Origin of the sequence: Hoeflea sp. YIM 152468, assembly GCF_029210485.1 — a bacterium.
In the GTDB taxonomy this organism is placed as follows: domain Bacteria; phylum Pseudomonadota; class Alphaproteobacteria; order Rhizobiales; family Rhizobiaceae; genus Hoeflea.
This window is the reverse complement of sequence record NZ_JARGET010000013.1, coordinates 1-56,068: the sequence shown is the minus strand read 5'-3', so window position 1 is coordinate 56,068 and position 56,068 is coordinate 1. Positions and strand designations below refer to the sequence as shown.

At 60.6% G+C, this 56,068-nt stretch carries 55 protein-coding genes and 1 tRNA gene; 29 read left to right on the top strand and 27 right to left on the bottom strand.

Translation table 11 applies throughout. The annotated features are described in order from the left end of the window. Window positions 1-125: 125 nt before the first annotated feature. The 3 genes from PZ897_RS07735 (at window position 126) to PZ897_RS07725 (ending at window position 3,042) form a co-directional block, all read left to right on the top strand. Window positions 126-881: a class I SAM-dependent methyltransferase gene (locus PZ897_RS07735; RefSeq protein ID WP_275751414.1), complete on the top strand. Its 756-nt coding sequence runs from the start codon at window positions 126-128 to the stop codon at window positions 879-881. Between the two features lie 113 nt (window positions 882-994). Beyond that, a complete protein-coding gene (gene hisC / locus PZ897_RS07730; RefSeq protein WP_275751412.1) occupies window positions 995-2,092 on the top strand; it encodes a histidinol-phosphate transaminase in 1,098 nt (365 codons plus the stop codon). A 5-nt stretch (window positions 2,093-2,097) separates the two neighbouring features. Next, entirely contained in the window at window positions 2,098-3,042 is a 945-nt protein-coding gene (locus PZ897_RS07725; protein ID WP_275751410.1) for a prephenate/arogenate dehydrogenase family protein, read from the top strand. A 3-nt stretch (window positions 3,043-3,045) separates the two neighbouring features. On the opposite strand, the gene PZ897_RS07720 is transcribed toward PZ897_RS07725, so the two are convergent. After that, a complete protein-coding gene (locus PZ897_RS07720; protein WP_275751409.1) occupies window positions 3,046-4,044 on the bottom strand; it encodes a DUF2125 domain-containing protein in 999 nt (332 codons plus the stop codon). A 98-nt stretch (window positions 4,045-4,142) separates the two neighbouring features. Between PZ897_RS07720 and PZ897_RS07715 the strand changes: the two genes are divergently transcribed. Continuing rightward, window positions 4,143-4,694: a gamma-glutamylcyclotransferase gene (locus tag PZ897_RS07715; protein ID WP_275751408.1), complete on the top strand. Its 552-nt coding sequence runs from the start codon at window positions 4,143-4,145 to the stop codon at window positions 4,692-4,694. Here PZ897_RS07715 and PZ897_RS07710 read toward each other — a convergent pair. The 4 genes from PZ897_RS07710 to ftsE form a co-directional block, all read right to left on the bottom strand. Beyond that, window positions 4,683-5,477, bottom strand: coding sequence for a 1-acyl-sn-glycerol-3-phosphate acyltransferase (locus PZ897_RS07710; protein WP_275751407.1), 795 nt, complete (start codon window positions 5,475-5,477; stop codon window positions 4,683-4,685). The genes PZ897_RS07715 and PZ897_RS07710 overlap by 12 nt on opposite strands. Window positions 5,478-5,580: 103 nt before the next feature. Next, entirely contained in the window at window positions 5,581-6,312 is a 732-nt protein-coding gene (locus tag PZ897_RS07705; protein WP_275751405.1) for a YdcF family protein, read from the bottom strand. Window positions 6,313-6,375: 63 nt separating this feature from the next. Continuing rightward, the gene (locus tag PZ897_RS07700) at window positions 6,376-7,368 is read right to left on the bottom strand and encodes an ABC transporter permease (protein ID WP_275751403.1); all 993 of its coding nucleotides are present in this window, start codon (window positions 7,366-7,368) and stop codon (window positions 6,376-6,378) included. After that, window positions 7,361-8,020, bottom strand: a complete 660-nt coding sequence (gene ftsE / locus PZ897_RS07695) for a cell division ATP-binding protein FtsE (protein WP_275751401.1) — start codon at window positions 8,018-8,020, stop codon at window positions 7,361-7,363. The genes PZ897_RS07700 and ftsE overlap by 8 nt, the downstream gene beginning before the upstream one ends. Window positions 8,021-8,467: 447 nt before the next feature. Between ftsE and PZ897_RS07690 the strand changes: the two genes are divergently transcribed. The 3 genes from PZ897_RS07690 (at window position 8,468) to PZ897_RS07680 (ending at window position 10,078) form a co-directional block, all read left to right on the top strand. Beyond that, on the top strand, window positions 8,468-8,869 hold the full coding sequence (locus PZ897_RS07690; protein WP_275751399.1) for a hypothetical protein: 402 nt from the start codon (window positions 8,468-8,470) through the stop codon (window positions 8,867-8,869). 101 nt (window positions 8,870-8,970) lie between these two features. Beyond that, on the top strand, window positions 8,971-9,513 hold the full coding sequence (hpt, locus tag PZ897_RS07685; protein WP_275751397.1) for a hypoxanthine phosphoribosyltransferase: 543 nt from the start codon (window positions 8,971-8,973) through the stop codon (window positions 9,511-9,513). A gap of 196 nt (window positions 9,514-9,709) precedes the next feature. Further along, window positions 9,710-10,078 carry a response regulator gene (locus PZ897_RS07680; protein WP_275751395.1) on the top strand — a complete coding sequence of 123 codons (369 nt, stop codon included), beginning with the start codon at window positions 9,710-9,712 and terminating at the stop codon, window positions 10,076-10,078. Between the two features lie 29 nt (window positions 10,079-10,107). On the opposite strand, the gene PZ897_RS07675 is transcribed toward PZ897_RS07680, so the two are convergent. From PZ897_RS07675 to argH, 4 genes are all read right to left on the bottom strand, one after another. Continuing rightward, window positions 10,108-12,690 carry a TIGR02302 family protein gene (locus tag PZ897_RS07675; protein WP_275751394.1) on the bottom strand — a complete coding sequence of 861 codons (2,583 nt, stop codon included), beginning with the start codon at window positions 12,688-12,690 and terminating at the stop codon, window positions 10,108-10,110. 131 nt (window positions 12,691-12,821) lie between these two features. Beyond that, window positions 12,822-14,090, bottom strand: a complete 1,269-nt coding sequence (lysA, locus tag PZ897_RS07670; RefSeq protein WP_275751392.1) for a diaminopimelate decarboxylase — start codon at window positions 14,088-14,090, stop codon at window positions 12,822-12,824. Between the two features lie 9 nt (window positions 14,091-14,099). Continuing rightward, window positions 14,100-14,291 (bottom strand): lipoprotein, encoded by a 192-nt coding sequence (locus PZ897_RS07665; RefSeq protein WP_275751390.1) that lies wholly within the window; start codon window positions 14,289-14,291, stop codon window positions 14,100-14,102. Window positions 14,292-14,399: 108 nt separating this feature from the next. Then, complete coding sequence (gene argH / locus PZ897_RS07660) at window positions 14,400-15,800, bottom strand: argininosuccinate lyase (RefSeq protein WP_275751388.1); 1,401 nt, start codon at window positions 15,798-15,800, stop codon at window positions 14,400-14,402. Window positions 15,801-15,821: 21 nt separating this feature from the next. Between argH and PZ897_RS07655 the strand changes: the two genes are divergently transcribed. Then, complete coding sequence (locus tag PZ897_RS07655) at window positions 15,822-16,496, top strand: TlpA disulfide reductase family protein (RefSeq protein ID WP_275751387.1); 675 nt, start codon at window positions 15,822-15,824, stop codon at window positions 16,494-16,496. Window positions 16,497-16,562: 66 nt separating this feature from the next. On the opposite strand, the gene PZ897_RS07650 is transcribed toward PZ897_RS07655, so the two are convergent. The 9 genes from PZ897_RS07650 to PZ897_RS07610 all read right to left on the bottom strand — a co-directional run bounded on the left by PZ897_RS07650 (window position 16,563) and on the right by PZ897_RS07610 (window position 22,944). Further along, window positions 16,563-16,766 (bottom strand): DUF2892 domain-containing protein, encoded by a 204-nt coding sequence (locus PZ897_RS07650; RefSeq protein WP_275751385.1) that lies wholly within the window; start codon window positions 16,764-16,766, stop codon window positions 16,563-16,565. Between the two features lie 167 nt (window positions 16,767-16,933). Beyond that, window positions 16,934-17,404 (bottom strand): DUF4442 domain-containing protein, encoded by a 471-nt coding sequence (locus PZ897_RS07645; protein ID WP_275751383.1) that lies wholly within the window; start codon window positions 17,402-17,404, stop codon window positions 16,934-16,936. Between the two features lie 8 nt (window positions 17,405-17,412). Further along, complete coding sequence (locus PZ897_RS07640; protein ID WP_275751381.1) at window positions 17,413-18,294, bottom strand: 3-hydroxybutyryl-CoA dehydrogenase; 882 nt, start codon at window positions 18,292-18,294, stop codon at window positions 17,413-17,415. Between the two features lie 128 nt (window positions 18,295-18,422). Beyond that, on the bottom strand, window positions 18,423-19,352 hold the full coding sequence (locus PZ897_RS07635) for an electron transfer flavoprotein subunit alpha/FixB family protein (protein WP_275751380.1): 930 nt from the start codon (window positions 19,350-19,352) through the stop codon (window positions 18,423-18,425). 23 nt (window positions 19,353-19,375) lie between these two features. Beyond that, window positions 19,376-20,125, bottom strand: a complete 750-nt coding sequence (locus tag PZ897_RS07630; RefSeq protein WP_275751379.1) for an electron transfer flavoprotein subunit beta/FixA family protein — start codon at window positions 20,123-20,125, stop codon at window positions 19,376-19,378. Between the two features lie 234 nt (window positions 20,126-20,359). Further along, a complete protein-coding gene (locus PZ897_RS07625) occupies window positions 20,360-21,142 on the bottom strand; it encodes a rhomboid family intramembrane serine protease (protein ID WP_275751378.1) in 783 nt (260 codons plus the stop codon). A 51-nt stretch (window positions 21,143-21,193) separates the two neighbouring features. Further along, the gene (locus PZ897_RS07620) at window positions 21,194-21,772 is read right to left on the bottom strand and encodes a cob(I)yrinic acid a,c-diamide adenosyltransferase (RefSeq protein WP_275751377.1); all 579 of its coding nucleotides are present in this window, start codon (window positions 21,770-21,772) and stop codon (window positions 21,194-21,196) included. A gap of 55 nt (window positions 21,773-21,827) precedes the next feature. Further along, window positions 21,828-22,025: a twin transmembrane helix small protein gene (locus tag PZ897_RS07615; protein WP_275751375.1), complete on the bottom strand. Its 198-nt coding sequence runs from the start codon at window positions 22,023-22,025 to the stop codon at window positions 21,828-21,830. Window positions 22,026-22,101: 76 nt separating this feature from the next. After that, window positions 22,102-22,944 (bottom strand): SDR family oxidoreductase, encoded by an 843-nt coding sequence (locus tag PZ897_RS07610; protein WP_275751373.1) that lies wholly within the window; start codon window positions 22,942-22,944, stop codon window positions 22,102-22,104. Window positions 22,945-23,045: 101 nt separating this feature from the next. Between PZ897_RS07610 and PZ897_RS07605 the strand changes: the two genes are divergently transcribed. Then, a complete protein-coding gene (locus PZ897_RS07605; RefSeq protein WP_275751371.1) occupies window positions 23,046-23,924 on the top strand; it encodes a YihY/virulence factor BrkB family protein in 879 nt (292 codons plus the stop codon). 19 nt (window positions 23,925-23,943) lie between these two features. Here the strand turns inward: PZ897_RS07605 and gluQRS are convergent, their stop codons facing one another. Next, the gene (gene gluQRS / locus PZ897_RS07600; protein ID WP_275751369.1) at window positions 23,944-24,864 is read right to left on the bottom strand and encodes a tRNA glutamyl-Q(34) synthetase GluQRS; all 921 of its coding nucleotides are present in this window, start codon (window positions 24,862-24,864) and stop codon (window positions 23,944-23,946) included. Between the two features lie 78 nt (window positions 24,865-24,942). On the opposite strand from gluQRS, the gene PZ897_RS07595 reads away from it, so the two are divergent. Together PZ897_RS07595 and PZ897_RS07590 are read left to right on the top strand one after the other, a co-directional pair. Continuing rightward, complete coding sequence (locus PZ897_RS07595) at window positions 24,943-25,590, top strand: DNA-3-methyladenine glycosylase (protein ID WP_275751368.1); 648 nt, start codon at window positions 24,943-24,945, stop codon at window positions 25,588-25,590. A gap of 99 nt (window positions 25,591-25,689) precedes the next feature. Continuing rightward, a complete protein-coding gene (locus PZ897_RS07590; RefSeq protein WP_275751366.1) occupies window positions 25,690-26,247 on the top strand; it encodes an HNH endonuclease in 558 nt (185 codons plus the stop codon). A gap of 10 nt (window positions 26,248-26,257) precedes the next feature. On the opposite strand, the gene PZ897_RS07585 is transcribed toward PZ897_RS07590, so the two are convergent. Then, complete coding sequence (locus PZ897_RS07585) at window positions 26,258-26,767, bottom strand: disulfide bond formation protein B (RefSeq protein WP_275751365.1); 510 nt, start codon at window positions 26,765-26,767, stop codon at window positions 26,258-26,260. A gap of 103 nt (window positions 26,768-26,870) precedes the next feature. After that, a complete protein-coding gene (locus tag PZ897_RS07580; RefSeq protein ID WP_275751363.1) occupies window positions 26,871-27,569 on the bottom strand; it encodes an exopolysaccharide biosynthesis protein in 699 nt (232 codons plus the stop codon). Between the two features lie 163 nt (window positions 27,570-27,732). Here PZ897_RS07580 and PZ897_RS07575 point away from each other — a divergent pair. After that, window positions 27,733-27,817: transfer RNA gene (locus tag PZ897_RS07575), tRNA-Leu, on the top strand. Window positions 27,818-28,079: 262 nt separating this feature from the next. Then, the gene (locus PZ897_RS07570; RefSeq protein ID WP_275751593.1) at window positions 28,080-29,735 is read left to right on the top strand and encodes an AMP-binding protein; all 1,656 of its coding nucleotides are present in this window, start codon (window positions 28,080-28,082) and stop codon (window positions 29,733-29,735) included. A gap of 55 nt (window positions 29,736-29,790) precedes the next feature. Here PZ897_RS07570 and PZ897_RS07565 read toward each other — a convergent pair whose 3' ends face one another. The 3 genes from PZ897_RS07565 to secA form a co-directional block, all read right to left on the bottom strand. Further along, entirely contained in the window at window positions 29,791-31,068 is a 1,278-nt protein-coding gene (locus PZ897_RS07565) for a GNAT family N-acetyltransferase (protein WP_275751361.1), read from the bottom strand. Window positions 31,069-31,071: 3 nt separating this feature from the next. After that, window positions 31,072-32,493 (bottom strand): lipopolysaccharide biosynthesis protein, encoded by a 1,422-nt coding sequence (locus PZ897_RS07560; RefSeq protein WP_275751592.1) that lies wholly within the window; start codon window positions 32,491-32,493, stop codon window positions 31,072-31,074. Window positions 32,494-32,764: 271 nt separating this feature from the next. After that, window positions 32,765-35,482 (bottom strand): preprotein translocase subunit SecA, encoded by a 2,718-nt coding sequence (gene secA / locus PZ897_RS07555; RefSeq protein ID WP_275751359.1) that lies wholly within the window; start codon window positions 35,480-35,482, stop codon window positions 32,765-32,767. 255 nt (window positions 35,483-35,737) lie between these two features. On the opposite strand from secA, the gene PZ897_RS07550 reads away from it, so the two are divergent. The 6 genes from PZ897_RS07550 (at window position 35,738) to PZ897_RS07525 (ending at window position 39,746) form a co-directional block, all read left to right on the top strand. After that, window positions 35,738-36,595, top strand: coding sequence for a peptidylprolyl isomerase (locus PZ897_RS07550; protein ID WP_275751357.1), 858 nt, complete (start codon window positions 35,738-35,740; stop codon window positions 36,593-36,595). A gap of 39 nt (window positions 36,596-36,634) precedes the next feature. Continuing rightward, entirely contained in the window at window positions 36,635-37,876 is a 1,242-nt protein-coding gene (gene argJ / locus PZ897_RS07545) for a bifunctional glutamate N-acetyltransferase/amino-acid acetyltransferase ArgJ (protein ID WP_275751355.1), read from the top strand. Between the two features lie 35 nt (window positions 37,877-37,911). After that, on the top strand, window positions 37,912-38,670 hold the full coding sequence (locus PZ897_RS07540; RefSeq protein ID WP_275751353.1) for a GNAT family N-acetyltransferase: 759 nt from the start codon (window positions 37,912-37,914) through the stop codon (window positions 38,668-38,670). A gap of 4 nt (window positions 38,671-38,674) precedes the next feature. Then, window positions 38,675-39,082, top strand: coding sequence for an 8-oxo-dGTP diphosphatase MutT (mutT, locus tag PZ897_RS07535; protein ID WP_275751351.1), 408 nt, complete (start codon window positions 38,675-38,677; stop codon window positions 39,080-39,082). Between the two features lie 151 nt (window positions 39,083-39,233). Then, on the top strand, window positions 39,234-39,527 hold the full coding sequence (locus tag PZ897_RS07530; RefSeq protein WP_275751349.1) for a hypothetical protein: 294 nt from the start codon (window positions 39,234-39,236) through the stop codon (window positions 39,525-39,527). Between the two features lie 45 nt (window positions 39,528-39,572). After that, window positions 39,573-39,746: a Flp family type IVb pilin gene (locus PZ897_RS07525; RefSeq protein ID WP_275751347.1), complete on the top strand. Its 174-nt coding sequence runs from the start codon at window positions 39,573-39,575 to the stop codon at window positions 39,744-39,746. A 17-nt stretch (window positions 39,747-39,763) separates the two neighbouring features. On the opposite strand, the gene PZ897_RS07520 is transcribed toward PZ897_RS07525, so the two are convergent. Then, the gene (locus tag PZ897_RS07520) at window positions 39,764-40,648 is read right to left on the bottom strand and encodes a methyltransferase domain-containing protein (RefSeq protein WP_275751345.1); all 885 of its coding nucleotides are present in this window, start codon (window positions 40,646-40,648) and stop codon (window positions 39,764-39,766) included. Window positions 40,649-40,783: 135 nt separating this feature from the next. Here PZ897_RS07520 and PZ897_RS07515 point away from each other — a divergent pair, with 135 nt between their 5' ends. The 4 genes from PZ897_RS07515 to PZ897_RS07500 are packed head-to-tail and all read left to right on the top strand — an operon-like array spanning window position 40,784 to window position 43,118. Beyond that, a complete protein-coding gene (locus PZ897_RS07515) occupies window positions 40,784-41,536 on the top strand; it encodes a ComF family protein (RefSeq protein WP_275751591.1) in 753 nt (250 codons plus the stop codon). A 35-nt stretch (window positions 41,537-41,571) separates the two neighbouring features. Beyond that, entirely contained in the window at window positions 41,572-41,832 is a 261-nt protein-coding gene (grxC, locus tag PZ897_RS07510; RefSeq protein WP_275751343.1) for a glutaredoxin 3, read from the top strand. A gap of 3 nt (window positions 41,833-41,835) precedes the next feature. After that, window positions 41,836-42,696 (top strand): carbon-nitrogen hydrolase family protein, encoded by an 861-nt coding sequence (locus tag PZ897_RS07505; protein WP_275751341.1) that lies wholly within the window; start codon window positions 41,836-41,838, stop codon window positions 42,694-42,696. After that, a complete protein-coding gene (locus tag PZ897_RS07500; protein ID WP_275751340.1) occupies window positions 42,693-43,118 on the top strand; it encodes a DUF1178 family protein in 426 nt (141 codons plus the stop codon). Before PZ897_RS07505 ends, PZ897_RS07500 begins: the two co-directional genes overlap by 4 nt. Before the next feature lie 101 nt (window positions 43,119-43,219). On the opposite strand, the gene ubiG is transcribed toward PZ897_RS07500, so the two are convergent. Further along, window positions 43,220-43,972 carry a bifunctional 2-polyprenyl-6-hydroxyphenol methylase/3-demethylubiquinol 3-O-methyltransferase UbiG gene (gene ubiG / locus PZ897_RS07495; RefSeq protein WP_275751338.1) on the bottom strand — a complete coding sequence of 251 codons (753 nt, stop codon included), beginning with the start codon at window positions 43,970-43,972 and terminating at the stop codon, window positions 43,220-43,222. Window positions 43,973-44,164: 192 nt separating this feature from the next. Between ubiG and PZ897_RS07490 the strand changes: the two genes are divergently transcribed. The 6 genes from PZ897_RS07490 (at window position 44,165) to clpB (ending at window position 53,622) form a co-directional block, all read left to right on the top strand. Next, window positions 44,165-45,439 (top strand): aspartate kinase, encoded by a 1,275-nt coding sequence (locus tag PZ897_RS07490; RefSeq protein ID WP_275751335.1) that lies wholly within the window; start codon window positions 44,165-44,167, stop codon window positions 45,437-45,439. Between the two features lie 94 nt (window positions 45,440-45,533). Next, window positions 45,534-47,795: a phosphoenolpyruvate--protein phosphotransferase gene (gene ptsP / locus PZ897_RS07485; protein WP_275751334.1), complete on the top strand. Its 2,262-nt coding sequence runs from the start codon at window positions 45,534-45,536 to the stop codon at window positions 47,793-47,795. An 8-nt stretch (window positions 47,796-47,803) separates the two neighbouring features. Continuing rightward, window positions 47,804-48,889 (top strand): peptide chain release factor 1, encoded by a 1,086-nt coding sequence (gene prfA, locus PZ897_RS07480; RefSeq protein WP_275751333.1) that lies wholly within the window; start codon window positions 47,804-47,806, stop codon window positions 48,887-48,889. Next, entirely contained in the window at window positions 48,876-49,787 is a 912-nt protein-coding gene (gene prmC / locus PZ897_RS07475; RefSeq protein WP_275751331.1) for a peptide chain release factor N(5)-glutamine methyltransferase, read from the top strand. Before prfA ends, prmC begins: the two co-directional genes overlap by 14 nt. Before the next feature lie 287 nt (window positions 49,788-50,074). Then, entirely contained in the window at window positions 50,075-50,803 is a 729-nt protein-coding gene (locus PZ897_RS07470) for a DUF4167 domain-containing protein (protein ID WP_275751330.1), read from the top strand. Window positions 50,804-50,994: 191 nt separating this feature from the next. Next, window positions 50,995-53,622: an ATP-dependent chaperone ClpB gene (gene clpB, locus PZ897_RS07465; RefSeq protein WP_275751329.1), complete on the top strand. Its 2,628-nt coding sequence runs from the start codon at window positions 50,995-50,997 to the stop codon at window positions 53,620-53,622. A 157-nt stretch (window positions 53,623-53,779) separates the two neighbouring features. Here clpB and PZ897_RS07460 read toward each other — a convergent pair whose 3' ends face one another. Beyond that, on the bottom strand, window positions 53,780-55,726 hold the full coding sequence (locus tag PZ897_RS07460; RefSeq protein WP_275751327.1) for a M23 family metallopeptidase: 1,947 nt from the start codon (window positions 55,724-55,726) through the stop codon (window positions 53,780-53,782). Window positions 55,727-56,068 lie beyond the last annotated feature (342 nt).

Sequence of the window (56,068 nt, the reverse complement as noted above, 5' to 3'; positions counted from 1 at the left end):
GGCAAGACGCTGCGGGGATCTGCAATCGGGACATCTTTGCCATAATGTGCGTTTTAGCTGGTGTTCGGCTTGCACCGCAGGTGTAAGGTCTTTTTCACAAGCGTTGATTGCCCGGGTCCGTCGTCATGCATACCGATATCGTCGATTTGAGACAGTTTTATCACTCCCGCCTGGGGGCGGTTGCCGAGCAATCGGTGACCATGGCGCTATCGTCCATCTGGGCGAACTTGCCTGGCGAACGGTTGATGGGGCTGGGGTATGCGGCACCGTATCTGGACCGGTTTCGTCCCGATGCAGAGCGGGCCTTCGCCTTCATGCCGGCAGGTCAGGGCGCGGTGAACTGGCCCGCTGGCGGACCGTCGGCCACGGCCCTGGTGTTTGACGAGGAATTGCCGTTGCCGGACGCCTCGATCGACCGGGTGCTGATGGTGCACTCGCTCGAGTTTGCGGAAAATCCCCGCGAGACGTTGAAGGAGCTGTGGCGGGTGCTGGCGCCCGGGGGGCGGCTGGTGATCGTTGCACCCAACCGGCGCGGTGTCTGGGCCCGGTTCGAACACACGCCGTTTGGCGCTGGCCGTCCCTATTCGCGCGGCCAGCTGGTGTCGATCCTGCGCGAGAGCAACTTCACCCCCGGCGCCTTTGCAGAGGCGCTGCTTTTTCCGCCGTCCGAACGGGCCTTGATGCTGCGCATGGGTCGGTTGCTCGAAGAGCTGGGCCGGAAGATGTGGCCGGTGTTTTCCGGCGTGATCATTGTCGAGGCGCAAAAGCGGCTCTATCAGGGCCTGCCAGTGGCGGCGCGCGCGTCGCGGCGCGTGTTCGTGCCGGTGCTGTCGCCACAGACCAGCCGGACATCGCATCGCCGCACCAAGGTTCGGGACTGAAGCCTGGCGGGGTTCATTTAGCGCTATCGCCGGTCAGTGGCTCTCGACAAGACCGGTTTGAGAGGGTATTTCCGCGCATCTACCTTGGTTTTTGGATTGCAAGGAACCTTCCGATGAGCAGCAAAGAAATGCCCCGCCCGAAGCCGGGCGTCATGGACATCGCGGCCTATGTGCCGGGGCGTGAAACCGTTGAAGGTGTGGCCAAGGTCTACAAGCTGTCCTCGAATGAATCGCCCTTCGGCCCAAGCCCGAAGGTCGCCGAGGCGCTTGCCGCCAAAAAGATTGATCTGGCTCTGTATCCGGATGGGGCTTCGCACGAGTTGCGCGAGGCTATTGCCAAGACCTATGGCCTCAATCCCGGCAACATCCTGTGTGGCAATGGCTCGGACGAATTGCTGGGTCTTCTGTGCCACACCTATCTCGGTCCGGGCGACGAAGGCCTGTTCACCGAGCACGGGTTTCTTGTCTACAAAATCCAGATCATGGCCGCCGGGGCAACCCCTGTTGCTGTTCCCGACGTGGAGCTGACCGCCGATGTGGACGCGATCCTTGCGGCCGTGACCGAGAAAACAAAGCTGGTGTTCCTGGCCAACCCCAACAATCCGACCGGCACCTACCTTCCGGTGAATGAGGTCCGGCGTTTGCATGCAGGCCTGCCGGGGCACGTTATCCTGGTGCTGGACGCGGCCTATGCGGAATATGTCCGCCGCAACGACTATGAAGCGGGTATCGAGCTGGTTTCGGGCAATCCCAATGTGGTGATGACCCGGACATTCTCGAAAATACACGGTCTAGCCGGGCTCAGGATCGGCTGGATGTACGCGCATGAAGCCATCATCGACGCCTGCAACCGGGTGCGCGGTCCGTTTAATGTCAACGCTCTGGCGATTGCGGCCGGCGTTGCAGCGATTGCCGACAGGGCCCATGTTGATCGTGCCATCGAGCACAATGACGTCTGGCTGGGCCGGATCAGCGAAGCGGTCGAGGCGATGGGACTGTCGGTAACGCCGTCGGTCGGAAACTTTGTGCTGATTCACTTTCCCACAACGCCGGGCAAGACGGCTGCCGACGCCGACGCCTATCTGGGCTCGCGAGGCTTCGTGCTGCGCCGCGTGGCAGGGTACGGCCTGCCGGATGCGCTCAGACTGACAATCGGCGACGAGGAGGCCAATCTCGGCGTCCTCGACGCGCTGGAAAGCTTTATGGCCTGATCCTGATGACCAAACCGATGTTCGAAACTGTCGCCCTGATCGGCATAGGCCTCATTGGCTCGTCGCTGGCGCGGGTGATCCGCGCCAAGGGGCTGGCTGGGCAAATCTGTATTGCCACGCGAAGTGAACCGACGCTGAACACAGCGCGGGAACTTGATCTGGGCGACAGCTATTCGAGCTCCAATATTGAAGCCGTCGCAAATGCGGATCTGGTGATTGTCTCGGTGCCGGTCGGCGCATCGGAGGCTGTGGCCCGCGATATCGGACCGTATCTGAAGCCGGGCGCCATTGTTACCGATGTCGGCTCGACCAAGGCGTCGGTTGTGCGGCAGATGCAACCGCACATCCCTTCGCATGCCCACTTTATCCCCGGACATCCGATTGCCGGCACCGAGCAGAGCGGCCCGACAGCGGGATTTGCCGAATTGTTCGAAGGTCGCTGGTGCATCCTGACACCGCCCGCTGGCACGGATGCAGAGGCTGTCACCAGGCTCACCGGCTTCTGGGAAGCCTGCGGTTCGACAGTCGAGCAGATGGACCCCGACCATCATGATCTGGTTCTGGCAATCGTCTCGCACCTGCCGCACATCATCGCCTACAATATTGTCGGCACCGCCGATGATCTCGAAGCCGTGACCCAGTCCGAGGTGATCAAATATTCTGCGTCGGGTTTTCGCGACTTTACCCGCCTTGCGGCATCCGATCCGGTGATGTGGCGTGATGTCTGCCTGCACAACAAGGATGCGATCCTGGAAATGCTGGCGCGGTTTTCCGAGGACCTGTCGTCGCTGCAGCGGGCGATCCGCTGGGGTGATGGCGACAAGCTGTTCGAGCTGTTCACCCGCACCCGGGGCGTGCGCCGCTCCATTGTCGAGGCAGGACAGGACACCGAGGCCCCCAATTTCGGTCGCAACACTGCCAAGCCGGACACACCCGGCGCCGCCGAATAAGGCTCAGAAAGCCGGAATTCTTCCGAGCGGGAAAATGCCAAGGGAAATCTTGTTGCTTCTGATCGTCAAGGGCAGCGTTACCCCCTCATTGTCGGGCTGAATATCCAGCGTGGAAATCAGCGGGGCGATCTGGCCAAGCAGCCTTGCTGCATCGGGATCGAAATTTGCCATCAGATCCATGAAACGCTGTTGATTGCGGACCGTCACTTCAAGATCGCCTGAGATCTGCCCGGCGTCGTCAATCTGCACCGGGCCGGACACGGACAGGGACGCGCTGTCGTCAAGGGCGACGGCCAGGCTGTGCAACACCGCCTCAAACGCGCCCTGCGGTGCGGTGTAGGGCACCTGCAGCAAGCCGGCCTGGCCGGAAAGTGTCGCTTCCAGCGTGACGGATTTGGCGGTCAATCCGGGCACGGCATTGTTGCGCAGATTTTCGCCATAGGTGGCTATATCGAGATCGGTACCATTGCGGCGGGCATGTGCGGTGACCCGGTCGAGTTGCAGGGCCAGCCGCTGGCCGAGACCCTCTCCATCGATGTTGAAACTGACATTGCGGCTATCGATCGACCCGCGATCCAGTCCGTCGGCGAGCGAGCGAATACTGGATTGCAGCGATTGCCAGTCCGCCCGCAAGGTGAGGTTTGGCGAGACAATCGCCAGCGGGCCGTCGATTTCGGCGACGGCATGGCCCGGACGGTAGAATTGCGCGGCGGACCGAAGCGCACCGGCGCTGGCGCTCACGCCATCAGAGACGTTGGTGTAGGACAGGGTATCGCAAAACAGGCCGAACCGAAATGGATAGCCGCGCACATCGGCGGCGGTGCAGTCAGCGCTGGCGTTTGGTCCGGTGATGCGGGCGAGGCTTTCGGGCAGCCGGTCCTCGATCTGGGCTGCAAACAGAAACCATCCGAGCGTCCACAGCAAACAGCCCGCGACAATAGCCGTGCCGAGCCAAACGAATTTTCGCGACGACGAGCTGCTGGCTCGAACGGGTGATTGCATTGCGTTCTCCCTGCGCGCCCTGCCATAAGAGGCGGGACGACGGTTATGCGTAACAAAATGTGTCACAGCGGTTTGCGCCGAACACAATGGACTGGGATATGGACGAATTTTGGGTGTTTGGCTACGGATCGCTGATGTGGCGTCCGGGCTTTGACCACGAGGAGACACGGCAGGCGCGGCTGTTCGGTTATCACCGGGCGTTATGTGTGCGGTCTTTTGTCCATCGCGGTACACCTGATCGGCCGGGGCTGGTGCTGGGGCTCGACCGCGGCGGCTCCTGTCATGGGGTTGCGTTTCGGGTGCGTCAGGACCTGCGGGATGCGGTGATCGGCTATCTGCGCCAACGGGAACTGGCGACCCATGTCTATCTGGAAACCACGCGCAAGGTGCGGCTCGACAGTGGCGAGGACGTGCGGGCAGTGACCTATGTGGTTGACCGTTCGCATCAGCAGTATGCGGGCGCACTTTCGGTCGATGATGCCTTGGCACGGGTGTCCGGCGCCGTCGGACAGTCGGGACCGAACGAGGAGTATGTGATCAACACCGCCGCTCATCTCAGAACGCTGGGTCTTCGCGACGAACACCTCGAATCCATTGCCGCACGGCTCAGATTGGGCGAGCGGATTGACCGGCCTGTTTCAAGTCCCTGACGGCAGCGCGCCGAGTTCGGCAAGCCTGCGGCGGGCATCCTCGCGCAACGGGATCTGCGGATTGGCCCTGACGGTTTCAATCAGCAACGCGTCGCTTGCCGTTTCCATGACATCGACCAGTTTGTCCATGAAGGCGTCGGGGTGCATGCCGGGCTGTATCGGCGGAAGGATCTGAACCTTGAAGTGACCTGGGTAGCGCAGAAATTTGCGCCTGGGCCAGAACAGACCGGGATGCATCACCACCGGAACGACCGGGACCTGGAGATCGCGGTACAGCCGGGCGATGCCGTATTTGTAATCGGGGGGCGCGCCAGCAGGGCGGCGGGTGCCTTCGGGATAGATGATGAGTTGGCGTCCCGCTTCGATTTCGTGCTTTGTCCGTTCCAGGACTTCGGCCATTACCTTGCCGCGGGCGCCGCGATTGACCGGGATCATCCTCATCTTGAGAATATATTGCCCGAAAAGCGGGATCCAGCTTAATTCCCGCTTGAGAATGTAGAACGGATCGTCGAGCCAGGGCAGAAGAGCATAGGCATCCCAGAACGACTGGTGCTTTGGGGCGAAGATGTAGCCGCCCTCGGGGATGTTCTCGAGGCCTTCGATTTCAAACGTGGTTCCGACAATCTTGGCCTGGAGCCAGTGATTGGCTCGCACCCAGTTCTTCGGCACGCTCCAGGCTGCCTTGCGATCGGCCAGGAAATAATAGGGCGAGAACACGATCATGCGCCCCACGAGATTTATGTAGAATGCGATGTTGAAGAGGATGGACCTGAAGACGATCATGGACGAACCCGAATTAGCGTGTGGCTCGGGCAGCATGTCTGGCCGAAGCTTCGGTCCGGGTTACACCATCAGCGGTCAGTCGAAAACCTGCCAGCCGGGAAAATCACTGCAAGCTGGCTGCCACGGGCAGCTTGTCACCCGAATCGGCCCGCAATCCGCTTGAGGTCCTGGCTCCGCTCCAATTGCGCAGCCGCGCGATGGAATATTTCGCATACTCCACGAACAGCGTGCGCAAGGCCACTGGGTCCGTGATCCAGGTGTCTGTCTTCAGGTCGGCGTGGGTGACGGGATAGGCCAGGAAGGTGACGTCAGGGCTTGCCTGGGAGAGCTCCAACAGGCTGCGCGGCATGTGATAATTGTTGGTGACCACGAGAATCCGGCTGTAGCCACGCTGGCGGATCCAGCCAGCGGTCTCGTTGGCGTTGCCAATGGTATCAAGCGCCTCGTAACCAATGTCGACGCAGCAGTCGAACGTCGCCGGCTTGGTGCCGGTGGCGCGGCGCAGGGCAGCGCCCGTGGTTGACGGGTTGACGCCGGAAATCAGCAATCTTTGACCGACGCCCTGTTCGAGCAAGGCCAAGGCCTGATCGATCCTTTGATAGCCACCGGTCAGGGCAACAATTGCATCGACCTGCGCCGGAGCGCCTGCGGGTTTCAACTCGGCAATCGTGTCGGTGAAACGGAAGAAACCCATTATCACCAAGGTAATGCCGGCGATGGCCGTGATCGTGACAATGCGCAGCCCATGATGACCCACCCGCCGAAGGCGATCCATCGCATCGGTCTTGGCGGCCGCTTGTGTCGCCGGTTCAGGCAGTGCTGTTTCCACACTCATGCTTTATGACTACCCCGAGATTCCGGCAAGGACCAGTCGGATTTGCGGCTAAATCCGGGCAAGTCAACTGATTTCTGCCAAAGACGGGTCGGCGCGCTGGCGATCGATCTCACGGATGGTGCGCGTGACAGTCAGGCGCGTGGTGACCGCCGTCATCGCCGATATCAGGATGATGATGCCAACAATGCCGACATAGCCGGCGCTGCTCAAGGTGAAGCGCCCGAACAGAGCCGTCGCCTGGTCATTGAGAGCCGTCGCCATGGTGCTGGATTGCCATGCACCAAGCAGCAAGAAACCAAGAGCAGCGACACCACCTCCAAAAGCTGCGCCCTTGAGCCCAATCAACAAGAACCGTTTCTGAAACTCGGACGCGATAAAACGCGTCTCTGCGCCGACAAAATGCAGAACTTCGACAATATGGCGATTGCCGTCCATGGCTCCGCGGGTTGCAAACACCACGGTCAGCATGGTGGTCGCGAACATCAAGGCCAGAATTCCCACTCCGATGAGCACCGTGATCCGGGCCATGGAAATCAAGCGGCTGGCCCAGGCGCGATGATCGTCGAGCGAGGCTGACGGGACTGCATCGGCGAGAGTCTGACGAATGGCAGCAAAATCCGGCGGCGCAGATTCATCAATCGTGACGATGACCAGACGCGGTACGGGAAGCTCATCGATGTCAAAACCTTCTCCGAGCCATGGTTCGAGCAGTCTGGCGGTGGCGGCGCGATCAACGATCTGTGCTGAGAGGGTGCCGGGAAAGGACAGCGCGATGGTTCTGACTTCGCTCAGCGCCGCCTCCATGTCGAGACCGTCGTCAGGTTTGATCTGGATGGTGATCTCGCGGGAGATATCGCCCTGCCACGCCTCGGCCTTCTCCTGCACCATGGTTACCGCACCGAGTGTCATGGCGCACAAAAACGACATGATAGAGATCACCACCATCAGTGCGTGGCCCGAAACATTGACCGGCGGCACGATCGGCGCCATCGGGCGCAGAGTGATCAAGCGCTCTCTTTTCTGGCTGTCGCTGGTGCTGGCGGCCGGATCAGTCATAGATGTCGAGCCGTCCGTCGGTAAGGATCATCCTGCGTGCGTTGACCCGGTCCATCAAGCTCAGATCATGGGTGGCAATGACCACTGCAGTTCCAAGCCGGTTGAGTTCGGTAAACAGGTTGAGCAGCCGCTGCGCCATCGGCGGGTCGACATTGCCGGTCGGTTCGTCGGCGAGCAGTATTTCGGGCTGGTCGATCAGGGCTCGAGCGATGGCGACACGCTGTTTCTCACCGCCGGACAAGACCGGCGGCAGCACGTTGATGCGCTCTCCCAGTCCGACCCATTTGAGCAATTCGATGACATCCGAGCGGTAAGTCGATTCGTCCTTGCCGCGTACCCGCAGTGGCAGGGCCACGTTTTCATACGTCGTCATGTGGTCGAGAAGCCGGAAATCCTGGAATACAATGCCGATCCGCCGCCGCAAGAGCGGCAAATCCTCGCCGGGAATGACGGAGATGTCGCGATCGAACATGCGAATCAGGCCGCGGGTCGGTTTGAGCGACATGAACAGCAGCCGCATGAGCGTGGTCTTGCCCGCGCCTGACGGACCCGTGAGGAACTGGAAGGATCTCTTGGGAATGTCGAATGTCAGGTCACGCAGGACCTCAGGCCCCATTCCGTAGCGTAAACCGACATTTTCGAAATGGATCAACGGTCAATTCCTGTCCCGGAGGTCATTCTGCGCAGCGATCGGGCTGCACAGTCGCCGGGTATGGTTAATGCGGAGTTAAGATATTTGCCAAACCGGCTGGCCGAAGCGCCCTGTTCGCCAAGCGTTAACCATTTGCATTTACGGATCGGTAACGGATGTTTCAATGCCTCATGCGTGGCAGAGGTGGAAAAGGGGTGGCTGATGGGCGTTTCAAATCGTGCGACACACACGATCGTGCCGGGTCATGACGATCTTTTGCTGCCCGGTCGCGGACGCAAGCCGCGCGCAACCCGTGTCCGGGATGTGGAGGATGCCTGCTTCGAATCCGTTAGCGGGCCCCGGGATGTGTTTTCGAGGAAGCCGCGCGTTGCCGGGACGAGCGGCGTTTACAAATCGCGAATCATCCAAATCGATGGCTCCGGACCTGTTCCTCGGGATTTTGCCGGATTGGATTATGGTTTGCGCCAGGCCTCGCGCACTGAACGGCTCGGCGTTTTCGGTGGTGATGCAGCCGCCGGTGTAGCCGGAAGGTCCCGATCGTCTGTGTCGCTGCCAGCCTTGACCCTTGCAGTGTTCGCGGTGACGGCAGCCGCAGTCTGGATGGCGGGCGGCGCTGCATCGGTGTCGCCGCCCCGGGCCAGCCCGCAGGTATCACCCGCAAGCCTGTCTGCCGCAGCGACGGTTGCGGTCACCGACCGAGCGGCGCTGGTGCCGGACCCGATGGTGACAGCCTCGATTGCGGCAAGACCGACCGAGGCTGTACAGGAAGGCTTTACAACTGCCGCGCCCCGCCCGGCGCGAATCGAGCGGGCCGGATCGATCCTGATGATCCGCCCGGCCGGGAATTAGACACTTCGAGCCGACAGGCCAGGATCAAATGGCTTTCATTTGACGGCGAAGGGCACTAGGAGTGGTCGGAAACTCTTGACCGAACCTCCTGGAGAGCGTGAATGCCGGTTGTGCGCGGAAAAATCATCGAGCCCCTTTTCACGCCGGACGTGATTGCAGCCCGCAATCGCGCCATGGCAACGGAAATCGCCAACAATCCGAAGACCGATCTTCTGGTGATTTCCATCCTCAAGGGGTCGTTCATTTTTGCCGCCGATCTGATCCGTGCCCTGCATGATGCGGGGCTCGCACCGGAGGTCGAATTCATCACCCTGTCGAGCTATGGCCGGGGCACCACGAGCCAGGGCGTCAAGATCATCAAGGATATCGACAGCGATGTGCGCGGCCGCGACGTGTTGCTGATCGACGATATTCTCGAATCTGGCCGGACACTGAGATTTGCCCGTGATCTGATGTATGAGCGCGGCGCCAAGGATGTCGAGATTGCGGTGCTTCTGGACAAACACTCCCGTCGTGAGGGCACACTCGACGCGAATTATGTCGGATTTGAATGTCCTGACTATTTCGTCGTCGGCTATGGCATGGACGTGGCCTATGCGTTCCGGGAATTGCCGTTTGTCGGTGTGGTCAAGGGCGACGCCTGACCGGGATATCGGCTTGATGCTGCGGTGAAGTTGGACGATGTTCATTCCACGGCAAGGTTTACACCTTACACCGAACTGCATTGACTGCGCAGCTGTGCGTCCCATGTAGGAAGCAGCTGCTGCAATATTCGAAGTCTGCACAGAGGCTCGCTTTCCACCGAGAACGCAAAAGCGGCCGAGTGTGAGGGAGTGAACAATGGCGAAAATCCTGATTGCCGAAGACGAAGATTCACTGCGCCGTTTTGTTGCTCGTGCGCTGAATATGGATGGACATGAAACCGTCGAGACTGGCGACGGCGCCGAGGCGCTGGAGCGTTTGCAGGCCGAATCCTTTGATCTGCTGCTTTCCGATATCCGAATGCCGGTTATGGATGGCATCGCACTCGCGACAGCGTCGGCCGACCTGACGCCTGCCATGCCCATCCTGCTGATGACAGGCTATGCCGAGCAACGCGAACGGGCCGAACCGCTGATGCAGATTGTTGTCGATGTGGTGCCAAAGCCGTTCACCCTGCCGCAGATCCGCCAGGCTGTTGCCGACGCTCTGGTGGCGCGCGCGGCCTGATCGCACCGCCTGATCCAGGGTTCGAAGCCTTATTTCAGGTCGAGCAAGCGTTCCAGATAGCGTTTTTCCACATCCGGGGACAATTGATCGCCAAGGCGCTTGCGGATGGCGTCGAGTATTTCGCGCGCACGCTGTATGTCGATCTCGTCGGGAACCTTGACCCGGCTGCCGAAATCCGGCCCGCGGGTGGAGCGTGGCCGGCCCAGCGGGTCACGATCATCAGCGGAGCGATTGCCAGTGCGGTCGGGCCCCTGGCCTTCAGCTTCGCCCTGTTGGTCACCCATGGCCTGCATCATCTGGTTCATCATGTCTTCGGCGCCCTGGCGCAAGGCCTGCAGCGCACGGCCCTGCTCACTGAGCGCCTGACCTGTCTCACCCTGCTGGAGGCTTCCCGCCGCATCACCCATGGCTTCTCCGGCCTCGCCAAACCCGGGTGAGGGCTGGATGCCGAGGTCCTCAAGGTCGCTCTGCAACTGGCCGAGCGCATCGCGAAGCTGTTGCTGACTGCGGCCGAGGGCGCCAAGCATGTCCTCAAGTGATTGATCTCCCTGCCCCTGTTGTCCCTGATCCTGACCTTGACCGGGTTGCTGCTCTCCCTGTTGCTGACGGTCGCGGCCTTCGCCCGACTGGCTCTGGCGTTCGCGGTCGGCACGCATGGTCTCATCCATGAGTTGCTGCTGCTGCCGCATCAATTCGCCAAGCTTGTCCATCTGCTGGCGCATCGGGCCGCCCTGCTGCTGCTGGCGCTGCTGCCTGCCGGCCTGAAGATTGTTCATCATGCGCTGCAGTTCCTGCAACATCTGCTGGGCCTGATCCCGCGCGCCCGACCGGGCCAGGGTCTCGATCTGGTCCAGCATGTTGTCGAGATCACGCTGGCGCAGCATGTTGTCCGGCATGGACTGCTGGTTGCCGCTGTTCGGATTCTGCCGCGCCAGTTCCCGCATATAGTCCTGCATGGCTTCGCGCAGATCATCCATCAACTGGCTGATCTGTTCGTCGGAGGCGCCATTTTCAAGGGCTTCGGCAAGCGCGTTCTGCGCATCGCGCAAGCGCCGCTCGGCCAGCGACAGGTTGCCGTCCTCAAGTTGCAGCGCGACGCCCCACATGTAGTCGATGGCGGCGCGCAGATCCTCGTCGGAATGGGTGTATTCAAGCCTGGCCCTGACCGACTGCAACAACAGATAGTGGGTGAGATTGGGAATGGTCTCTTCGGGCGCGACCGTCAGCGCGGCGTGAAGATCGAAAACCCGATTGAGATTATTGGCGTCCAGCGCCAGCACACCGCGCTGCTCGACCACCGCTGCGGCCAGGGGTTCAGAAAATCTCCGCCCGGGAAGCACCGTCTCCAGCGTTTCGCTGCGGCCTTGTTGGCCGGCCCCATCGGTGGCCACCAGCGTGATGCGGACTTTCTGACCTGCCAACGGATGCTCGGTCAGGTCATGACTGGCGACGGCCCGATTGTCCTGGGCGGAACGCCGCGGCAGGCTGAGCCGGTATTTCGGAGGATCGTAGAGCGGCCGGGCATTGGGCGCCGGGTCGGCAGCGGGGACAATTTCAGCCTCGGCTTTGGCAATGCCGTGATCATCGGAGAGCGTGTAATCCAGCTCCAAAGCACCATTGACAGCGCGCCGTGGCGATTCGACAAAGGCCGCCAAAGGCGGCTCGTCGGCGATCAGGCGAATGGCGAACACCGCTTCCGAGCTTCCGGCTGTGATGTTCAGTTCGCCGTCCGTTCCGGGCTTGAATGTCCAGGTTGTGGCCCCGGAAGGTGCTGCATCGCCAATGGCTGCGACATCGGTTGGGTCGATCGCTACAAGTGATGGCGTGTCGGGCCCCCATTTCACGTCGGCTTGCGTTGCGCTGCCGCCGACGCGAACGGTGATCTCGCTGCCTTCGATGGCGTCAACAGCTTCGCCTGGGGTCCGGTCGGCACCGGTGAGGAAAACCGGGGCCTGGCGGACATAGGGTGGCGGGGTGATCCAGGCGTCGATGCGGATATCGGGCAATTGACTGCCGGCATGGCTGACGAAGGCATCGCCGGGCCTGCCGGCATTGCCGGAGAAAGAATAGCCAAAGGCTACAAACAGCAGCAGGGCGATGGCGACGCGGATGCCCCAAGGATCACGCCGGGGCAGGGTTGAGCGCGGAAGTCCGGTTTGCAGCGTTCCGATCTTCCCGGCCATACGGCGGCGGTGTTCGTTCCACAGAGCGCGGGCGAAGGGGTCGCTTGCCTCCAGCGTGTCGTCCTGCGTGGCAATGGCCTGGTTGGCAATATGATTGTCTGTTTCGAGCCTGGTCACGATCTCGGCGCGTGTGGGCGAACGGAAACGGGTGAGCGGCCAGAGCGACGCCAGCAAGCCAAGGCCGAACAGACCAAGCAGCACCAGGCGCAGCCAATCCGGAACACTCCGAAAGACGCCGAACCAGGAAAGGCTGAAATAGAGTGCCAGCACACCCAGCAATGGAGCCGCCAGTGTCAGGAGGCGTCCGAGCGACAGATTGACCCGCATCCGCAAGCGGCCAGACGTGACGGCGCGACGTGCGGCATCGCCCCGACCATCGGGAGCCGGGTCGGAAGCCATCGGTGTCTTGCCGTCGGGATTACCTGCCATCTTGTTTTCCTTCAGCGCCAGAAACCAAGATAGCAGTCTTTGCGGCCAAGGCGAGGCCTGTGACGGAAAAGTGAAACCGTTTTGCGCCGGCCTGACACACAATCAGGGGCCGGCAAGCGTGGTGCGGATGTTCAGTCGAGCCAGGCAGGCAGCGAGTCCATGCCAATCAGGTCATCATAGGACGGACGCGGCCGGACGACGTGGAACTGATCGCCATGCACCAGCACTTCGGGTATCAGCAGCCTGGAATTGTAGGTGCCTGCCTGCACGGCGCCATAGGCTCCGGTGGTGGCCACAGCGATCAGGTCTGCCGCCTTGAGCGCCGACATCTCGCGGTCCTTGGCGAGATAATCGCCGCTCTCGCAGACCGGACCGACAATATCGGCGCGGATTCGCGGTGCGCTGGCAGCGGACAGTTTCACCGGCCGGATTTCGTGCCAGGCTTCATACAGTGTCGGCCGGATCAGATCGTTCATGGCGGCGTCAACGATGACGAAGGTCTTGTCGCCGCCATCCTTGATGTAGATGACTTCGGAAACCAGAACCCCGGCATTGGCAACGATCAGGCGGCCGGGTTCGAGAATGACCTTGCAGCCGAGATCGCGAAGGTGCCCCTTGACCATTGCGGCATAGGCGTCGGGACCGGGAGGTGTTGCATTGTCGTCGCGATAGGGCACGCCGAGGCCGCCGCCGATATCGAAATGCTCGATGATGTGACCTTCGGCGCGCAGTTGGCCGATCAGTTCGACCATCAGCTTGAGTGCATCATCAAAGGGCTTGAGATCGGTGATCTGGCTGCCGATGTGCATGTCGATACCGGTGACGCGGACGCCCGGAAGGCTTGCCGCATGGCGGTACACTGCCGGTGCGCGTTGCCAGGAAATGCCGAACTTGTCTTCCTTCTTGCCGGTTGAAATCTTGGCGTGGGTCTTGGCGTCGACATCGGGGTTGATGCGAAAGGACACGGGCGCAACCTTGCCCATGGCAAGCGCCCGGGCGTTGAGCAGCTCGAGCTCGGGTTCGGATTCGACGTTGAAACAGTAGATCTCGGCTGCCAGGGCGGCGTCCATCTCGCGTGCGGTCTTGCCCACGCCGGAGAACACGATCCGCGAGGCTGGAATGCCGGCCGCAAGCGCGCGCAGCAACTCGCCTTCGGAGACGACATCGACGCCTGATCCCAGTTGCGCCAACGTCTTGAGCACCGCCTGATTGGAATTGGCCTTCATGGCGTAACAGACCATCGAATCGATGTCGGCGAACGCGTCGGCAAAGACCTTGTAGTGCCGGCTCAGCGTGGCGGTCGAATAACAATAGAACGGGGTGCCGACTTCGGCGGCAATTTGAGGCAGGCTGACGCCCTCGGCGTGAAGAACGCCATCACGATAGTCAAAATGGTTCATTGGGTGCGCCTATTCGAGAAGACCATCGAGGATGAACCGCCGTTCCGGGGCCACCGGCTCATTCGGCTCTTCGGCGCCTGGCGCTGCCGGCATCGGTGTCACGCCCGGGCGTTCCAGCGGACCCTTGCGGCCGCATCCTGTCAGGACCACGCCCAGCAGAGCCATTGCGCATATCGTTTTGATCCACGGGCCGGTCGTCATTCGCTCTTCCTCAAAATAACCTGCGTTTGCAAACGCGGGACCTACATACAATTTTTCGGCACGATGTGCACCCGCTTTGTCGGTTGCCTCAAGCCTTGAAGCCGGCTGCTAGATCCGCGCCCGCCACCAGGCAACCTGCTTGCGGACCTGTGACGGGGCGGTTCCGCCAAAGCTCTGGCGGCTGGCGACGGAGGCCTCGACGGTCAATACATCGAAGATTCCCTCGGTGATTGCCGGGTTGATGGCCTGCAGCTGTTGCAACGACAACTCTGCCAGTTCGCAGCCCTTTTCCTCCGCCATGGCGACGGCATGTCCGGTGGCGTGGTGGGCGTCGCGGAACGGCAGTCCGGCCTCGCGCACCAGCCAATCGGCAAGATCGGTAGCGGTGGAATAGCCCGATCCGGCGGCCTGGCGCATCTGATCGGCGCGGATTTCCATGTCGCTGATCATGCCGGTCATTGCCGCAATCGACAATTCCAGGCTCTCGGCTGCGTCAAAGACCTGTTCCTTGTCTTCCTGCATGTCCTTGGAATAGGCCAGCGGCAGTCCCTTCATGATGGTCAGAAGTGCTACCAGCGACCCGTTGATGCGGCCGGTCTTGGCGCGAACCAGTTCCGCCGCATCGGGGTTTTTCTTCTGCGGCATGATCGAGGAGCCGGTGGAGAAGGCGTCCGAGAGCCTGACAAAACCGAATTGCGGCGTCGACCAGATGACGATTTCCTCGGCCAGGCGTGAGAGGTGAACCGCGCAGATTGCGGCGAGCGACAGGAATTCAAGCGCGAAATCGCGATCGGACACCGTGTCGATCGAGTTGCGGGTGGGTTCGCGGAAGCCGAGCGCCTTCGCGGTCATGTCCCGATCGATCGGAAAGCCGGTGCCGGCAAGAGCTGCGGCGCCGATCGGGCTTTCATCCATGTGCTCGATGGCATGGCGTACCCGTTGGCGGTCGCGGCCGAACATCTCGACATAGGCCATGCAGTGGTGGCCGAAGGTGACGGGCTGCGCCGATTGCAGATGGGTGAAGCCCGGCATGACCGTGTCGGCGTGCAGCTCTGCCTTGTCGAGAAACGCTGAAATCAGCCGCGTGAGGGCTGCTTCGGTGCGGCCGAGCTCTTCCTTGACCCAGAGGCGGAAATCCAGCGCCACCTGGTCATTGCGGGAGCGGGCGGTGTGCAGCCGTCCGGCAGTTGGTCCGATCAGTTCAGCCAGCCGCGATTCGATATTCATGTGAATGTCTTCAAGCTGGCGCGAGAAAACAAACCTGCCGTCTTCGATTTCTGACAGAATCGTGTGCAGTCCGTGAGTGATCTTGTCGCAATCGTCGCTCGAAATTATGCCAGTCTTGGCAAGCATCGCCGCATGTGCGAGGGATCCGCGAATGTCCTGGGCATAGAGCTTGCGGTCGAAATCGATACTGGCGTTGATTTCCTCCATGATGGCATCCGGCCCGGACGCAAATCGGCCACCCCACATCTGGTTTGACGCCTGTTTGTCCTTATCTATCGACATGAGCCTGCCTTGGAGTTTGTCATGAGCCAATCGCCTAATCGCCTGTCCATCGTTGCCCTCGTCGCAATCGCAATTGCCCTGGGCGTCGTGGTGGGGGCAGCCGGGATATACTTGAAAGCATTGCCCTCTGGCAATGCGCCGCTGACTGAAAGTGTCGCTTCCACCGCACAAGCCGAATGCACGGCCGATCCGGAAATTCTCGCCAGGCTCAAACCGCTGGCAAAAGGCGAGGTGGCTGCCATGGCGATACGTGAGGCGCCGGTTGTGCTGCCCGACATGAATTTTGTCTCCGAGGAGGGGGACGAAAGCCGCATTGCCGATTTTGCCGGACAGGCCCTTCTGGTCAATCTCTGGGCCACATGGTGCGCGCCGTGCCGAGCTGAAATGCCGGCCTTGTCGGAGCTGCAGACGGAACTGGGCGATGATGCCTTCAAGGTGCTGGCGATCAACATCGACACGGGCGATGCCGCCAAGCCGAAAGCATTTCTAGACGAGATCGGGGTTGCCAATCTGGGTCTTTACCGGGATGCCAGCATGGGCGTTTTCAACACGCTGAAGAAGGAAAGTCTGGCTTTTGGGCTGCCGGTCACGCTGATAATAGGCAAGGACGGCTGCCTGCTCGGGGCCATGAATGGACCGGCGGAATGGGCCAGCGACGATGCCAAGGCGCTCGTAGCCGCCCTCAAGGCAGGCTGAGATCAGATGGGGCGCGGCTCGGAATGTCCCGCGGCCGCGCCCAAATCCGCATTGATTTTCCAGGATTCAGTCGAAGGCACAGCCCGGTTTCACACCGAACTTCTTGAAGAGCATGGCCGCGGGGCAAAACCCCGTGAAGGAAGACTGAATCATGTTCAGGCTGACGAAAACCGTCAGCAGATGCCAGTAGGGCGATACGAAATAACCAAGCGCCACAGAGAGCAGAACCATAACTCCTGCGAACGCCAGAATTGTGCGATCGAGTGCCATATCCAAATCCTTTGCTGTATCTCGGGCCCAGCCCGCGCCGCCGGACCTCCGGAGGTTTCACTTGGACTGACATATAGCATTTATAGATTGTATATTCAATATGTTTTATGTAAATGGCCTGACCGGATCTCGGCCGGTCAGTAGCGGCCCCCGGCGGGTTTCGCTTTTCAGCCGCCGATCCGGTTTCGCATATCGGGCTTTCGCCTGATATGCAGGGTCTTGGTGATGCGGGCGACGGGATCACCATCGGTGTTGACGATATCAACCGGGAACGTCCGGAGATACCTGGCGCCGTCTTCGACGGTGTTGGCGCGAATTTCGTCGAGCATGGCGTCAGTAAGCCGGAAACTCGCAGACACCGTGCCGCGTCCGGGGCGGAGGAACTCAATTGCGGCAGATTTGTCCCAGACCGTGTAGCTGCGGTCGAGATTGCGCATCACCATCAACATCCAGAACGGGTCAGTCATGGCAAACAACGAGCCCCCGAAATGGCAGCCGACATAGTTCTTGTTGTAGAATCGTTCACGCAGATCGACATCGACGGCGCGGAAATCATCGCTGATATGGCGGACCCGGATGCCGGCGCACAGCAAAGGTGGCCACAGGTTCATCCCGCGGCGGAGGGCTTTGGCTTTCATCTGAGTTCTTACCGGGTGGGGACCGGCGTGTCGCCGCGGTAATCATAAAATCCGCGACCAGACTTGCGTCCGAGCCAGCCGGCTTCCACGTACTTCACCAGCAGTGGGCAGGGCCGGTACTTCGAATCTGACAGCCCGTCGTGGAGGACCTGCATGATCGACAGACAGGTGTCGAGCCCGATAAAATCGGCCAGCTGCAGTGGGCCCATCGGATGATTGGCGCCGAGCTTCATGGCGGTGTCTATGGCTTCCACGGATCCGACGCCCTCATAGAGCGTATAGATCGCCTCGTTGATCATCGGCAGCAGGATGCGGTTGACGATGAAGGCAGGAAAATCCTCCGCGACGGTAATGGTCTTGTCGAGCGTATCTATGAAGCCGCGTGCGGATTTGAAGGTGGTTTCTTCGGTGGCGATGCCGCGCACCAGTTCGACCAGTTTCATCACCGGCACCGGGTTCATGAAATGGATGCCGATGAAGCGTTCCGGCCGGTCGGTTGCCGAGGCAAGGCGGGTGATCGACAGGGACGACGTGTTGGTGGCGAGGATCGCCTCGGGATTGAGCACTGGGCAGAGCTGCTGGTAGATCTTGCGCTTGACCGTTTCATCCTCGGTGGCGGCCTCTATGACGAGATCCATCGCCGCGAGATCTGCAATGTCGGGTGCGAGGCGGATTCTGGCGAGGGTGGCTTCGCGGTCGGCCTCTGTCGTCTTTCCGGACGAGACCTGCCGGGCAAGATTGCCGCTGATGGTGGCGAGCATGTCCTGAAGCGTATCTGCGGAAGTGTCGTGCACGTGCACATCATAACCTGCCATGGCGCAAACATGGGCGATCCCGCTGCCCATCTGGCCCGCGCCGATAATGCCGACACTCTTGATCTGATTGCCCATTTGTTCCGCCTGACTGATGTTAGGATGCTGCCGGAAGCGCAGAACCATTTGCGTCCGGGCTAGGAACCTAAATGGCCGGGATGGAGACGTCCAGCCCGGCCATTGATCTTGTCGATGATTTTCTTCGATCAGAGCGCCTTTTCGAGCTCCGGCAGAGCTTCGAACAAATCAGCGACCAGACCGTAATCAGCGACCTGGAAAATCGGAGCTTCCTCGTCCTTGTTTATGGCGACGATGACCTTGGAATCCTTCATCCCGGCCAGATGCTGGATCGCGCCCGATATGCCGCAGGCAATATAAAGATCGGGAGCCACGACCTTGCCGGTCTGACCGACTTGCCAGTCATTGGGGGCGAAGCCAGCGTCGACGGCTGCGCGGGATGCGCCGACGGCGGCGCCCAGCTTGTCGGCCACAGGCAGAATCACGCTCTGGAACTTCTCCGAAGATCCAAGCGCGCGGCCACCGGAGATGATGATCTTGGCCGACGTCAGTTCCGGGCGGTCGCTTTCGGCGATCGCATCCTTGACAAAGGATGACAGCCCGGGATCACCGGCTGCGTCAACGCTCTCAACCGATGCTGAACCTCCTTCGCCGGCAGCGGAGAAGCTGGCGGTGCGCACGGTGATGACCCGCTTGGCGTCCGTCGACTTGACCGTCTGCAGCGCGTTGCCGGCATAGATCGGGCGCTTGAACGTGTCCGCCGACATCACCTCGATGATGTCGGAAATCTGCATGACATCAAGAAGTGCTGCAACGCGCGGCATGACGTTCTTGCCCGACGTGGTGGCAGGCGCCATCAGCGTGTCGTAATCGCCGGCAAGGGAGACAGCCAGAGCCGCCAGTGGCTCTGCCAACCGGTTGGCGTATTCCCCGCCCTCGGCCAGCAGCACCTTGGAGACACCGTCAAGCTTGGCGGCTGCATTGGCTGCAGGTTTGGCGTCCTGGCCGGCAACCAGGATGTGGATGTCGCCACCTATCTGGGATGCTGCGGTGACCGCCTTGGCGGTCTGCTCGGACAGTGAAGCGTGGTCGTGTTCGGCTATGATGAGAATGGCCATGGTATGATCTTCCTTTCCCGCGCTTACAGCACGCCTGCTTCGTTCTTGAGCTTGTCAACCAGTTCGGCCACGGAAGCCACCTTGACGCCGGCCTTGCGGCCACCTGGTTCCTCGGTCTTTATGACTTCAAGCCGCGGCGAAAGGTCGACGCCGTAATCGTCAGCGGTTTTCTTGTCGAGCGGCTTCTTCTTCGCCTTCATGATGTTGGGGAGCGAGGCATAACGCGGCTCGTTGAGGCGCAAATCGGTGGTCACAATCGCCGGCAGCTTGACCGAAATGGTCTGCAACCCGCCATCGACCTCGCGGGTGACGTCAGCGGAACCGTCGCCGATCTCGACCTTGGAGGCGAATGTGGCCTGGCTCCAGCCCAGGAGCGCCGAGAGCATCTGGCCGGTCTGGTTGGCGTCGTCATCGATTGCCTGCTTGCCCAGGATCACCAGGTCCGGGCTTTCTTCGCCGACGATGCCCTTGAGGATCTTGGCCACCGCCAATGGCTCGACCAAGGTGTCGGCCACGACCAGAATTGCCCGGTCGGCGCCCATGGCAAGTGCGGTGCGCAGGGTTTCTTCGGCCTTGGCCGGCCCGATTGAAACCGCAATGACTTCGGTCGCCTTACCGGCTTCCCTGAGCCGCAGCGCTTCCTCGATGGCGATCTCGTCAAACGGATTCATCGACATCTTTACATTGGCGAGGTCTACGCCACTGCCATCGGATTTCACTCGGATCTTGACGTTGTAGTCAACAACCCGCTTCACCGGCACCAGAATTTTCATCGGTTTGTCTTCCTCACTTTGCTAGGCCTCATTTTGTTCGGCGGTGTTTTGTTCAGGCCGGACAGCCCCGGCAGCAGACCATTGATCCGGATTTTGCCTGCGACGACGCCGCCCGGATAGCCGATTGGCGACATGGATACGCGAATTCTGTCCAAATTCAATCGTAACAACACCGGAGAATCCCGATTGCGCAGAAAAAAATGCTCAGGTTCGCATCAATTTGCCGCCGTTGCGCTAGCGTCCCCACTTCGTTGTCTGCGCTCGTGACGAGGCCGGCGCGGATTGCGCCGGTGGCGTTGTCTTGCGGATGACTGCCTTGGGGCTCTCGATGGTCCGGTCGAACAGGGGTACTCCGGATCGGCGCAACACAAGGACCAGAACCGCCCCGACGATCATGCCGCCAATATGGGCCCCCCAGGAGACGTCCCCGCCAAAATCGGTGACGACCATAACGAATTGGGTGCCGACCCAGAACAATAGCGGAATGTAAGCCGGCAAGGGCAGCGGGATACGGCCGAGCACCAGTACCCAGACCCTGACCCTGGGATGCAGCATCAGATAGGCAGCAATGACACCGGCAACCGCACCTGAGGCGCCAATCAGCGGGCCATCGGAGTCGGGAAGAAGCAGCCCGTGCATGTAAGCCCCGGCGGCGGCGCACAGCAAATAGAAGATGAGAAACTTGATATGCCCCATCGCATCTTCGACATTGTCGCCGAACACCCACAAAAACAGCATGTTTGAGCCGAGATGGAGCAGGTTTCCATGCAGGAAACTGTAGGTGATGTAGGTCGCATCCTCGGGCACGAGAACGAGCGAGGCCGGCAGGTCGGCGATGTCATTGACCACCGAAGGGATGTAGCCCAGGCTCAGGAAAGCGGCATTGGTGAACTCGCTGTCATCGCCCGCAAACCCGGTTACTCCCCAAACAAGCACATTGATCACAATCAATGACCACGTCACCCATTGCAGCTTGATGTGCTTGAGATTGTTGGAATCATAGAGGGGAATGAACATGGCGCGGGATTCCGTTTGGCCTGTGGGGCTATCAAGTCACTCCGTCGCAGACTACCGGTTTTTGCCCGGAACCCAAAGCACATCCGCGCGGCCGTGATCATTGACCCAGCGCGCGGCGACAAAAAAGAAGTCGGATAGTCGGTTGGCGAACCGGATCGCTGCGGGATTGACTGTTTCAGTGTCCTGCGCAGCGAGTTCAACCATCAGCCGTTCAGCCCGGCGCACCAGGGTGCGGGCGAGGTGCAGATGCGCCGCAGCCGGAGTGCCGCCGGGCAGGATGAAGGATCGCAATGGTTCGAGATCGGCATTGAGATGATCGATATCGCTTTCGATCCGCTCGACTTGCGAGTCGACAATTCGCAAGGGCTCGTATTTGGGCGTCTTGCCGGTGTCGGGCGTGGCAAGATCGGCGCCAAGGTCGAAGCAATCATTCTGGATCCGCATCAGCATGGCATCGAGGTCGGGCATGGAGGCCGTGTGAAGCCGCACCAGGCCGATCACGGCATTGGCTTCGTCGACCGTGCCATAGGCCTCGATCCGCAAATCATATTTCGGCCGCCGCTCGCCCGCCACCAGGCCAGTCGTGCCGTCATCACCGGTTTTGGTGTAGATCTTGTTGAGTTTAACCATGAGGCAGACCTTCCGGGACGGGTTGAGGGAGCTTCGGCGGCAAAGCGCTGTCAGGTCAGCGCCCGCCCCCGGTAAGCCACAGGGTCGCAACGATCAGTATCACGGCGACAAATTGCAGCAACACGCGGGCCTGCATCAGTTTGTTGGAAAGATTACTGTTGCCGCCGCGCGCCATGTTGACGAGGCCGCGCACCAGAACGACCGCAACAGCCAGCATGACGACAATGGACAGCACATAGGTTACGGACGACATCAGGCGGTTTCCTCGTGGCGGGGTTCCGGTGGGAACATAGGGCGTCTTGCCGGCAATTCCAACGCTTGTCAGCAACTCAATTTTTCTTGGCGAGCCATGGGTACAACAGACTTGCCGGCAGCATCCGGCGGGCCATGACGCCCAGTTTCGCCTCACGTGTTACGGCATAGTGAAAGCGCGGACGATCAGCCGTCAGCGCGTGACGCAGGACCTTGTGGACAGCGTCCGGTCCCAATTTGCCGCTGTCTGACTGCTCCTGTTTTTCAAGCCGGCGGAGCTGGGCCTGATAAACCTGGCGGTGCACGGAACCCTCAATGTCTATTTCACGATGAAAATGCTTCAGGGCATTGGCTCTGAACCGGCTGACGATCGCGCCGGGTTCGATGAGGCTGACGTGAATGTCGGTGTCTTCGAGTTCCATCGCCAGCGTCACCGAAAGCCCCTCGATCGCATGTTTGGAGGCGTTGTAGGCGCCGCGAAAGCGCATGGGAACCAGGCCGAGAATGGAAGAACATTGCACAATGCGGCCATGGCCACGGGTCCGCATTACCGGGATGACCCGTCGGGTGAGGTCGTGCCAGCCGAAAAAATTGGCTTCGAACTGCGCCCTCAGGACATCGGTGTCGAGATCCTCGACCGCACCGACCTGGCCGTAGCCGCCATTGTTGAACAGCGCGTCGCAACGCCCGCCGGTGGCGTCCATGGCGAGCGCAAAAAACTCGGCGATGCTGGCAGGATCTGCATAATCGAGGTGAAAGGCCTCAAGACCGTCGGCGTGAAGACGGGCAATATCTTCGGCTGTGCGGGCCGAGGCTATGACCTGCCAGCCTTCGGCCTTGAGCGCGCGGGCGCAATAGGCGCCAATGCCGCTGGAGCAGCCCGTCACCAGAATCGATTTTCTTTGGTTATCACCGTTCATTTATGACCAACCCCTGTTCCTGCGGCGTTTCAAATCCCATAATCACCCTTGGCTGACAATGCCGGTATTCGTTTTAAAGTCAGTCAGGCAGGGAGCACGCATTGCGACGAACATACGCGGTCATCCTCGATGCAGTTACCCATTTCAACAATGATGATGGTTGGGCGATGGCCAGTCACGTGGCCCTGTCGATCCTTATGGCGCTGTTCCCGTTCATGATATTCGGCACATCGTTGGCGAGCTTTCTCGGCGCCCACGCCTATGCGGACACAGCATCGCACCTGATTTTCGATACCTGGCCCGAATCGATCGCCAAGCCGATCGCGCGGGAGGTAATCAACGTGCTGACCATCGAGCGCGGCGGCCTGCTGACGATCTCGGTGCTGGCGGCGGCATTCTTTTCCGCCAACGGCGTCGAGGCGCTCAGGGTTTCACTCAACCGTGCTTACCGGGTGACCGAAACCCGCCCCTGGTACGTGACAAGGGCGCAGAGTCTCGGCTTCGTGGTCATCGCGGTGATGGTGATCATGGCCATCAGCTTTCTGCTTGTGCTGGCGCCACTGGTGCTGAAGCTGGCACGACAATTTGCCCCCTGGATGGAGACCCTGATCTCGGCCGTCGATAACTGGCGTATTCTTGTCGCCGTGTCGGTGCTGGTGGTGGGCCTTGTGCTCTCGCATCTGTGGCTGCCGGCAGGCAAACGCAGGCTCATCGATGTCATGCCCGGTATTTGCGTGACGTTGATTGCGTGGATTGCCGGAGCGCTGGCATTCGCCCGCTACCTGAAGGAATTCGCCACATATGTTTCGACCTATGCGGGACTGGCCTCGATCATGGTGGCCCTGGTGTTTCTCTACATCATTGCAGCGATCTTCATTCTCGGCGCCGAGATCAATGCCGCCATTATCAAGGCGCGGGTGCGGGCCGAAATGCGGAGCCGGGCATCCGAGCTGAAGAGCCAGGCAACGCATGATACGTGATGTCATGAACCGGCGGCGATCAGGCTGATTGCGCCAGCCCGGCCAAGGCGAGGATGTCGTCAGAGGTGGCGCCTTGTTGCCGCAGCGAAGCCAAGGAGGTGGCGCCATCACGTTTGGAGAGCTTGCACCCGTCGGAACCGCACACCAGGCTATGATGGTGGTAGCGCGGCGATGGCAGCCCAAGCAAGTGCTGCAACAGGCGGTGAACGGACGTGGAGGCGAACAGATCTTCGCCGCGAATCACATCGGTGACCTGCTGAAGGGCATCATCCACGCTGACGGCGAGGTGGTAGCTGGCGGGGATATCGCGCCGCGCCAGTTTGACATCGCCCCACATTGCAGGATTGGCGGCAAGTGTGCCCGTTTCACCGTTCGGTCCGGCACCATGTTCATCCCAGTGCAGGGCGCCATCCAGGTTTTGCACGGCCGCTTGCATATCCAGCCGCCAGGCGTGAGGTTCACCAGCATCTATCCTCTCTGTGCGTTGACGATCCGACAATGCGCGGTCGTCACCGGGGTAATGCGGCACGCCGTCGGGATCGCGCGGCCATGAACCTCCGGAGGCATCGATGGCGCGCACCCGATCAGCGGCCTCGGCGCGGCTGAGAAACGCAGGATAGAGCAGACCAAGCTTGCGCAGCTCGGTCAGTGCCGCCTCGTAGTCGGCAAGATGCTCGGATTGGCGGCGCACCGGTGTCGGCCATTCCAGCCCAAGCCAGGCCAGATCCTCAAAGATGGCCGCTTCGAATTCGGGCCGCGCACGGGTGGTGTCGATATCTTCGACGCGCAGCAGAAAGCTACCGCCGCGGCTGCGGGCGAAACGGGTGTTGAGCACGGCGGATCGGGCATGACCGAGATGAAGCAAGCCGTTCGGGCTGGGGGCAAAGCGCACGACCGGCGGGGCAAGAGATGGTTTGGCTGTGGCGTTGTCGTTCAGCATGGTATTTCATGTCATTTTTTGCAGGCCGCGTCACCGGTGTCGGTTGCGTGGGCCGAACCAATCGGCAGAAGGCAGACCATGCGCCGGATTGACAGCACCGAGGATATTGCCGCCGGGCTTGCCGGGCTGGCGCAGTGCGATGCGCGGCTGGCCCGCGCAATCGAGCTTAGCGGTCCGGTTCCATTGCGGCGCAGACCGCCCGGCTATGCCGCGTTTGCCGAGATCATTCTGTCGCAGATGGTGTCGAAAGCCAGTGCGGCTGCGTTACAGCGCAAACTGGAATGGGCGGCCGGCGAAATTTCCCCGGCGGCGATCCTGGCGCTCAGCCCGGAGGCGCTGCGCCAAGCCGGCCTGTCCCGGGCCAAGGCGGAGACGCTGTGCCGGGTCGCTTGCGGCGTGCTTGACGGTGAGCTTGACCTCGATGGCCTCTGCCGTCTCGACGGGCGGGAGGCACTGAGCAAGATGGTGGCGATCAAAGGGGTCGGGCCCTGGACGGCGGAGGTCTATTTGCTGTTTTGTGCCGGGCATCCGGATGTTTTTCCAGCAGGCGATGTGGCGTTGCAAAATGCCGCAGCCGATATCCTTGGCCTGGAAGCCCGGCCGAATCCGCGATTGCTGTCGTCTCTTGCCGAACCTTGGAGTCCCTGGCGTGGCGTGGCGGCGCGGCTGTTGTGGGCCTATTACGCGACGGTGATGAAGCGCGATGCAACACCGCTGGACGGGTGATGCGAGGAAAAAAATGGTTTGTCACGTAAATGCTTCACAAGCCCGATATATCCAGCTTATTATACTCCGTGCAGATGAAGTATCGCCCGGGAGGGTCGCTTGACGATCTTTGTGTCCCCGCAGTCGCTGCCGGCGCTCGTTCTGAACGCTGACTACAGGCCGCTGAGTTATTACCCTTTGTCGCTATGGTCCTGGCAGGATGCTGTCAAGGCCGTGTTTCTCGACCGTGTCCAGATTGTCGCTGAGTATGACAACGCGGTTTCGTCGCCGAGCTTTTCGATGCGGTTGCCGAGCGTTGTCTGTCTCAAGACCTATATCAAGCCGTCCCGTTTTCCGGCGTTCACACGGTTCAACGTCTTCCTGAGAGACCGCTTCGAATGTCAGTATTGCGGTTCGCCGAACGAGTTGACATTCGACCATGTGATCCCGCGCTGCTGTGGTGGGCAAACCACTTGGGAAAACGTCGTCGCAGCCTGTTCACCCTGCAATCTGAGAAAGGGCGGGATAATGCCCAAGCAGGCAGGGATGATTCCGCAGCAAAAGCCCTACCGGCCAAGCGTGCAGGACTTGCATAAGAACGGCCGCATGTTTCCACCGAACTTCCTGCATGAAAGCTGGATGGACTTTCTCTATTGGGACGTTGAGCTGCAGCCGTGAGCGCTGGGGCCTAATCCTTGGCTTTTGCACTGCGGAAGGCGATGGCAGCCAGAACGGCACTGACCAGGACGTTCCAGCCAGCAAAGGACAATCCCAGCACCCGCAGGGCGGCCGCATCACAGGATGGCGGTTTTTTCGAGCTGAGATCGCCAAGCAGTGAGCCGGCATCCTTTGTCACCGCATCAGCCGCAGTGGCACAGGAAGCCGGGCCGTCCCACCAGTGCCACTCGACACCGGAGTGATAGACCCCGAGCGCAAGCCCATAGAGCATGAGCAATCCGCCAATGGCCAGAAGCACCCGCACGGCCGAGGACGGCGCCGAAGCGCGGGAGAGCAGCGCAGCGACGAGCATCAGGGGCGCGCCAATGTAATAGGGGGTGCGCTGCTCGAGGCAGAGCGCGCAGGGGATGTAGCCGCCGATATGTTCGAAGGCGAGTGCCGATCCGACGACCACGGCCATCGCTACGGCCAGGAACAGCGCTGTGAGACTGCGGTTGGGGTGTGCATTGGCGGTTTGCATTGTCATGTTCCAGTTTTTGATCGCATGACGGATTACGCCCGCTTGGTGTCAAATCAATGGTGTGCGCGCGCGCCAGCGCTGTTTGCATGGCCTGGCATCAGGCCTATGCCCCCTTGTTGAGCAGAAAACTGATCAGAAAATAGATCAGTGCCGGTCCGCCGACGACGAGGATGGCAACCCAGATGAGGGCAACGGCGAGGCCGAGAATGACAAACAGCGCATCGCGTTCGATAAGGCCGATGGCCGCCAGGGCAACACCAATGCCGGGGACGGTGTTGGTGAGCGGCAGCGGTACGAGGATGGAGAGACATGGTACGATCAGCAGGGCGCCGATGATTTGGGCTGCGCGGTCACCGGTGAAGCCTGGAAACCGTGGATGGGCAAACCGCTCCAGCCAGCCGCCATAGCGCCGGGCGCGCGCCACCACATCGAGCAAGCCGACCACCGGCAATTGGCGCTTGCGTAAGGTTTCCGGCAGCCATGGCGCGCGGCGGCCTGTAGCCATCTGTGCCGCAAGAACCACCATCGGAAGCGCCACCAGCTGCGGCAGGACATATATGAAGGGCAGGCAGCAGGGCAATGCCAGCACCAGCAGCAAAAGCCCGAAAGCGCGTTCCTGCATCAGATCGCTCAGCGCTCCGAGGCTGATGGTCGTATTGCGGTCAGGCATTGCACTGTCATCCGCAGCCGGGCTGTTGGGCTGCAGATGCGGCTTCAGGATGGCCTCGATCTTAGCAAGCGCGCCATGTGGCGTCGCCGATCCTTCAAATGCGGTCATGGCCAGGGTGCCCCTGTTGCTCATTGAGTCGCCGATCCTTAGCAGAGCAGTTACGCCCATTCCATCATCATCAGACCGGGAGCTTAACAAAACCGCATTTCAGCGCTGGCGAACAGATTGCGGTCTATTTGATCTATCGGCTTGACCAGGGCGCCTGCTGATAATATTGGACTGGACACAGTGGTTTGCCCCTTTGGCGGAATTGGTAGACGCGCCGCACTCAAAATGCGGTTCTGCAAGGAGTTCCGGTTCGAGTCCGGAAGGGGGCACCACTTTTTACGCGCATGCCGACCGCCTCGTCGAAGTCGATCGCCAAGATTTTCGATGCATCGTTGCAAAGTTCGGGCTGGCGCTGAATTCAACAGATTTGTGCTTGAAGCTCAGAATTCGGCAAAACTGTTCTCGTCGTTTTCCACCCTCTTCATTCCGGCGTTTGTGCCTGATAGAACTTTGACCTGTTCTGACTTGCCTGTTCGCATGGAAAGCAGAGCAGTGCCGGTAATCGATGTGCTTTTGCAAGGACTTCCTGCCATGTTGCTGCCCAGGGGTGAAACTCTCGAAGACATTGCCGCACGCTTCGAATGGAATGTTCCGGCCTTCTTCAACATTGGCAGCGCGGTGTCGGATGCCTGGGCGGCGCGTGAACCCGACAGGGTCTGTCTCGAGCATTTCAATCCCGAGGGGGAGCCCGACAGGTTGACCTATGGCAGCCTGGCGCGCCGGTCCAACCGGTTTGCCCGTGGGCTCAGGTCGCTCGGCGTGGCGCCGGGGGATCGGGTGGCGCTGATGCTGCCGCAGGGATTCGAGACCGCAATCGCGCATGTTGCAATCTACAAGCTTGGCGCCATCGCGGTGCCTCTGGCGCTGCTGTTCGGGGCCGAAGCGGTCGTGCACAGATTAGCCGCTTCCGGCACCAAGGTATTGGTGACAACGCCGGGTGGATACCACACGGTTGCCGGCGTCCGGCAGCGTTTGCCTGAGCTTCAGACTATTGTTGTTGCCGGCGAAGACGACGGCATGGCCGGGACTGTCAGCTTCGACGGATTGGAGCAGGGGCACGCCGATGACGCGGTCGCGATTGAAACCCGCGCCGATGACCCGGCATTGATGATTTTCACCTCCGGCACCACCGGGCCGCCCAAGGGTGCGCTGCATGGGCACAGGGTGCTGATCGGGCACATTCCCGGAGTTCAGGCTCATCATGAATTCCTGCCGCAGCCCGGCGACAAGCTCTGGACGCCGGCGGACTGGGCCTGGGCGGGCGGTCTGCTCAATGTTCTGCTGCCTGGACTGCTGCTGGGTGTGCCGGTGGTGTCGTCTCGGGCGCAAAAATTCGATCCGGAGCTGGCCTACCGGATCATGGCGGAGATGAAGGTCCGCAATGCCTTCATTCCACCCACGGCGCTGAGGATCATGCGCACGGTTTGTGATCCCCTGTCACGTCATCGTCTCAACCTGCGCACGATGGGATCGGGCGGCGAGGCGCTGGGGCGCGAGACCTATGATTGGGCGAAAGAGGTTCTCGGTCTTACCATCAACGAGTTCTACGGCCAGACCGAATGCAATCTGGTGCTTTCATCCTGCGCTGAACTCGGCGTCAGCCTTGGCGGCGCTATCGGCAAGCCCGTGCCCGGACATCAGGTGGCGGTGATCGACGAGCAGGGAACAGTCGTGGCGGACGGGGTGGCAGGCCAGATTGCGGTGAAGCGGCCGGATCCGGTGATGTTCCTGGGCTACTGGCAAAACGAGGCTGCGACAAAGGCCAAGTTCATCGGCGACTGGTTGGCCACCGGTGATCAAGGCGTGCGCGACGCGCAAGGGTATTTTTCGTTTTTCGGACGGGATGACGATGTCATCACGTCGTCGGGATACAGGATCGGGCCTGGGGAAATCGAGGATTGCCTGACCGGGCATCCGGCGGTGGCGCTTGCAGCGGTGGTGGGGAAACCTGATCCGTTGCGCACCCAGATTGTCAAAGCCTACATCGTGCTGGCCCCCGCAATCGAGCCGGGCGCGGAGTTGACAGAATCCGTCCGCGAATGGGTCAAAACGCGATTGTCGGCGCATGAATATCCCCGAGAGATCGAATTTGTCGATAGCCTGCCGCTGACCACCACGGGCAAGGTGATCCGGCGAATTTTGCGAGATCAGGCGATCGCGGAATCGAGAGCCGGCGGACCAGATACTTGAGATCTGCGGCGCCCGATGCCGGTCACAATGCGCGGTGTGAGCAGGAGGAACAGGTTCAGGTCCGTTTGGCCATGCCGCGGATCTTCTCGCGCAGCAGCCGGGCGACGTTGCGCGTGTTGCGGTAGATGTGCAACTGGGTTGCCACCTGACGCACGTCACGGTCGAGTTTGGGATCAAGCCCGATGACCAGGGTGCCCATGCTTTCACGTTCGGTCCACATGCGGCTCATGACCGGATGATCAGGCACCGCACAGGAATCGGTGCGGCTAATGTTGAAGTCATCAAGGTGCCACTCGGTCAGCCTGTCGACCAGAAGTTTGCCGGGGGAATATCGGGCCCAGTTCTCGTTGTAAGCGGTTTTCCACGTCCACGCCTCGCCAGCCGAGACAAAGACGATCATCGACGCAATCGCCTCACCGTCAAGCGCCAGGCTATGAATTCGAACACTGTCGGTTTCAGCCAGACTGTTGACGGCTTCACGGGCGAAAGCAGCGCGATAGCGATCGGCGACCATGGCTGACTTGCGGCGCCCCTTCCAGCCGGAATCCTCGAGCGTCAGGAATTCCTCAAGATGGTAGCGGATTTCCTCGGGCTGACGAGCGACCAGATAGCTCAACTCGCCATGTTCGGACAATCGTCGCCATTGCCGGCCCATCTCGTGGCGATGTTTGCTGGAGACAGATTTGGCCAGATATTGGTCAGCGTCCAGGGTGCTTTCGAGAAACGGGCGTTGCGCCTCGTCGGTGACGGCGACGGAAAGGTTGCGGCTTGCCGCAACCGCACGAAGCAGGGCCGCCACCGGACCATTCAGCCGCATGTCGGGAAGCACCAGTATGCCCGGAAGTCCGGATTCGGGCCGTCCCAGCGCTTCGAGCATGTTGTCGAGCGTTTCAGCTGCGTCCTCACGGTCGAGCAGCGGCGTGCCCAACGGGCCGAAGGGGTTGGCCCAGACACGAATGATCGAGGCGCCGACGGAGAAGCCCGGCTTTTCTACCGAGTAGGGCAGCAGCATCCGCATGCGCGAATGAGTCTCGGTTTCATCCCGCATCAGCATGAGCCGGATTACCCGATCTTCCAGCCGCGGCATGGCCGGCGCCAGGAAACGGGCCGAAAAGAAAACGTTCGGCTCGAGTGCCCTGTGGGTCAGAAAATCGAGCTCATCGCGCAATTCGTAACCGGCGCGGGCCGGATAAATTGCCAGATGCCGGCCCGGCCGGCCGACAGCAATATCGCGCTCGGGGAGCGGCCGGCCGGTCTGCACATCGGCAAACTCGCCAATCAGGGTGTTGGCCTGACTGGCAACCTCTTCAGGAACGATAGGGCTGGAAGCCATCGGCTATCGGGCCTCCGCAGCAGGTAGGACACGCTCCGGCACGGGCCGGGCCGCGATGAACATGACAATGCCGAGCCGTCGGCGGATGACCAGATGCAGCAAGCCTGCCTCGATGGCCATTGCGGTTGCTGTTGCCGTGGCTGCGCCGAGCAAGCCCCAGACCGGAATCAGCACGACATTGAGACCGAGATTCGCGGCGAGCGCCATGGCGTAGATCATGGCACAGATCCTGAGCTCGCCTGCCATGGTCAGCAGCACTTCGCCCGGACCAATCATCGCCTTGGCGATAATGCCCGCGAACAGGACGACCATGATGAGGTGACCTTCCTGGAAGGCGGGCCCGAAAAGCGACAGCAAGAACGGTCCCGCCGTGATCACCAGCGCGCCGACCAGCAGCGACGGCCAGAAGGTCCATCGTACGGTTTGCCGCGCAAAAACCGCCAGAGCGTTGCGATCGGCGCCGGAGATCAGGGCCGAGAAGCGCTGCGCGGCGGCAGCCTTGACGGCGAAATAGACAAAATGAACCAGCGCCATGGTCTTGGCTGCGGCGAAATAGACGGCAACCTTTTCCGGCGGAAGGTAAAGCCCGACGATGATGACATCGGCGTTGGTGAGCATGAAATAGAAGCCTTCAATCAGAAAGATCGGAAGGGCAACCATCAACCAGGTTCTGAAGTGAACCTCGACGCCGCGCGCCGGAAAGCGTTTGCGAAGCCGGCTGGTGACGACAATAAACTGGGTGATCGTCGTCACATAGGCCGCAGCCAGAGCTGCGACGATTGCCGTGTTGGCGTCGGCCATGCGTCCCAGCCAGATGGCGCCGGCGACGAAGACCAGGATGAGCAGCGGACGGGCGATGTAGGTGGGGCTGAGAGCATGAACCGGCCAGCTATTGGCCCTTGCGGTTCCGTCCAGCACGTCGCCCAGAGCAATCATTGGAAGGATGAAGGCGCCGACGAAAAGCGGCTGAACATAATGGGATTCGACCTTGTCGCCCAGCATATAGAGCGCGGCGATCGCGGTTGCCGCAATCAGCGTCGCCGACACCATGGCGAATATCCGGGCCGTGGCGGCGAGCCCCATGATCGCTTCCTCCGCGCCGGCAGAGCGGTATTGCGGCAGAAAGCGAATGACAGCGGTGTGAAAACCCAGGCAGGAGAGATTACCCAGAATGATGGCGATCACCCAGACAAAAACGAATACACCATACTCGAATTCGCCCATCAGCCGCGCCAGGATGATCTGTGAGACAAAGGCAATCGCGGCACTGACGATACGGATGGAAAACGCGATCATGGCCATGCGCTGGGCCACGCTGGTTTCATCGGTTGCCGCGGCGAGAGTGGCCAGGCGTTCGAGCACCGGCGCAAGCCGCGCAGCATAGCGCGGCGGCAACAGTCTGCCAGCGGTGTCGATCAACGTCATGGTCAAGCTTCAATCCGGTTGTTTCAACGCCACAATGTCATGGCGACGTTAAGAAACGGTTTGACCGAATGTCTCATCATTTGAGTGGCGTAGTCTGCATTCGAGACGGGCGGATGTGGCTGCGCCGCCTCGGTGTGGCTTTGACCGGCAGGGGAGCTGAAACAGGAGGTTTCGGAGTGGTCAGGGTTGGTCAGTCAAGGCCGGCATCAGCGCACAAAAAAGCCGGGATCTTCGATCGAGGATCCCGGCCTGGCTCTCTGGCCTGCGGCGATCAGTAGGCGCCGTGGCAGTGCTTGTATTTTTTGCCCGATCCGCAGGGGCAGGCCTCGTTCCGGCCAACCTTGCCCCAGGTTGATTCATCTTCGGGATTGCGGTCTTGCGGCGCCACCACTCCGGCTGCGAGCTGAACGTCGGGCCGGTCGAACTCATCGTCGCCCGTGCTGGCATTGATGTGGTGGCCTTCCATGTCTTGAGGCAGTTCGGGCTCCGGTGCCGTGGCGGCTTCGCGGACAACTTCGACCCGCATCAATTGCGCCATCACTGCCTGCCGCAGATTGGCGAGCAGCGCCTGAAACAGTTCAAAGGCTTCGGATTTGTACTCCTGCAACGGGTCACGCTGCGCGTAACCGCGGAAGCCGACCACCGAGCGGAGATGGTCAAGATTAACCAGATGCTCCCGCCACAGATGGTCAAGTGTCTGGAGAACAACAGATTTTTCGACATATGTCATAACTTCAGGCCCGAAGCGTTCCGCCCGTTCCCTGGCAAGATTGTCGGCAGCCTCAACAATGCGCGTGTGGATGTCGTCTTCGGCGATACCTTCTTCCGCGGCCCACTCATCGATCGGAAGATCGAGGTTGAGATAGGCCTGGACGCCTTTCTTGAGCTCGTCGACATTCCATTGTTCGGCATAAGCGCGCTCGGGAATGTGGAGCTTGACCAAGCCGTCAATGACTTCGTGGCGCATGTCCACGATAATATCCGAGATGGATTCGGAATCCATCAGTTCCTTGCGCTGCTCAAACACCACCTTGCGCTGATCGTTCATCACATCATCGAACTTGAGCAGGTTCTTGCGAATGTCGAAGTTGCGGGCCTCGACCTTCTTCTGCGCCCGTTCAAGGGCCTTGTTGATCCATGGATGGATGATCGGCTCGCCATCCTTGAGACCCAGGGTCTTGAGCATGCTGTCCATACGTTCGGAGCCGAAAATGCGCATCAGATCATCCTGCAGCGACAGGAAGAACTTAGAGCGGCCCGGATCGCCCTGACGGCCCGAGCGGCCGCGCAGCTGGTTGTCGATCCGGCGGCTTTCGTGCCGCTCGGTGGCCAGCACATAAAGACCACCGGCGGCCAGCGCTTCGTCCTTGAGTGTCTGAATTTCGGCGCGGATGATTTTTTCTTTCTCGTCCCGCTCCGGTCCCTTGGGCATGTCACCCAACTCCTGGGCAACGCGCATATCGGCATTGCCACCAAGCTGGATGTCGGTGCCGCGACCGGCCATGTTGGTGGCGATGGTCACAGCACCGGGAACGCCGGCCTGGGAGACGATGTAAGCTTCCTGCTCGTGATAGCGGGCGTTGAGAACCTTGAAATCCTCCACGCCTGCCTTGCGCAGCAAATCGGCCAGGATTTCGGACTTGTCGATGGACGTGGTGCCCACCAGTACCGGCTGTTTCTTGGCACGCGAGAGCTTGATATCGTCGATGATCGCCTGGTATTTTTCTTCAACCGTGCGGTAAACCTCATCGTCCTCATCAAGACGGGCAATGGGGACGTTGGTCGGCACTTCAACCACATCGAGTCCGTAGATGCTTCCGAACTCCTCGGCCTCGGTCGAGGCCGTGCCGGTCATGCCGCCAAGCTTGGAATACATGCGGAAATAATTCTGGAAGGTGATCGAGGCCAGTGTCTGGTTTTCCGGCTGGATCTTGACGCCTTCCTTTGCCTCAAGTGCCTGATGCTGGCCCTCGGAGTACCGGCGACCAGGCATCATGCGACCGGTGAATTCGTCGATGATGACAATCTCGTCATCCTTGACGATGTAATCCTTGTCGCGGGTGAACAGCCGGTGCGCCTTCAGCGCATTGTTGATGTGGTGCACGACAGCGACGTTTTCGACGTCGTAAAGCGATTCACCTTTCAGCATGTCGGCTTCGGCGAGCATGGCTTCGAGCTTCTCGGTGCCGCCTTCGGTGAAGGTGGCGGAGCGCTGCTTCTCGTCGATTTCGTAATCGTCGGGTTCGAGCTTCTGGATCAGCGCATCGATGCTGTTGTAGAGGTCCGAGCGGTCATCCAGCGGGCCGGAGATGATCAGCGGGGTGCGGGCCTCGTCGACCAGAATGGAGTCAACCTCGTCAACAATCGCGTAATTGTGTCCGCGCTGCACCATCTGCGCCCGGTCATACTTCATGTTGTCGCGGAGATAGTCGAAGCCGAGTTCGTTGTTGGTGGCGTAGGTGATGTCGCAGGCATAGGCGTCACGGCGTTCGTTGTCGTCCATGCCATGCCCGATGATGCCTGTCGTCATGCCGAGGAAGTCGTAGATCTTGGCCATCCATTCGGCGTCACGGCGTGCAAGGTAATCATTGACGGTGACGACGTGGACACCCTGGCCGGAAAGGGCGTTGAGGTAGACCGGCAGGGTGGCGACAAGCGTCTTGCCCTCACCGGTCTTCATTTCAGCGATGGAATTCTCATTGAGAATCATGCCGCCGATCAGCTGAACATCGAAGGGGCGCAGCCCGATGGCGCGCCGTGCCGCCTCGCGAACGGTTGCAAAAGCCGGCACAAGCAAATCATCAATCTTGGTTCCGGCTGCGACCTGCTCCCGGAATTGCACCGTGCGTGCCGCCAGTTCGGCATCGCTGAGTGCGATGAGTTCGGGCTCGAGAGCATTGATGGCTTCAACCTGCGGATTGTATGCCCGGACACGGCGTTCATTGGATGAGCCGAAAATTTTGCGGGCGATAGCGCCGAACTTGACCATTTCAATGGTCCTTTCTTGAAGCTGCACGGGCTGCAGGATTTGAAACCGGCGCTGGCCTGCGACCGGAAGGGCAGTTAAAAAAACGCCGTGGCGATGGCCTTCAACCCAGGAAAGCCGTCTGGACGGACGGTTGGCTGACAGATAAGAGGGGGTTCGAACGATGTCAACGGCGGCGAATAACCGTCTTAAGATGGCCGGATTCGACGACCACATGGCTGGTCGTGCTGAAAAAGTGTCACAATGAAAGGTCTATCCATGCGCCTATCACAGCTTGCAGCCGCAGCTCTCCTGACTTCCGCTACCTTTCTGCCGCTTCATGGCCATGCCGCTGATGAGGCCGATCCGGTGGTGGCAACGGTCGCTGGTGTCGAGATCCATGCATCCGAGTTGACATTGGCGGAAAGTGATCTTGACCCGCAGTTTGCCCAAATGCCGGCCGAACAGCGCCGGGTTGCGGCGCTGGCCGCAGTCATCGATATCAAGACACTTGCCCGCAAGGCTGAAGCTGAAAAACTTGACCAGACCGACGAATTCAAGAAACTGATGACATTCCAGCGTGACCGCGCCCTGCACAACGCCCTGTTCAGGGCAACCGTTGTCGACCCGGTCAGTGACGCCGATATCAAGGCGCGCTATGACAAGGAAATCGCCGCAACGCCGCCTGAAGAGGAAATCAATGCCCGCCACATTCTTCTGAAAACCGAGGAAGAAGCCAGAGCGGTCATTGCCGAGCTTGATGGCGGCAAGGATTTTGCCGAGCTTGCCAAGGAAAAATCCACGGGGCCGAGCGCGGCGCAAGGCGGCGAACTCGGCTTTTTCACCAAAGGCCGCATGGTGCCGGAATTCGAAGCCGTGGCGTTCACCCTTGAAACGGGAGACTATGCCAGAGAGCCGGTGAAAACCCAGTTCGGCTGGCACGTCATCAAGGTTGAAGAGCGCCGCCAGACCGCGCCTCCGGAATTTGAAGCCGTCGCCGATCAGGTCCGGCAACTGGTCATGCGTGAACGCTATGGCGACCTCATTCGCGCAGCACGGGCCGAGACCGAGATCGAAGTTCTCGATCCCGATCTCAAGACATCTTACGAGACTCTGAGCCAGCAACAGCAACAGTAACAGTCTGCCCGCCTAAGCCGCTCAACCAAGGATCGCACAATGTCTGCCGACACGTCTCCCCTGGCTCCGAAGTCCTATGCCGAATTGCCGCCCATTGAAGGGGTACGCCTTCAGACGGCGGCTGCCGGGATCAAGTACAAGGACCGGACGGATGTGATGATGATGGTGTTTGACAAGCCGGCGGCAGTTGCAGGCGTGTTCACCACCTCGAAATGCCCGTCCGCTCCGGTTGATTTCTGCCGGGCCAATCTTGGTCGCGGCCGGGCGCGGGCACTGGTGGTCAACTCCGGAAACGCCAATGCGTTTACCGGCCAGAAGGGCAACGCCGCCACAGCGATGACGGCCGCGGCGGCCGCGGCGGCGGTCGGGTGCGCTGAGAGCGAAGTGTTCCTCGCTTCAACCGGAGTTATCGGCGAACCGCTGGACGCGCGCAAGTTCTCCGGCGTTCTCGACACAATGGCTGTTTCGGCAACCGGTGACCACTGGATCGATGCGGCTCGCGCGATCATGACCACGGACACCTATCCCAAGGTTGCGACACGATCGGCGCAGATTGACGGCATTACGGTCACGCTCAACGGCATGGCCAAGGGCGCCGGCATGATCGCACCGGACATGGCAACGATGCTGTCGTTCATCGTCACCGACGCAGCGATCGAAGCGCCTGCTCTGCAGGCGATGCTTGCCCGCCATGTCGGATCGACTTTCAATGCGGTCACCGTCGACAGCGATATGTCGACCTCAGACACCCTGATGGTGTTTGCCACCGGCGCTGCCGCCGGTCGTGGCGCCGGCCTGGTTTCATCCGCCGGCGACCCGCGCGCGCGCGGGTTTTCGAAAGCCCTGGCCGATCTTATGGAAGACCTGGCAATCCAGATCGTTCGCGATGGCGAAGGCGCACGCAAACAGGTCGAAATCACGGTGACCGGTGCGGCCTCGGCAAAGGCAGCCGGGCGGATTGCCCGGTCGATAGCCAACTCGCCGCTGGTCAAGACAGCCATTGCCGGCGAGGATGCAAACTGGGGCCGGATCGTGATGGCGGTCGGCAAGGCGGGCGAAAAGGCCGAACGCGACAAGCTGGCGATCTGGTTTGGCGACGTGCGCGTGGCTGTCAACGGCGAGCGCGATCCCGCCTACAGTGAGGCTGCGGCCTCTGACGTGATGCAACACGACGAGATTGCCATCAAGGTTGATCTTGGAATTGGCCGTGGCAAGGCAAGGGTTTTCACCTGCGACCTGACAAAGGCCTATGTAGAGATAAATGGTGACTACCGCAGTTGAGCGGTGGGCCGGATTAACTGGATACAGGCCGCATCTTGCCAAATCTAGCTATTGTCAGAAGACTTGAAGCCGTCGGATTTCGGGCCTGGCCGGCCGCGTCGATTCAGTATGATGGCAGCTGGCAGATCCGCCTGACCGCCGGGCATCCGTCCAAGCGGCTCAATTCGGTCAATCCGCTTGATCCGTCCGATCACAACGACATTGAAGCCCGTGTCGAGCGGGCCCAGCGCCGGTTCGGATCCTATGATCGGCCATTGGTATTCCGGCAATCGCCGCTGGCCCCGCCCCCGCTTGAATCCTACCTTGACGCACTTGGCTGGCGTCGCTTCGGTGAAACGATCGTGATGACGGGTGCAATCGACAGCCTCAACATCAATCGCGGGCTGGATCATCTGCCGTTGCGTGATGTCGGCCGCTATGTCGATGCTTCTCTGTCCGTTCATGGCCGCGCTCAATCGCTAAAACCTGGCCTGACCGAAGTGTTGAGCGCGATACAGCCGCCCAGCGGCCTGTTCGTCATCGAACGGGAAGACGCCGGTCCGGTGTCCACAGCACTGTGCGTCCACGACAATGATTTGGCCGGGCTGTTCGAACTGGCGACGCGATCGGACATGCGCCGCTCTGGCCATGGGCGCGAGGTGGTCACTGCTGCGCTCCGATGGGCGCGCCATCGCGGCGCCGAGACGGCCTGGCTGCAGGTCGAAAGTGAAAACACGGCCGCCGTTGCCCTCTACCAGGGGCTGGGATTTGGCGAAGTCTACCGCTACGCCTACCGCCAGAAACCGGGGTTTTGATCCCATGAGCGCACAGAAAGTTCTGCTGGTCGTGGCCTGTGCCCTGGTTGATGCCGACGGACGGGTGCTTTTGACGCAGCGGCCCAAGGGCAAGAAACTTGCTGGTCTTTGGGAGTTTCCAGGTGGCAAGGTGGAGCCAGGCGAGACACCCGAGGCTGCGTTGATCCGCGAACTTGCCGAAGAAATCGGTATCACCACGAAGCAAGCCTGCCTGGCTCCGCTGACATTTGCCAGCCATAGCTATGACGAGTTTCATCTGCTGATGCCGCTCTTCGTGTGCCGCCGGTTTGAAGGAAGCGCCCGCGGGCTGGAGGGACAGGCGTTGAAATGGGTTCGTCCGCGGGATCTGCGCACCTATCCGATGCCTCCCGCCGACGAACCGCTGATCCCCTATCTCATCGATCTCCTGTGAGGTTTCCGCGCCCTGTGTGGCTGGCTGGGCCAATTTGGCATTAGCGTTAATGAAACTTCAATTCACTTGGCGCAACATTGGCTGAAATGGAGGACCAGCACGGGTTCTCGGTGGAGGCGTAATGACCAACGGTGACTTTTGGATGACTGTGATGGACAGAAGCAGGGTGGAAGGTCAGCCGAAACGATTTGGCGCAATTCGCGCAGCACTGCTGTTCGGAACTGCGACCGTTGCGCTTGCCAGCATTTTGACGCCGATGCTTGCCGACCGGGCACCGACGGCTCGCGTGGCCTGGGCTCCGGACCAGTTCGATTCCATAACCACCGGATCAATTCCGCAGGATCTGAAGACCAAATCCTACACGGTTCGCAAATCCATTCTGCAGGACGATCCGGGCGCACTGTGCATCATACGAAACGATGGCCGCAATACCGGAGATTGCTGACTAGCCCTGAGTGAGAGCCCCGTAACCTGAATCGGAATGTGCGACATGAAACTCTTGTTCCGCAGATTTGTGCAAGATACCTCCGGAGTAACTGCGGTCGAATACGGACTGATTTCCGCGATGATCGCAATTGCGCTGATCGCGGCGGCGACCACGCTGGGCGAAACCATCAATTCCACGCTGGATGGCGCAGCCGGTCATCTGAGGAATTCTCAGTAGCGACAGGACCGGGATCTTCAGCGTGGCAGTTTCTGTTCCGGTGTTTTCAACGCATCAGCAAGGCGCAGTTTTGCGGAACCCGGTCTGAGCGGCTTTTGCTGGCTTTCATGCGGTGCCCAGCCGGACAGGTGAACGACCGGAAAGCTGGCGCGAATACGCCCGTCGGGATCTGAAAACCGTTCCGCATAGATCTGTGCTGCCCGCAAGAACAGCGCTCTGCTTACCGGTTTCCGGCTTCTGCCGGTCAGCACTGACGTTGCACCCATGGCGCGCAGATCTTTCAGCAAGGCGAACATGTCAGGATACCGGACCACGATATCATCGATATCGGTGACCGGCAGCGCGAAGCCCGCACGCTGCAACAGCGCGCCATAATCGCGGATATCGGCAAATGGATGAATCCTGGCGTTGGCGCCGCCGGTCAGTTCGCTTTCCGCCGCGAGCAGCGATTCGCGCAATTCTCCCAAAGTGCCGGCGCCGGGGGTGGCGGCAAGCATCAAACCGTCGGGCATCAACGCCCGGCGCAGCTGCACCAGCACGCCTGGCGTGTCGTTGGTCAGGTGCAACGCCAGGGGCGAGATGATCAGGTCGGCGCTGCCGGCATCGACCGGCACGTGATCGGGGTCGGACAGCGTCAGATCGCCGACATCGATGCCCGGCACAGCGCACGCGTCGACATAGGTGAAACGGGCCGTCTTTCCGGTGGCATGCAGCATTTGTGCGGTGAGCGGCAGGCCGCCATGAACCTGGACCGGATGGTCGAAACGTCGTTCGACGACGGACAATCGCTCGGCCATTTCCTCGGCTACCCGGCGAACAAGAAAATCTGATCCTGGCGCGATGCTGGCCAGCGCTCGCGCGCGGCGCTGGCGCAGGAGGGTATGATCAAAGAGACGGTCCATGTTCCGATGCCCATTGATTTGCGGTTTCGGCCACGACGCACGACGCCAATGCGGCTTCGGCTCGCTTGTTGGCTGGAACGGCGCTAAAGTCAACCGATGGACCTGCCGGTTTCCTTCATAGCCGGCGACAGGCTGGTGTCAGCCTGTCGGCATGCCGGAGCGAGCCTTGCGCGGCTGGTGTATCCGCCGGTCTGTTCGGGGTGTGGATCCATGACCGGTACTCCGTCTGCCCTTTGTGCCGAGTGCTGGCGGACCGTGCGCTTCATCGAGCGGCCGTATTGCGAGGTCACAGGGCTGCCTTTTGACCATGACCGGGGAGAGGGGCTGGTTTCACCCCAGGCGATAGCGACACCACCGGCCTATTCGCGTGCGCGGGCGGCTGTCTTTCATGATGGCGTGGCGCGCAAAATGGTTCATGGGCTGAAATATTCCGACCGCGCCGATCTGGCGCGGATGATGGCCGGCTGGATGGCGCGTGCGGGTTATGAGGTGATTGGCGACAGTGACGTCATCATCGCAGTTCCGCTGCATCGGGGCCGGCTGTTGTCGCGGCGCTACAACCAGTCGGCGGAACTGGCCCGGAAGCTCGCAGGCATTTCCGGAAAACGGTTTCTGCCCGGCGTGTTGCGGCGGATCCGGGCCACACAGCAGCAGGTCGGCCTTGGATTGCGGGCCAGACAGGAGAATGTCCGCGGCGCTTTCCTGACCGTTCCCGGGCAGGCGCAGCGGTTTCTCGGGCTGAAAGTTCTGCTGATCGATGACGTGCTGACCACGGGGGCAACCGTCGAGGCGGCGACGCGGTCCTTGCTTCGGGCCGGTGCTGCGCAGGTCAACGTGTTGACCTTTGCCAGGGTTGCAAGCCGGGGCGAGGCAACCCTATATGCTTGACAGGCGCACAGGCGGCAACAGATCTGGAGACCTGAATGGCAGACGTAACTCTATACACCCGGCAGTTTTGCGGATTTTGCACCGCAGCGAAACGTCTTCTGGACGGCAAGGGCGTTGCCTACACCGAATTTGATGCCACATTTTCTCCGGACTTGCGGCAGGAGATGATTGGCAAGGCCAATGGCCGGGCAACATTCCCGCAGATTTTTATTGGGAATATGCATGTTGGCGGATGCGATGAATTGCATGCTCTGGATCGCGCCGGCAAGCTGGACCCGATGCTGGCGGAGGCCTGAATTATGCGCAAACTCGTCGTCGCCGCTGTTCAGATGCGCTCGGGCATTTCCCCCGAGGCGAACATTGCCGTGATGGAGAGACTCGTTCGCGAGGCTGCGTCGTGCGGGGCGCGCTATGTGCAGACGCCGGAAATGACAGGTTCGCTGCAAAAAGATCGGGCGAGCTTGCGCAGCATTCTCAAAGCCGAATTGGACGATCCGGTCCTGCAAGCGGCGGCGAGACTGGCGGCGGAGCTCGGCCTCTATTTGCATATCGGCTCGACGGCTGTCGATGCCGGGAATGAGATGGCCGCCAACCGTGGCGTTGTGTTTGATCCGAGCGGTGCGGCTCTCGCGCGCTATGACAAGATTCATATGTTTGACGTTGATCTCGACAACGGCGAGAGCTGGCGGGAGAGTTCGGCCTACCGACCTGGCGACGTCGCTCAAACGGTTGATCTTGACGTCGCTCGGCTTGGAATGGGCATTTGCTACGACATCCGGTTCCCCCATCTGTTTCGCGAGCTGGCGCTGGCCGGCGCGGAGATCCTGACCGCCCCTGCAGCCTTTACCCGGCAAACCGGCGAAGCGCACTGGCATGTGCTGCAGCGCGCCCGGGCAATCGAAAATGGCGCCTTCATGATTTCGGCGGCGCAGGGCGGTGTGCATGAAGATGGACGCGAGACATACGGCCATTCGCTGATCGTCGACCCTTGGGGACGGGTGATGGCTGAAGCCGAGGGCGATGAGCCCGGTGTCATTGTCGCCGATCTGACGCTTGATGAGGTAAAAGCAGCCAGGGCGAAAATCCCCAATCTGAAAAACGCTCGGGCCTACCGGGTGGAAACGGGAGCACAGACAAACAAGGGAGACCAGGTGGCGTGATCCGCTTCTCGTTGCATTGCGACAAAGATCATCAGTTCGAGGCCTGGTTTTCCTCGGGCAAGGATTTTGACAGCCAAAGCCAGCGCGGATTGGTCGAATGCCCGGTCTGCGGGTCACGGCAAGTCGGCAAGTCGCTGATGGCGCCGGCCGTGTCGGCGGCAGGCGACAAGCAGGTGCAGCCTTTGGCCATGGCCCCGGAACAGCGCGAAATGATGCGCAAGCTCAGACACATGGTTCAGGCCATCAAGCAGAACTCGGAAGATGTCGGCCCGCGGTTCGCCGATGAAGCCCGCAAGATCCATCATGGCGAAGCCGAGGCTCGGGGAATTTTCGGCCAGGCTACGAAGGAAGACGCAAGGTCGCTGGTCGAGGACGGCATCGACATCGCCCCCTTGCCGGAGTTGCCGGATGATCTGAGCTGACATGGGCGGGCGCGGCTTCAGTCTGGCCATGTTGCGGGTCAACGCGATTTGCTGGCGCAGCTCAAGAGCATTCCCGTCTGAATGTCAGGCAGCGGGGCTGATCAGGCTTTTTGTGGCCGCTCCATCAACATCATGTAATTGACATCCATATCTCGAGACATGCTCCACTGATCCTGAAGCGGGTTGTAGAAAACGCCGGTCCGGTCGATGACATTCATGCCGGAAGCCGCCAGTGGCGCTTCGATTTCTTCGGGACGAACCAGTTTCTCGTATTGATGAGTGCCCCGCGGCAGCCAGCGCAGGATATATTCTGCGCCGATGATCGCCAGTGCCCTGGCTTTCAGGGTCCGGTTGATCGTGGCCACGAACATCAGCCCGCCCGGTTTGACCATCTCGGCACAAGAGCCAAGGAACAGATCGACGTCGGCGACATGCTCGACCACTTCCATATTGAGCACCACATCAAAGCGCTCGCCGCGAGCTGCCAGCTCTTCCGATGTCACGGCTTCATAGGTGACAGAGACACCGCTTTGTTCGGCATGGATTGCGGCAACCTCGACATTGGTGCGCGATGCATCGGCACCCAGTACGTCGGCACCCATGCGGGCCATCGGTTCGCACAGAAGCCCACCGCCGCAACCGATGTCGAGTATTCTCAGGCCAGACAGTGGCTTGTCGCTCTTCGGATCGCGGTCGAAATGGGCAGCTACATGATTGCGGATGTAGGTCAGGCGCACAGGATTGAACTTGTGCAGCGGGCGGAATTTACCCTGCGGATCCCACCACTCGGCAGCCATTGCCGAGAAGCGATCGACTTCGGCCTGATCGATGGTTGTCGGAGCGGCTTGCTTCATCGGTCTCTCCCCGCGTTGTCTGCTGCCCAATCACCTCGGGCGTCAGGCGGTTCTTGTCAAGGGTAACCGATGTCGTATCAGCGTTCCGGTTGCGCACGGCCAGATTTGTGGTTATGAGATCGCCACGTTCCGTTCCGCAATCCGGGGCGGTTTTTCTTGCCCGGGAACGGGTTTGTTAGCGGATATAGCAGCATGGCCCGCATAGTTATGAAATTTGGTGGCAGCTCGGTCGCCGACCTCGACCGGATTCGCAACGTGGCCCGGCACGTCAAGCGTGAAGTCGATGCAGGACACCAGGTCGCCGTGGTGGTGTCGGCCATGGCCGGCAAGACCAACGAACTGGTCGGCTGGGTGCAGGCGATGCCGATGGTCGCCGGGGCCAGCGCGCCGCTTTATGATGCTCGCGAATACGATGCGATTGTGGCTTCCGGCGAACAGGTGACCAGCGGATTGCTGGCAATCGCGCTGCAATCCATGGGCGTGGATGCGCGGTCGTGGCAAGGCTGGCAGATTCCGGTGAAGACCGACAATGCCCACGCGGCCGCACGAATCCTCGAAATTGACGGGTCCGAGCTGATCCGCCGGTTCGAGATGGGTCAGGTGGCGGTTGTCGCCGGGTTCCAGGGCATCAGCCCGGACAACCGGCTGGCGACGCTGGGGCGTGGCGGGTCGGACACCAGCGCAGTGGCGATCGCTGCTGCGGTCAAGGCCGACCGCTGCGACATCTACACCGATGTCGATGGGGTCTATACCACCGACCCGCGGATCGAGCCGAAGGCGCGGCGGATGAAAAAAATCGCGTTCGAGGAAATGCTTGAAATGGCCTCCCTCGGCGCCAAAGTGCTACAAGTGCGCTCGGTCGAACTGGCGATGGTGCACAAGGTGCGAACCTTTGTCCGCTCCAGCTTCGTCGATCCGGATGCGCCTGGAATGGGGGATCTGATCGATCCGCCTGGAACTCTTATTTGCGACGAGGAAGAAATCGTGGAACAGGAAGTCGTTACCGGCATTGCCTACGCCAAGGATGAGGCACAGATTTCCCTGAGACGACTTGCCGACCGGCCGGGCGTTTCGGCCGCGATCTTCGGACCCCTGGCTGACGCCTACATCAATGTCGACATGATCGTGCAGAACATTTCCGAAGACGGTTCGCGTACAGATATGACCTTCACCGTGCCCACCAGCGATGCCGAGAAGGCGCTTGCCGTGCTCGAAGGCCAGAAGCAGGTGGTCGGCTATGACGTGGTGCAGAGCGAATCAGGTCTTGCAAAGGTGTCGGTCATCGGCATCGGCATGCGCAGCCATGCTGGCGTGGCTGCGACCGCTTTCAAGGCGCTTGCGGAAAAGTCGATTAACATCAAAGCTATAACAACCTCGGAAATCAAGATTTCGATCCTGATTGACGGCGCTTATGCCGAATTGGCGGTGCGGACTTTGCATTCCGTCTACGGTCTGGATAAGAGTTAGCCATCGGAACTTGGCTTGCGGGCAATAGCCGAACGCTGTTAATCAGCCGGGAGCTTTCCCGACCGGGGCACACGAATTGGGAGAATGAAGCGCGATGAGAGACCTATCCGCAGGTCCGCGCGTTCTTCTCAGGCGGCTGCGCGAATTGATGGCGGAGCCCCTTGAGCCGCAGGAGCGCCTTGACCAGGTCGTCCGCCAGATCGCGGCCAATATGGTTGCCGAAGTGTGTTCGTTTTACGTGCTGCGCGCCGACGGCGCTCTGGAGCTTTTCGCCACGGAAGGACTGAACAAGGACGCTGTGCACCAGGCTCAACTGAAAATGGGTCAGGGGCTGGTCGGCACCATTGCCGCAAGCGCCCGTTCACTCAACCTGTCCGACGCCCAGGCGCATCCCGCCTTTACCTATCTGCCGGAAACAGGCGAAGAGGTTTACAGTTCCTTTCTCGGTGTTCCGGTGTTGCGTGCGGGGCGTTCGCTCGGGGTTCTGGTCGTGCAGAACAAGGCGCACCGAAAATACCGCGAGGACGAAGTCGAGGCGCTCGAGACCACGTCAATGGTTCTGGCCGAGATGATCGCCACAGGCGAACTCAAAAAGATTACCCGGGCGGGTCTTGAACTTGATCTGAGCCGGTCGGTGACGATTGACGGTGACGCGTACGGCGATGGCATCGGTCTCGGCCATGTCATCCTCCACGAACCCCGGATCGTTGTTACCGATCTTCTCAATGACGATATGGATGCCGAACTCAAGCGGCTCGAAGAGGCGTTGAGTTCGCTCAGGGTGTCTATCGACACCATGCTTTCGCGGCGCGACGTATCCATGGAAGGCGAGCACCGGGCCGTGCTCGAGGCCTACCGCATGTTTGCGCATGATCGTGGCTGGGTGCGGAAACTTGAAGAAGCAATCCGCAACGGTCTGACCTGTGAGGCGGCGGTGGAAAAGGTGCAGAGCGATACGCGCGCGCGCATGATCCATATGACCGATCCCTATCTGCGTGAGCGGCTGCATGATTTTGACGATCTTGCCAATCGGCTGCTGCGGCAGTTGACCGGATTTGTGCCTGGCGGCTCCGATCTGCCGCAGGATGCGATCATCGTGGCCCGCGCCATGGGCGCTGCGGAATTGCTGGACTATCCGCGCGATGCGATTCGCGGCCTGGTGCTGGAAGACGGGGCTGTGACCAGCCATGTGGTGATCGTGGCGAGGGCGATGGGAATCCCAGTCGTTGGTCAGGTGATCGGCATTGCCTCGCTTGCCGAAAACCGTGATCCGATCATTGTCGATGGCGAGGACGGCGTCGTGCATCTTCGGCCAATGTCCGACGTTGAGGACGCCTATGCCAACAAGGTCCGGTTCCGCGCCAAACGGCAGGAACAATTCCGTGCATTGCGGACGGTCGAATCGCGCACCCGGGACGGGCAGTTCATCACGCTGCAGATGAACGCCGGCTTGCTGGTCGACCTGCCGCAACTCAGTGAATCGGGGGCAGGCGGCATTGGCCTGTTCCGGACGGAATTGCAATTCATGATCGCGTCAACCATGCCAAAAGTCGACGAGCAGGAGACGCTGTACCGCAACGTGCTGCGGCAAGCCGATGGCAAGCCGGTGACCTTTCGGACGCTGGATATCGGCGGTGACAAGGTGGTGCCCTATTTCCGCTCTGCGGAAGAAGAAAATCCTGCGCTGGGATGGCGCGCTATCCGGTTATCACTGGACCGGCCAGGGTTGCTGCGCACGCAGCTCAGAGCCTTGTTGAAAGCGGCGGCCGGAGCCGAGCTCAAGCTGATGCTGCCCATGGTCACCGAAGTCAACGAACTCAGGCTGGCGCGGGAGCTGCTCGCCAAGGAAGTGCAGCACCTCTCCCGCTTTGGCTATGAGTTGCCACGCAGCGTGCAGTTTGGTGCCATGCTGGAGGTGCCGAGCCTGCTTTGGCAGCTGGACGAGCTGATGCAAGAAGTGGATTTCGTCTCGGTCGGGTCCAATGACCTGTTCCAGTTCGTCATGGCGGTCGACAGGGGCAATTCGCGCGTGGCGGAACGGTTTGATACGCTCGGACGGCCGTTCTTGCGGGTGCTGCGCCAGATTGTGGTGGCGGCCAACAAGACCGGCACACCGTTGACCTTGTGCGGTGAAATCGCCGGCAAACCGCTCTCGGCGATGGCGTTGCTCGGGCTTGGCTTCAAGAACATATCGATGTCGCCTGCAGCGATTGGACCGGTGAAGTCAATGCTGTTGTCGCTGGATCTGGGCAAGCTTGAACAAGCGCTTCTGCCGGTTATTGCCGAGACGCGAAGCGAAAAAACCGTCCGCGAATTCCTGATGGACTTTGCCGACGCCAATGGCGTGAGCCTTTAGGAACGACAATGGCGCGACTGCCGACCCAGAAAATCCGTGAACTCGAGCGCCGTTTCGGCGAGGTTGAGGCGCGCATGTCCGCCGGCCCCGATGCGGAGACCTATGTCAAGCTAGCGTCCGAATACTCGGAATTGCAGCCGTTGGTTGGCGAGGTTCGCCAACTCACCAAGATCGAAGCCGAGCGCGACGATCTGGTGGCAATGTTGGCCGATCGTTCGACCGACCGCGAAATGCGCGACATGGCCGAGGAAGAACTGCGGACACTCAAGGATCGTATCGAAGAGATCGAACAGCAGATCGAGATCATGCTGTTGCCCAAGGATGCCGCCGACGAGCGCAGCTCCATTGTTGAAATCCGCGCCGGGACGGGAGGTTCCGAGGCGGCGTTGTTTGCCGGAGACCTGTTCAGGATGTACGAGCGCTATGCCTCGTCGCGGGGCTGGCGGGTGGAAGTGCTCTCGGCAAACGAGGGTGAAGCCGGAGGCTACAAGGAAATTATCGCCACCGTCTCGGGCAAGGGGGTGTTTGCCAGGCTGAAATTCGAATCCGGGGTGCACCGGGTTCAGCGGGTTCCCGAAACTGAATCGGGCGGACGTATTCACACATCGGCTGCGACCGTGGCAGTGTTGCCCGAAGCCCAGGACATCGACATAGAAGTCCGCCCCGAGGATATCCGGATCGACACGATGCGGGCATCGGGTGCCGGTGGCCAGCACGTCAACACCACCGATTCGGCGGTGCGCATCACCCACCTGCCGACCGGGCTGGTGGTTACCTCTTCTGAAAAATCGCAGCACCAGAACCGCGCGCGCGCCATGCAGGTGCTGCGGGCGCGGCTCTACGACCTGGAACGGCAACGCGCCGATGACGAGCGGTCGCAATCGCGGCGCAGCCAGGTTGGATCCGGTGACCGTTCGGAGCGCATCCGCACCTACAATTACCCGCAGGGCCGGGTCACCGATCACCGCATCAACCTGACGCTGTACAAGCTGGACCGGATGATGATGGGCGAAATCGACGAGATCGTTGATGCGCTGATTTCCGATCATCAGGCAGGGCAATTGGCAATGCTTGGCGGTCATGAACAAGCCTGACCTGTCGGGAGCGCGTACCATAGGCGAAGCCTGGCTCGGTCTTCGCCTCGCGTTTCGGGCCGCGCGTATTGAAACCGCAGATCTTGATGCCCGCTTGCTCGCTGCTGGTGTGGCTGGGCTTGAACCGCATCAATTGATCACCGGTGGTGACATTGTGCTGGACGATGATGTGCGGGCCCGTCTGGTGGACGCGGCCGGGCGGCGGCTTGACGGGATGCCGGTACACCGCATCCTCGGAGAGCGGGAATTTTACGGCCTCAGGCTCGGCCTGTCGCAAGCCACGCTTGAGCCGCGTCCCGACACCGAAACGCTGGTCGATGCAGTTCTGCCGCTGGTGCGTCAGGTGGCTGCGGCAAAGGGATCATGTTCCATCGTGGATCTCGGCATTGGGACTGGCGCCATCGGTCTTGCTCTGATTGCAGAATGTCCGCAAGCCCGATGTCTTGGGATAGATATTTCCGCTGAGGCGGTGGAGACGGCGCTCGAGAATGCCAGACGCAACGATCTCTGCGAACGCTACCACGCGGTGGTCGGGAACTGGCTTTCAGATGTTGAAGCCCGGTTCGACCTGATCGTCTCGAACCCGCCCTACATTCCAACCGCCGATCTGGCTTTGTTGGCGCGGGAGGTGACCGAGCATGATCCAGCAATCGCGCTCGATGGCGGGTCTGACGGAGGAGACGCCTACCGGGCGATTGCCGCTCAAGCCGCAGACCGGCTGGAGCAGGGTGGGCATGTGGCGCTGGAGATCGGGATCGGACAGAACGCTCTGGTATCCGGCATCTTTGCAGGTGCCGGCTTCGAGACCACAGGGATATTTGCCGATTTGGGCGGGCGTGAACGCGTTCTCTTGTTCGAAATGGCGACCGGTCAGAGGCCGACCGTGCAGGACTTTTAGTGCCAATTTCAAGAAAAGGCTTGGAATTGCAGACAAACATGGCTAGTTTCCAAGGCAGCGCCGGATAGCAAGTCTTGAAACAGATTCGATCCGATGTGGCTCGGCTCCAGGAACCCGCCAATTTGGCGGTTGGTTCACAGGACAGCCTCTGGCGCGGGTATCTGCATTTGAACCCATAACTGTGACGGGATCGGTGGACGATCCTTGGTCGCGGCGCAACTTGCGAGCCAAATCTCCGGCCAAAGCGCCCAACATATTTTTCAGGAACACAATCAGGTGACTATCGAATGAGGCCAGGACAGCAAAACAAGCGCGGCCGCGGTCGCAGCGGAAGCAACACGAATGGTGGCGGGGGCAACCGCAAGGGCCAGAACCCGCTATCGCGTTCTTATGACAGCTCCGGTCCGGACGTGAAAATTCGTGGAACGGCCCAGCATGTGGCGGAGAAATACATGAACCTTGCGCGCGATGCGCAAAGTTCGGGCGACCGTGTCATGGCTGAAAACTATTTGCAGCATGCAGAGCATTACAATCGGATCATCCTGACGGCGCAGGCACAGATGCAAGAGCGCCTGCAACGGGATGATACCCAGCCGCAAGGTCGCGAATCGCAGGACCAGGACGATGAAGACCGCGATTCCGATGGTGACACTGATCGCAACACGCAGGATCAGCGCAGTCAGCGGAACGAGCAGCAAGCCCGCGCCGAACGGCAGCCGCGCCAGGACCGCGGTGAGCGCAACGAACGCCCGGAACGTGGTGTCCGGCCGGAACGCAAACCGCGACCGGAACCACAGCCGAAACCAGCCTACGACGCCGATGCGCCGCAGCCGGTGATCGAGGGGCTTCCGGCCGAGGTGGCAATTCAGCAGGAAACACCCGAATCAGAGGCCGCTGCGCGCCCAGCCCCGCGCCGCCGCGGACGCCCGAAGCGGGTTCGTGCTGAAGATGGCTCGGATGCTGCAGGCCCGGCGGAGGACGGCCCGGTTGCAGTTGAACCGGCAGCCGCCGAATAAACTGAAGCTTCAGATTGTTTGCAAAACCCCGGTTGTTCACAGCCGGGGTTTTTTATTGCCCGGAGAGGTCTTTTTCACGCAACTGTGAATACCCATATCTGATCTATCAATCGGGCTTGCTGCAATCAGGAGCCCATCCGGACCCGCTGCTCCGCGCCAAAAAAAGGGCGGGGCAGGAAAAGGAGAAGACAATGAATATTGAAAAATACTCGGAACGCGTTCGCGGATTCATCCAGTCGGCCCAATCGCAGGCTCTGGCCGAAGGCCACCAGCAATTCATGCCTGAACATCTGCTCAAGGTGTTGATGGATGACGATCAGGGCATGGCGTCGTCGCTGATCGAACGCGCTGGCGGGCGGCCTGGTGATGTGCGGCTGGCCAATGAGGCGGCCCTTGCCAAGCTGCCCAAAGTCTCGGGCGGCAGCGGCCAGCTGTATCTCTCCCAGCCGGTTGCGAAAGTTTTCCAGACCGCCGAGGACGCTGCCAAGAAGGCTGGTGACAGCTTTGTCACGGTCGAAAGGCTGCTGTTGGCGCTGGTGGTCGAATCGTCGGCTGAGACCTCGAAAATCCTCAAGAATGCCGGTTTGACCGCCCAGGCTCTGAACCAGACCATCAACGATATCCGCAAGGGCCGCACCGCAGACAGCGCCGGGGCCGAGCAGGGTTTTGACGCCTTGAAAAAGTACACGCGAGACCTGACCGAGGCTGCGCGTGAGGGCAAGCTTGATCCGGTGATTGGCCGGGATGACGAGATTCGCCGCACCATTCAGGTGCTGTCGCGCCGGACCAAGAACAATCCGGTTCTGATCGGCGAGCCCGGAGTCGGCAAAACAGCGATCGCCGAAGGCCTGGCCCTCAGGATTGTCGATGGCGATGTGCCCGAATCGCTCAAGGACAAGCAACTCATGTCGCTGGACATGGGGGCGCTGATCGCAGGCGCGAAATATCGCGGTGAATTCGAAGAGCGGCTCAAGGCCTTGCTGTCGGAAATCCAGGCAAACAATGGCGAGATCATCCTGTTCATCGACGAGATGCACACGCTGGTTGGCGCCGGCAAGGCTGATGGAGCGATGGATGCCTCCAATCTGCTCAAACCTGCCCTGGCGCGGGGGGAGTTGCATTGTGTTGGGGCGACCACGCTGGATGAGTACCGCAAGCACGTGGAAAAGGACGCAGCCCTGGCTCGGCGGTTCCAGCCGGTGATGGTGGAAGAACCCACCGTCGAGGACTCGGTCTCGATTCTGCGCGGGCTCAAGGAGAAATATGAGCAGCATCACAAGGTGCGAATCAGTGATTCTGCGCTTGTGTCAGCGGCGGTGCTCTCCAACCGCTACATCACGGACCGGTTCTTGCCGGACAAGGCCATCGATCTGGTGGATGAATCGGCTGCGCGGTTGAGAATGCAGGTCGATTCCAAGCCCGAAGAGCTCGATGAACTTGACCGCCGTATCATGCAGCTCAAGATCGAACGCGAGGCCCTCAAGAAGGAGTCCGATCAAGCCTCGAAAGACCGGCTTGAACGCCTCGACAAGGAACTGTCCGACATCGAGGAGAAATCCGGGGTGCTGACGGCGCGCTGGCAGTCCGAAAAGCAGAAGCTGGGGTTGGCGGCCGATATAAAACTCAAGCTCGAAGCGGCGCGGAATGATCTGGCCATTGCCCAGCGCAACGGCGAGTATCAGCGGGCGGGTGAGCTTGCCTATGCCGAAATTCCGGCGCTGGAGCGGCAGCTTGAAGAAGCTGAAGCTCATGGCGAGGCAGATGATGCCGCCATGGTCGAGGAAACCGTGACCCCTGATCACATTGCTCACATCGTGTCGCGCTGGACCGGGATTCCGGTGGACCGGATGCTGGAGGGCGAACGTGACAAGCTTCTCAGGATGGAAGACGAGATCGGCAAGCGTGTGGTTGGCCAGGGCGAAGCGGTCCAGGCGGTCTCCAAAGCGGTGCGCCGTGCCCGTGCCGGCCTGCAGGACCCCAACCGACCGATGGGCTCTTTCATCTTCCTCGGCCCCACCGGGGTCGGCAAGACGGAACTGACCAAGGCTTTGGCCGAGTTCCTGTTTGACGACGAGACTGCGCTGATTCGGATGGACATGTCCGAATACATGGAAAAACATTCGGTTTCGCGGCTGATCGGGGCGCCTCCGGGCTATGTCGGCTATGATGAAGGCGGCGCACTGACGGAAGCGGTGCGGCGCAGGCCCTACCAGGTGATCCTGTTCGACGAAATCGAAAAGGCGCATCCGGATGTCTTCAACGTTCTGCTGCAGGTGCTTGATGATGGCCGGCTGACGGACGGGCAGGGTCGCACGGTGGATTTCCGCAACACCCTGATCGTCATGACCTCCAATCTGGGGTCTGAATATCTGGCAGCGCTGACTGACGAGCAGGACGCCGATGCGGCGCGTGATGATGTCATGAATGTTGTCAGATCATCGTTCCGGCCGGAATTCCTCAACCGGATCGACGAAATCATCCTGTTCCACCGCTTGCGGCGGTCGGAAATGGGCGCCATCGTCGATATCCAGCTCTCTCGCCTGGGCAGGCTGCTGGTCGATCGCAAGATCGATATCACGCTTGATGAGGGGGCACGGGCCTGGCTTGCCGAAAAGGGCTATGATCCGGCCTATGGTGCACGGCCGCTCAAGCGGGTTGTGCAGAAATATGTGCAGGATCCGTTGGCCGAGAAGATCCTGCTTGGCGAGGTTGGCGAGGGCAGCCATGTGCGAGCCGCGGCAGGCTCCGACAGGCTGGTGTTCACGGTCTCGGAGCCTGCGGGCGAAAAGGCCGGTGCAGCCCAGGGCGAAGCAGCCTGAACGTCTTGACAGCGCCGCGCCTCCGATCGGATGCGCGGCGCTGTGTCTCTGTGAAAAGATGCCTGTCCGTTCTCGTCAATAGGCCCGCATTTGAGCGCGTCATGCAGCAGAGTGGATGGGGAAGGCGGGGCTTCGGATCAGCCTTTTGCCGTCAGCTTCAACGACTGGCTATTTCCTTGTTGACCATTTCAATGCCCAGCAGCGCATTGATGCGGTCGCGCTCGCGGGCGAACATATCATAGGTCTCGTCCTTGAGCGACTTGCCGTCGGGCAAGCGGATGCGCATCGGATCAACCTTGTTGCCGTTGACAATCAGTTCGTAATGAAGATGCGGCCCGGTCGAAAGCCCGGTCGAGCCAACCGCGCCGATGACCTGTCCCTGGCGCACACGGGCTCCGGCGACAACGCCCTTGGCGATGGAGTTCTGGTGTGAATAGCTTGATTTGTAGCCATTGGCATGGCGGATGATGGTCTGACGGCCATAGCCGCCGCTCCAGCCCGCCTTCTCGACAACGCCATTGCCCGAGGCGATGATCGGCGTGCCGCGCGGCGCCGACCAATCGACTCCGGTGTGCATTCTCGAATATTTCAAGATCGGGTGGCGGCGCATACCAAAGCCGGAGCGGAACTTGCCGTTGGGCACTGGATTGCGCAGCAGGAATTGCCGGGCACTGCGGCCTTCCTCGTCATAATAGTCGATGGAATTGTCTTCGGGGTGCTGAAACCGGTAGAGCCGGATGGTGTTGCCGCCGAATTTGGCATTGACGAACAGCAATTCGGAGGCATCGGTCGCAGCGCCGCTTTCGTCGGCAACAGAGAAAAAGGCCTCGAGGCTGTCGGAGGGGCGCAACTGGGACTGGAAGTCGACATTGCTGGCGAGCATCTTGATGATCTGTCCGACCATCTCGGCCGACATGTCGTAGGCGAGGGCGGCGCGATAGATGCCGTCATAGATATTGGGCAGGTCGCGAGCCGTGGCAACCGGGATTGAGGTGTCGTCGAAGGCTGAACGCACCGCGGGGGTGGGCGGCGGCTCATTGCCGATGACGAAGCCATTGTGATCCGACAGCGCCACGGTGATCAGGTGCCGGGGGTGCTGGTAAACGCTCATGCGAATGATTCGGGCTCGCTCGCCGGTTTGCTCGACGCCGACGCGAATCACCGACTGTGCGGGTATCCGGTCGGTCTTGATCTGACCTGTCAGCGCCGCCAGAGGCGCCTGGTACTGGTCTGGCGAATAGCCCGCGCCATCGAGAATATCAGCCAGCGGCGCAGCCTTGCGCACCGGGACGATGTCATCAACATATTCAACGAGCGCGGGCGTCAGCGGTGAATAGGACGCGACCGACACATTTTCGGCTATGACCCGCGCATTGAGACTGGCGCTGAAATCGAGCTCGATGCGATTTGAACCGAACCGGCGCGGGTCGACATAGTTGAGCGAGGCGAACTGCACTGTTCCGTCGGTGAGCACCGAGCCATTGGCTCTGACCGTTTCCTCGGCCTCGTCGAGCGTCATCGATGCGGCAAAGGGGTGGCCTGGCGCCTCGAGCGGGAAATCAACCGAGCGCAGACTGATCTCGGAATCGACATCGGCACCGTAGATCACGCCGGTGCGAACGCTGGAGCCGACTTCGGCTTCACCGGCCGAAAAAATGGTCAGAGGATCAAAGCGTGGATACGGCTTGGCGGTGGCGTTGGGATGAATGGCTGCCAGCGCGATCTTGACATGGGCGAACGGCTGGCGCCGGACCACATCCCGGTCGCCGTCGCGGACCATGGTGGAGACCTCCATGATGCTGCGGTCGGCCGGCTTGGCGGTGACGATCGACTGAACCAGCCGAGCGCCCTTCTCGACGGCTCCCGCGCCACCGCCATCAAGATCGGTGGCTGCCAGGGCTTCGGCGGGAATCGCCAGCTGCTCGCGGCCTTCCATGGCGCCGAACAGTGCCACCCCCATCAAAAGGCTCGAGGTGATGCCGGTCATGAAGGTTCCCGACAGCCAACGCAACGAAATCTCGCGTTTGTCGGGCGGCTTGCGGCCCCCGGCCAGCAGCGGCGGTTGATCGCCCATCTGCCGCGCAAGAAACTCATCGTTTGGCATTTTCCCTCCGGGTGTGTGGCTATCGCCGATGCATTGCCGAGCGTCAGCAAGCAGATGTGCCTTGCGGTGAGCCAGGTGTCAAATCAGCGGCCGGATCGCCGCCCGCTCAAGGCCGCAGCAAGGGGCAGGGCTGCAACTGACCCTGTTGCCCAAGCTTCTAACGAGAAATCGGGCGGAGGTATGGCGGAAAAGCGCCGAAAACTCCACTTTATATATACGATGTCATAAAACGGTCACCGAATGAGTGTGCAGTGCGAAATAATTTGGAATAATGTCATCTTTTCGAATTTTGTCTGTTGACTCTTTGTGTGGGTGGGACCTATAAACCGCTCACACAACGAG

Bases quoted from the DNA above. Each gene is read 5' to 3' on its own strand.
- PZ897_RS07675 (WP_275751394.1), bottom strand. From the start codon at position 12,690: ATGGCAGGTAATCCCGACGGCAAGACACCGATGGCTTCCGACCCGGCT.
- PZ897_RS07655 (WP_275751387.1), top strand. From the start codon at position 15,822: ATGAGCCAATCGCCTAATCGCCTGTCCATCGTTGCCCTCGTCGCAATC.
- PZ897_RS07715 (WP_275751408.1), top strand. From the start codon at position 4,143: ATGGACGAATTTTGGGTGTTTGGCTACGGATCGCTGATGTGGCGTCCG.
- PZ897_RS07580 (WP_275751363.1), bottom strand. From the start codon at position 27,569: ATGAGCAACAGGGGCACCCTGGCCATGACCGCATTTGAAGGATCGGCG.
- PZ897_RS07725 (WP_275751410.1), top strand. From the start codon at position 2,098: ATGACCAAACCGATGTTCGAAACTGTCGCCCTGATCGGCATAGGCCTC.
- grxC (WP_275751343.1), top strand. From the start codon at position 41,572: ATGGCAGACGTAACTCTATACACCCGGCAGTTTTGCGGATTTTGCACC.
- PZ897_RS07615 (WP_275751375.1), bottom strand. From the start codon at position 22,025: ATGTCGTCCGTAACCTATGTGCTGTCCATTGTCGTCATGCTGGCTGTT.
- gluQRS (WP_275751369.1), bottom strand. From the start codon at position 24,864: ATGCTGAACGACAACGCCACAGCCAAACCATCTCTTGCCCCGCCGGTC.
- PZ897_RS07650 (WP_275751385.1), bottom strand. From the start codon at position 16,766: ATGGCACTCGATCGCACAATTCTGGCGTTCGCAGGAGTTATGGTTCTG.
- hisC (WP_275751412.1), top strand. From the start codon at position 995: ATGAGCAGCAAAGAAATGCCCCGCCCGAAGCCGGGCGTCATGGACATC.
- PZ897_RS07550 (WP_275751357.1), top strand. From the start codon at position 35,738: ATGCGCCTATCACAGCTTGCAGCCGCAGCTCTCCTGACTTCCGCTACC.
- PZ897_RS07490 (WP_275751335.1), top strand. From the start codon at position 44,165: ATGGCCCGCATAGTTATGAAATTTGGTGGCAGCTCGGTCGCCGACCTC.
- PZ897_RS07735 (WP_275751414.1), top strand. From the start codon at position 126: ATGCATACCGATATCGTCGATTTGAGACAGTTTTATCACTCCCGCCTG.
- ubiG (WP_275751338.1), bottom strand. From the start codon at position 43,972: ATGAAGCAAGCCGCTCCGACAACCATCGATCAGGCCGAAGTCGATCGC.
- secA (WP_275751359.1), bottom strand. From the start codon at position 35,482: ATGGTCAAGTTCGGCGCTATCGCCCGCAAAATTTTCGGCTCATCCAAT.
- PZ897_RS07620 (WP_275751377.1), bottom strand. From the start codon at position 21,772: ATGGTTAAACTCAACAAGATCTACACCAAAACCGGTGATGACGGCACG.
- PZ897_RS07700 (WP_275751403.1), bottom strand. From the start codon at position 7,368: ATGACTGATCCGGCCGCCAGCACCAGCGACAGCCAGAAAAGAGAGCGC.
- lysA (WP_275751392.1), bottom strand. From the start codon at position 14,090: ATGAACCATTTTGACTATCGTGATGGCGTTCTTCACGCCGAGGGCGTC.
- clpB (WP_275751329.1), top strand. From the start codon at position 50,995: ATGAATATTGAAAAATACTCGGAACGCGTTCGCGGATTCATCCAGTCG.
- PZ897_RS07635 (WP_275751380.1), bottom strand. From the start codon at position 19,352: ATGGCCATTCTCATCATAGCCGAACACGACCACGCTTCACTGTCCGAG.
- PZ897_RS07470 (WP_275751330.1), top strand. From the start codon at position 50,075: ATGAGGCCAGGACAGCAAAACAAGCGCGGCCGCGGTCGCAGCGGAAGC.
- PZ897_RS07710 (WP_275751407.1), bottom strand. From the start codon at position 5,477: ATGATCGTCTTCAGGTCCATCCTCTTCAACATCGCATTCTACATAAAT.
- prmC (WP_275751331.1), top strand. From the start codon at position 48,876: ATGAACAAGCCTGACCTGTCGGGAGCGCGTACCATAGGCGAAGCCTGG.
- PZ897_RS07560 (WP_275751592.1), bottom strand. From the start codon at position 32,493: ATGACGTTGATCGACACCGCTGGCAGACTGTTGCCGCCGCGCTATGCT.
- PZ897_RS07520 (WP_275751345.1), bottom strand. From the start codon at position 40,648: ATGGACCGTCTCTTTGATCATACCCTCCTGCGCCAGCGCCGCGCGCGA.
- argH (WP_275751388.1), bottom strand. From the start codon at position 15,800: ATGTCGATAGATAAGGACAAACAGGCGTCAAACCAGATGTGGGGTGGC.
- PZ897_RS07565 (WP_275751361.1), bottom strand. From the start codon at position 31,068: ATGGCTTCCAGCCCTATCGTTCCTGAAGAGGTTGCCAGTCAGGCCAAC.
- PZ897_RS07625 (WP_275751378.1), bottom strand. From the start codon at position 21,142: ATGTTCATTCCCCTCTATGATTCCAACAATCTCAAGCACATCAAGCTG.
- PZ897_RS07720 (WP_275751409.1), bottom strand. From the start codon at position 4,044: ATGCAATCACCCGTTCGAGCCAGCAGCTCGTCGTCGCGAAAATTCGTT.
- PZ897_RS07610 (WP_275751373.1), bottom strand. From the start codon at position 22,944: ATGAACGGTGATAACCAAAGAAAATCGATTCTGGTGACGGGCTGCTCC.
- PZ897_RS07680 (WP_275751395.1), top strand. From the start codon at position 9,710: ATGGCGAAAATCCTGATTGCCGAAGACGAAGATTCACTGCGCCGTTTT.
- PZ897_RS07705 (WP_275751405.1), bottom strand. From the start codon at position 6,312: ATGAGTGTGGAAACAGCACTGCCTGAACCGGCGACACAAGCGGCCGCC.
- hpt (WP_275751397.1), top strand. From the start codon at position 8,971: ATGCCGGTTGTGCGCGGAAAAATCATCGAGCCCCTTTTCACGCCGGAC.
- argJ (WP_275751355.1), top strand. From the start codon at position 36,635: ATGTCTGCCGACACGTCTCCCCTGGCTCCGAAGTCCTATGCCGAATTG.
- PZ897_RS07640 (WP_275751381.1), bottom strand. From the start codon at position 18,294: ATGGGCAATCAGATCAAGAGTGTCGGCATTATCGGCGCGGGCCAGATG.
- ptsP (WP_275751334.1), top strand. From the start codon at position 45,534: ATGAGAGACCTATCCGCAGGTCCGCGCGTTCTTCTCAGGCGGCTGCGC.
- mutT (WP_275751351.1), top strand. From the start codon at position 38,675: ATGAGCGCACAGAAAGTTCTGCTGGTCGTGGCCTGTGCCCTGGTTGAT.
- PZ897_RS07505 (WP_275751341.1), top strand. From the start codon at position 41,836: ATGCGCAAACTCGTCGTCGCCGCTGTTCAGATGCGCTCGGGCATTTCC.
- PZ897_RS07460 (WP_275751327.1), bottom strand. From the start codon at position 55,726: ATGCCAAACGATGAGTTTCTTGCGCGGCAGATGGGCGATCAACCGCCG.
- PZ897_RS07630 (WP_275751379.1), bottom strand. From the start codon at position 20,125: ATGAAAATTCTGGTGCCGGTGAAGCGGGTTGTTGACTACAACGTCAAG.
- PZ897_RS07645 (WP_275751383.1), bottom strand. From the start codon at position 17,404: ATGAAAGCCAAAGCCCTCCGCCGCGGGATGAACCTGTGGCCACCTTTG.
- PZ897_RS07530 (WP_275751349.1), top strand. From the start codon at position 39,234: ATGGACAGAAGCAGGGTGGAAGGTCAGCCGAAACGATTTGGCGCAATT.
- PZ897_RS07525 (WP_275751347.1), top strand. From the start codon at position 39,573: ATGAAACTCTTGTTCCGCAGATTTGTGCAAGATACCTCCGGAGTAACT.
- PZ897_RS07585 (WP_275751365.1), bottom strand. From the start codon at position 26,767: ATGCAAACCGCCAATGCACACCCCAACCGCAGTCTCACAGCGCTGTTC.
- PZ897_RS07665 (WP_275751390.1), bottom strand. From the start codon at position 14,291: ATGACGACCGGCCCGTGGATCAAAACGATATGCGCAATGGCTCTGCTG.
- PZ897_RS07595 (WP_275751368.1), top strand. From the start codon at position 24,943: ATGCGCCGGATTGACAGCACCGAGGATATTGCCGCCGGGCTTGCCGGG.
- prfA (WP_275751333.1), top strand. From the start codon at position 47,804: ATGGCGCGACTGCCGACCCAGAAAATCCGTGAACTCGAGCGCCGTTTC.